This window comes from Mesorhizobium sp. M0870 (assembly GCF_040319775.1).
GTDB lineage: Bacteria > Pseudomonadota > Alphaproteobacteria > Rhizobiales > Rhizobiaceae > Mesorhizobium.
Genome location: NZ_JAMYOI010000042.1, coordinates 1 through 46,215, shown reverse-complemented (window position 1 = coordinate 46,215; position 46,215 = coordinate 1). Strand labels below are relative to the sequence as shown.

40 protein-coding genes, 2 tRNA genes and 1 pseudogene are annotated in these 46,215 nt (G+C 62.8%); 23 read left to right on the top strand and 20 right to left on the bottom strand.

The genetic code is table 11. The features are described from left to right. Positions 1 to 159: 159 nt before the first annotated feature. The gene (locus tag NKH97_RS30825) at positions 160 to 1,824 is read right to left on the bottom strand and encodes an ABC transporter substrate-binding protein (protein WP_023810293.1); all 1,665 of its coding nucleotides are present in this window, start codon (positions 1,822 to 1,824) and stop codon (positions 160 to 162) included. Positions 1,825 to 2,113: 289 nt separating this feature from the next. Here NKH97_RS30825 and NKH97_RS30820 point away from each other — a divergent pair, with 289 nt between their 5' ends. From NKH97_RS30820 to rbsK, 3 genes are read left to right on the top strand one after another with little or no spacing between them, the layout of a single operon-like run. Next, on the top strand, positions 2,114 to 3,172 hold the full coding sequence (locus NKH97_RS30820) for an ABC transporter ATP-binding protein (RefSeq protein WP_023810294.1): 1,059 nt from the start codon (positions 2,114 to 2,116) through the stop codon (positions 3,170 to 3,172). A 21-nt stretch (positions 3,173 to 3,193) separates the two neighbouring features. After that, on the top strand, positions 3,194 to 3,646 hold the full coding sequence (locus NKH97_RS30815) for an RbsD/FucU family protein (protein ID WP_023810295.1): 453 nt from the start codon (positions 3,194 to 3,196) through the stop codon (positions 3,644 to 3,646). 4 nt (positions 3,647 to 3,650) lie between these two features. Next, the gene (gene rbsK / locus NKH97_RS30810) at positions 3,651 to 4,595 is read left to right on the top strand and encodes a ribokinase (protein ID WP_023810296.1); all 945 of its coding nucleotides are present in this window, start codon (positions 3,651 to 3,653) and stop codon (positions 4,593 to 4,595) included. A 53-nt stretch (positions 4,596 to 4,648) separates the two neighbouring features. Here rbsK and NKH97_RS30805 read toward each other — a convergent pair whose 3' ends face one another. From NKH97_RS30805 to NKH97_RS30795, 3 genes are all read right to left on the bottom strand, one after another. Further along, on the bottom strand, positions 4,649 to 5,770 hold the full coding sequence (locus tag NKH97_RS30805) for a glycosyltransferase family 2 protein (RefSeq protein ID WP_023810297.1): 1,122 nt from the start codon (positions 5,768 to 5,770) through the stop codon (positions 4,649 to 4,651). Further along, a complete protein-coding gene (locus tag NKH97_RS30800) occupies positions 5,764 to 6,324 on the bottom strand; it encodes a polysaccharide biosynthesis C-terminal domain-containing protein (protein ID WP_023810298.1) in 561 nt (186 codons plus the stop codon). The genes NKH97_RS30805 and NKH97_RS30800 overlap by 7 nt, the downstream gene beginning before the upstream one ends. A gap of 386 nt (positions 6,325 to 6,710) precedes the next feature. Then, positions 6,711 to 6,787 (bottom strand) — tRNA-Asp (locus tag NKH97_RS30795). Between the two features lie 216 nt (positions 6,788 to 7,003). Between NKH97_RS30795 and NKH97_RS30790 the strand changes: the two genes are divergently transcribed. Next, a tRNA-Val gene (locus NKH97_RS30790) sits at positions 7,004 to 7,079 on the top strand. A 61-nt stretch (positions 7,080 to 7,140) separates the two neighbouring features. On the opposite strand, the gene NKH97_RS30785 is transcribed toward NKH97_RS30790, so the two are convergent. The 5 genes from NKH97_RS30785 to NKH97_RS30765 form a co-directional block, all read right to left on the bottom strand. Next, positions 7,141 to 7,911: an SDR family oxidoreductase gene (locus NKH97_RS30785; protein ID WP_023810299.1), complete on the bottom strand. Its 771-nt coding sequence runs from the start codon at positions 7,909 to 7,911 to the stop codon at positions 7,141 to 7,143. Between the two features lie 13 nt (positions 7,912 to 7,924). Beyond that, positions 7,925 to 8,920, bottom strand: coding sequence for an ABC transporter permease (locus tag NKH97_RS30780; protein ID WP_023810300.1), 996 nt, complete (start codon positions 8,918 to 8,920; stop codon positions 7,925 to 7,927). Positions 8,921 to 9,064: 144 nt separating this feature from the next. Then, the gene (locus tag NKH97_RS30775) at positions 9,065 to 10,105 is read right to left on the bottom strand and encodes a sugar ABC transporter substrate-binding protein (RefSeq protein WP_013532176.1); all 1,041 of its coding nucleotides are present in this window, start codon (positions 10,103 to 10,105) and stop codon (positions 9,065 to 9,067) included. Positions 10,106 to 10,143: 38 nt separating this feature from the next. After that, a complete protein-coding gene (locus NKH97_RS30770; protein WP_128305438.1) occupies positions 10,144 to 10,908 on the bottom strand; it encodes an ATP-binding cassette domain-containing protein in 765 nt (254 codons plus the stop codon). Then, the gene (locus NKH97_RS30765) at positions 10,905 to 12,071 is read right to left on the bottom strand and encodes an ROK family transcriptional regulator (protein ID WP_128305437.1); all 1,167 of its coding nucleotides are present in this window, start codon (positions 12,069 to 12,071) and stop codon (positions 10,905 to 10,907) included. Before NKH97_RS30765 ends, NKH97_RS30770 begins: the two co-directional genes overlap by 4 nt. Positions 12,072 to 12,292: 221 nt before the next feature. On the opposite strand from NKH97_RS30765, the gene NKH97_RS30760 reads away from it, so the two are divergent. Beyond that, on the top strand, positions 12,293 to 13,471 hold the full coding sequence (locus NKH97_RS30760) for a M24 family metallopeptidase (protein ID WP_128305436.1): 1,179 nt from the start codon (positions 12,293 to 12,295) through the stop codon (positions 13,469 to 13,471). Beyond that, positions 13,458 to 14,687, top strand: a complete 1,230-nt coding sequence (locus tag NKH97_RS30755; protein ID WP_352610545.1) for a M20 metallopeptidase family protein — start codon at positions 13,458 to 13,460, stop codon at positions 14,685 to 14,687. Before NKH97_RS30760 ends, NKH97_RS30755 begins: the two co-directional genes overlap by 14 nt. 49 nt (positions 14,688 to 14,736) lie before the next feature. Here NKH97_RS30755 and NKH97_RS30750 read toward each other — a convergent pair whose 3' ends face one another. Both NKH97_RS30750 and NKH97_RS30745 read right to left on the bottom strand, forming a co-directional pair. Continuing rightward, complete coding sequence (locus tag NKH97_RS30750) at positions 14,737 to 16,041, bottom strand: M23 family metallopeptidase (protein ID WP_128305434.1); 1,305 nt, start codon at positions 16,039 to 16,041, stop codon at positions 14,737 to 14,739. A gap of 151 nt (positions 16,042 to 16,192) precedes the next feature. Then, the gene (locus tag NKH97_RS30745) at positions 16,193 to 16,660 is read right to left on the bottom strand and encodes a peroxiredoxin (RefSeq protein WP_128305433.1); all 468 of its coding nucleotides are present in this window, start codon (positions 16,658 to 16,660) and stop codon (positions 16,193 to 16,195) included. A 95-nt stretch (positions 16,661 to 16,755) separates the two neighbouring features. Between NKH97_RS30745 and NKH97_RS30740 the strand changes: the two genes are divergently transcribed. Continuing rightward, positions 16,756 to 20,136 (top strand): hypothetical protein, encoded by a 3,381-nt coding sequence (locus tag NKH97_RS30740; protein ID WP_352799570.1) that lies wholly within the window; start codon positions 16,756 to 16,758, stop codon positions 20,134 to 20,136. Positions 20,137 to 20,142: 6 nt separating this feature from the next. On the opposite strand, the gene tyrS is transcribed toward NKH97_RS30740, so the two are convergent. After that, the gene (gene tyrS / locus NKH97_RS30735; protein ID WP_352610547.1) at positions 20,143 to 21,396 is read right to left on the bottom strand and encodes a tyrosine--tRNA ligase; all 1,254 of its coding nucleotides are present in this window, start codon (positions 21,394 to 21,396) and stop codon (positions 20,143 to 20,145) included. Positions 21,397 to 21,684: 288 nt separating this feature from the next. On the opposite strand from tyrS, the gene NKH97_RS30730 reads away from it, so the two are divergent. Both NKH97_RS30730 and NKH97_RS30725 read left to right on the top strand, forming a co-directional pair. Continuing rightward, the gene (locus NKH97_RS30730) at positions 21,685 to 23,328 is read left to right on the top strand and encodes an ArnT family glycosyltransferase (RefSeq protein WP_352610548.1); all 1,644 of its coding nucleotides are present in this window, start codon (positions 21,685 to 21,687) and stop codon (positions 23,326 to 23,328) included. A gap of 45 nt (positions 23,329 to 23,373) precedes the next feature. Then, on the top strand, positions 23,374 to 24,204 hold the full coding sequence (locus NKH97_RS30725) for a phosphatase PAP2 family protein (protein ID WP_352610549.1): 831 nt from the start codon (positions 23,374 to 23,376) through the stop codon (positions 24,202 to 24,204). A gap of 11 nt (positions 24,205 to 24,215) precedes the next feature. Here the strand turns inward: NKH97_RS30725 and NKH97_RS30720 are convergent, their stop codons facing one another. Both NKH97_RS30720 and NKH97_RS30715 read right to left on the bottom strand, forming a co-directional pair. After that, positions 24,216 to 24,866, bottom strand: a complete 651-nt coding sequence (locus NKH97_RS30720) for an FMN-binding negative transcriptional regulator (protein ID WP_352440138.1) — start codon at positions 24,864 to 24,866, stop codon at positions 24,216 to 24,218. 21 nt (positions 24,867 to 24,887) lie between these two features. Then, positions 24,888 to 25,562, bottom strand: a complete 675-nt coding sequence (locus NKH97_RS30715) for an alpha/beta hydrolase (protein ID WP_023669128.1) — start codon at positions 25,560 to 25,562, stop codon at positions 24,888 to 24,890. 236 nt (positions 25,563 to 25,798) lie between these two features. Here NKH97_RS30715 and NKH97_RS30710 point away from each other — a divergent pair, with 236 nt between their 5' ends. From NKH97_RS30710 to sufA, 7 genes are all read left to right on the top strand, one after another. Further along, a complete protein-coding gene (locus NKH97_RS30710) occupies positions 25,799 to 26,962 on the top strand; it encodes a cysteine desulfurase family protein (RefSeq protein ID WP_352610550.1) in 1,164 nt (387 codons plus the stop codon). Positions 26,963 to 27,148: 186 nt separating this feature from the next. Further along, positions 27,149 to 28,666: a Fe-S cluster assembly protein SufB gene (gene sufB / locus NKH97_RS30705; RefSeq protein ID WP_352610551.1), complete on the top strand. Its 1,518-nt coding sequence runs from the start codon at positions 27,149 to 27,151 to the stop codon at positions 28,664 to 28,666. A 27-nt stretch (positions 28,667 to 28,693) separates the two neighbouring features. Next, positions 28,694 to 29,449: a Fe-S cluster assembly ATPase SufC gene (sufC, locus tag NKH97_RS30700; protein ID WP_128303263.1), complete on the top strand. Its 756-nt coding sequence runs from the start codon at positions 28,694 to 28,696 to the stop codon at positions 29,447 to 29,449. A 19-nt stretch (positions 29,450 to 29,468) separates the two neighbouring features. After that, complete coding sequence (gene sufD / locus NKH97_RS30695) at positions 29,469 to 30,737, top strand: Fe-S cluster assembly protein SufD (protein WP_352751548.1); 1,269 nt, start codon at positions 29,469 to 29,471, stop codon at positions 30,735 to 30,737. Positions 30,738 to 30,741: 4 nt separating this feature from the next. Beyond that, positions 30,742 to 31,986, top strand: coding sequence for a cysteine desulfurase (locus tag NKH97_RS30690; protein ID WP_352751546.1), 1,245 nt, complete (start codon positions 30,742 to 30,744; stop codon positions 31,984 to 31,986). 21 nt (positions 31,987 to 32,007) lie between these two features. Then, a complete protein-coding gene (locus NKH97_RS30685; RefSeq protein WP_352673838.1) occupies positions 32,008 to 32,400 on the top strand; it encodes an SUF system Fe-S cluster assembly protein in 393 nt (130 codons plus the stop codon). A 103-nt stretch (positions 32,401 to 32,503) separates the two neighbouring features. Continuing rightward, complete coding sequence (gene sufA / locus NKH97_RS30680; protein WP_023810316.1) at positions 32,504 to 32,884, top strand: Fe-S cluster assembly scaffold SufA; 381 nt, start codon at positions 32,504 to 32,506, stop codon at positions 32,882 to 32,884. A gap of 249 nt (positions 32,885 to 33,133) precedes the next feature. On the opposite strand, the gene NKH97_RS30675 is transcribed toward sufA, so the two are convergent. Continuing rightward, positions 33,134 to 33,631 carry a GFA family protein gene (locus NKH97_RS30675; protein WP_352552740.1) on the bottom strand — a complete coding sequence of 166 codons (498 nt, stop codon included), beginning with the start codon at positions 33,629 to 33,631 and terminating at the stop codon, positions 33,134 to 33,136. A 91-nt stretch (positions 33,632 to 33,722) separates the two neighbouring features. On the opposite strand from NKH97_RS30675, the gene NKH97_RS30670 reads away from it, so the two are divergent. Beyond that, positions 33,723 to 34,046 (top strand): TfoX/Sxy family protein, encoded by a 324-nt coding sequence (locus NKH97_RS30670; RefSeq protein ID WP_128303267.1) that lies wholly within the window; start codon positions 33,723 to 33,725, stop codon positions 34,044 to 34,046. Positions 34,047 to 34,252: 206 nt separating this feature from the next. Here NKH97_RS30670 and NKH97_RS30665 read toward each other — a convergent pair whose 3' ends face one another. Together NKH97_RS30665 and NKH97_RS30660 are read right to left on the bottom strand one after the other, a co-directional pair. Continuing rightward, positions 34,253 to 35,170, bottom strand: a complete 918-nt coding sequence (locus tag NKH97_RS30665) for a pseudouridine-5'-phosphate glycosidase (protein ID WP_352440142.1) — start codon at positions 35,168 to 35,170, stop codon at positions 34,253 to 34,255. Positions 35,171 to 35,245: 75 nt separating this feature from the next. Then, positions 35,246 to 36,190 (bottom strand): carbohydrate kinase family protein, encoded by a 945-nt coding sequence (locus NKH97_RS30660; protein ID WP_352799565.1) that lies wholly within the window; start codon positions 36,188 to 36,190, stop codon positions 35,246 to 35,248. 280 nt (positions 36,191 to 36,470) lie between these two features. On the opposite strand from NKH97_RS30660, the gene recA reads away from it, so the two are divergent. Both recA and alaS read left to right on the top strand, forming a co-directional pair. Continuing rightward, on the top strand, positions 36,471 to 37,571 hold the full coding sequence (gene recA / locus NKH97_RS30655) for a recombinase RecA (protein WP_023810321.1): 1,101 nt from the start codon (positions 36,471 to 36,473) through the stop codon (positions 37,569 to 37,571). Positions 37,572 to 37,869: 298 nt separating this feature from the next. Continuing rightward, on the top strand, positions 37,870 to 40,536 hold the full coding sequence (alaS, locus tag NKH97_RS30650) for an alanine--tRNA ligase (protein WP_352440144.1): 2,667 nt from the start codon (positions 37,870 to 37,872) through the stop codon (positions 40,534 to 40,536). A gap of 227 nt (positions 40,537 to 40,763) precedes the next feature. Here the strand turns inward: alaS and NKH97_RS30645 are convergent. Both NKH97_RS30645 and NKH97_RS30640 read right to left on the bottom strand, forming a co-directional pair. Then, positions 40,764 to 41,400: pseudogene (locus NKH97_RS30645) on the bottom strand (glutathione S-transferase family protein). 12 nt (positions 41,401 to 41,412) lie between these two features. Then, the gene (locus NKH97_RS30640) at positions 41,413 to 42,624 is read right to left on the bottom strand and encodes an NADP-dependent isocitrate dehydrogenase (protein WP_127321786.1); all 1,212 of its coding nucleotides are present in this window, start codon (positions 42,622 to 42,624) and stop codon (positions 41,413 to 41,415) included. A 214-nt stretch (positions 42,625 to 42,838) separates the two neighbouring features. On the opposite strand from NKH97_RS30640, the gene NKH97_RS30635 reads away from it, so the two are divergent. The 3 genes from NKH97_RS30635 (at position 42,839) to NKH97_RS30625 (ending at position 44,799) form a co-directional block, all read left to right on the top strand. Beyond that, positions 42,839 to 43,753, top strand: coding sequence for an RNA methyltransferase (locus NKH97_RS30635; RefSeq protein ID WP_128303273.1), 915 nt, complete (start codon positions 42,839 to 42,841; stop codon positions 43,751 to 43,753). After that, complete coding sequence (gene murI, locus NKH97_RS30630; RefSeq protein WP_023810327.1) at positions 43,746 to 44,546, top strand: glutamate racemase; 801 nt, start codon at positions 43,746 to 43,748, stop codon at positions 44,544 to 44,546. Before NKH97_RS30635 ends, murI begins: the two co-directional genes overlap by 8 nt. 64 nt (positions 44,547 to 44,610) lie before the next feature. Continuing rightward, positions 44,611 to 44,799, top strand: coding sequence for a DUF3008 family protein (locus NKH97_RS30625; RefSeq protein WP_023810328.1), 189 nt, complete (start codon positions 44,611 to 44,613; stop codon positions 44,797 to 44,799). Positions 44,800 to 44,883: 84 nt separating this feature from the next. Here the strand turns inward: NKH97_RS30625 and NKH97_RS30620 are convergent, their stop codons facing one another. Next, a complete protein-coding gene (locus NKH97_RS30620) occupies positions 44,884 to 45,093 on the bottom strand; it encodes a hypothetical protein (protein ID WP_023810329.1) in 210 nt (69 codons plus the stop codon). 375 nt (positions 45,094 to 45,468) lie between these two features. Here NKH97_RS30620 and rpsD point away from each other — a divergent pair, with 375 nt between their 5' ends. Beyond that, positions 45,469 to 46,086: a 30S ribosomal protein S4 gene (gene rpsD, locus NKH97_RS30615; RefSeq protein WP_023759539.1), complete on the top strand. Its 618-nt coding sequence runs from the start codon at positions 45,469 to 45,471 to the stop codon at positions 46,084 to 46,086. Positions 46,087 to 46,215 lie beyond the last annotated feature (129 nt).

Below are 46,215 nucleotides of genomic sequence, written 5' to 3'. Positions count from 1 at the left end.
CGGGCCTACCCCACTGCGGCGGCCCCGTCCGCGCCGGCCCAGGGGTCCCGGTGCCCCTGGTGCCCCCCCCAACACGCCCCGTTGTGGTGCGCGCGCTGGGCGCGGGGCTGTTTTTACGGGGGGCGGGGGGGCCCCCCCCCCCACGGTTCATAGGCCAGCCTACATGCCGAGCGAAGCTTTGTAGAGCTTGATCTGGTTGTCGCGGCCGATCTGGTCGGTCAGCTTCTCCCAGGCCGCCGCAATGGCGTCGGCGCCTTCCTGCGCCTTCATCTTGCCGGCGAAAGTGTTGGCCAGGATGTCCTCGGCGGCGCTGTAGTACTGGAAGATGCCGGGGATGCGTGGCTCGATCGCCGCGTTCGGATGGTTGTAGCTGTCGGATTCCGACTTGAGGTAGGAGGTGATGAACGCCTCGTCGTAGCCGGCCGCCACCCATTCGGGAATGTCGAAATGCGAGTTGCGGTAAGGCTGGAAGCCCGATGGATACATCGCCGTCCAGATCGACAGGTCCTTGCCGCCGAGATGAGCGGCGGCGGACCATGCCGCCTTCTTCTTCTTTTCGTCGGCATCGACGCGGGCCATGACATAGACGCCCCAGCCGAGATAGGCGCAGTTGGGCGCATAGTTCGGGCCGCTGGCGAGCTTGTCCCAGGCGCCGGTCTTCGCATTGTAGACATCGTCCGAGCCAGGCAGGATCGAGAAGCCGGTGACGTCGCCGACGACGGAAGAGTCGTTGGTCTTGACGTTGGAGCCGACGTCGCCCCACCAGGTGACCATCGAGCCGGTGCCGGCCAGGAACTGCTGGAAGGCGGTCGTGTTCGGATCGGCGTTGATCTGGTCGGCGGGTTCGGACGGCAGCGCGTCGATGACGTCCTGGATGGCGCGCACCCAGGCCGGATTGTTGACGCGCGGCTTCATCGTGTCGGCGTCGAACAGCCAGGCCTTGTCGTCCGGATGCTTGGCATAGGCGCTAGCGCGGCTGCCGAGGAAATAGAAGCCGAAACCACCCCACGCCTTGGGCGCGTCGAGATAGCCAAAGACGTCCTGGTCCTTGAGTTTCTTTCCCTTGAGGAACTTCGTCACCGCCTGGACCTGCTGCCAGGTCTTCGGCACGCCCCATTCACCTTCGCCGCCGCCGTCCTTCCAGGCCTTGGCGAGGTCGGCATCGGTAAACACGTCGGTGCGGTAGTTGAAATTGTGCGCGTCGCCGTCGACGGTCACGCGGTATTGCTTGCCGTCCCAGGTGCCGACCGGCGGCTGCAGATAGGCCACGACGTCCTTCATGTCGATCTGGTCCTTGACCCAATCCGGCATTTCCGAGGTCAGGCCCTTGCCGCAGACATCGCCTTCGAACGGCGCGCCCATCTCGATGATGTCGAAATCGACGGTGCCGGTGGCGATCGACTGCTGCAGGCGGGCGTTGTAGTCGGCCTGCGCCAGGTCGATCCAGTTGATCTTGGCGCCGGTATAGGTCTCCCATGGCTTCAGGAAGCCGCGGAACAGCACATTGTGCAGGTTCTGGTTGTTGAGACCCATGAAGGTCAGCTCGACGCCGGCGAATTCGCCTTCCTTGACGTTGGCCTTGGTCGCCTCGAGGCAGAGTTCACCGACCTTCTGGAAATCGGCGTCCGTCGGCTGGCCTTTGCCGACGCCGGGGATCTGCAGGATTTTGGAGCGCAATTCGCTTGCCGCGGAGGCCGGTCGCGTCAAGGCGCCAAGTCCGGCGCCGGATGCGGCTGCGATCGCGGCCATGCTGGCCGCGCCCTTCAATATGTCGCGCCTTGTGGCGCCGGCACGAACCAGTTTCTCGTAAAGACCCGTTCTCATCGCCTATTTCCTCCCAGAACATCAGTGTGAATAAATCGGCCAACTGTCGGACGCTGGAGCGCCAAGGATGCTCCCCGGTTCGGAAACGAATTAGGCAGGACCCCACCCTGCGTCGATTGAAATTCCCTGCGGATCGGGTACCGACATTTTGACCAGCGCCTGCCACTATTCTCACAACCAAACGCCGTGTCAACGAGAGCGGGTTTTTATCTATAAGAGACCGACTTGCCCTGGCAGGTCGCGTTGGGTAGCTTCTGCGCCTACGGCTAATGGAGCCGATGGGGGAGATATGGCGCAAGTCGCGATCAGCAAGGTGGCCAAGGCCTTTGGAACGGTCAAGGTTCTGCACGAAGTCAGCGTCGATATCGCAGACGGACAGTTCGTGGTGCTGGTTGGCCCTTCGGGTTGCGGCAAGTCCACGTTGCTCAGGATGGTGGCTGGGTTGGAGACCGTCTCCGCCGGCACGATCGCCATCGGCGACCGCGTCGTCAATCATCTGCCGCCGGCCAAGCGCGACATCGCCATGGTGTTCCAGAACTATGCGCTCTATCCGCACAAGACGGTCGAGCAGAACATGGCCTTTGCCCTCAAGCTCAGGAAAACCGATCCGGCCGTGGTCGCCGAGCGGGTCAAGCGCGCCGCCGATATCCTCGACCTCAACCCTTATCTGAAGCGCTATCCCCGCCAGCTTTCCGGCGGCCAGCGCCAGCGCGTGGCCATGGGCCGCGCCATCGTGCGCAATCCGCAAGTGTTCCTGTTCGACGAGCCGCTCTCCAATCTCGACGCCAAGCTGCGCGTGCAGATGCGCACCGAGATCAAGGAGCTGCACCAGCGGCTGAAGACCACTACCATCTACGTCACCCACGACCAGATCGAAGCCATGACCATGGCCGACAAGATCGTCGTCATGCGCGACGGCCGCATCGAGCAGGTCGGCGCGCCGCTCGAACTGTTCGACAGACCGGCCAACCTGTTTGTCGCCGGCTTCATCGGTTCGCCCTCGATGAACCTGCTCAAGGGCGTCATGCGCAAGGGTGCCAGGCCCGGTGTCGACATTGCAGGCACGCTGTTCCCGATTGCACCAGGCAATGCAGCGCAGGATGGCCAGGCTGTCGTCTATGGCGTGCGCCCGGAGCATCTCGAGATCCATCCCGATGGCGTGCCAGCGAAGATTTCGGTGGTCGAGCCGACCGGCTCGGAAACGCTGGTGTTCCTGCGCTTCGGCGACGGCGAGATGGTGGCGCTGTTTCGTGAGCGGCACGACTTCAAGCCCGGCGACACGCTGACCCTGAAGCCCCGGCTCGATCAGATCCACCTTTTCGACGCAGAGACCGGCAAGCGTCTCTGATCCCAACTCACGAGGAATACCATGCTCAAAGGCATCAACCCGCTGCTCAATGCCGACGTGCTGCAGGCATTGCGGGCAATGGGGCATGGCGATGATCTGATCATCGCCGACACCAATTTTCCGTCCGATTCGGTGGCGCGCCAGACGGCGCTCGGCCGCGTGCTGCGCATCGATGCCTCGGCGGCGCAAGTGGTCAAGGCGGTGCTGTCGCTCTACCCGCTCGACACATTCGTCGATGATTCGGCCGCACGCATGGAGATTGTCGGCAAGCCGGACGAGATTCCGCCCGTGCAAAGCGAAGTGCAGAAGGAGGTCGACAACGCCGAGGGCAAGTCGTGGCCGATGATCGCGGTCGAGCGTTATGCTTTCTACGAGCGCGCCAAACAGGCCTATTGCGTGATCCAGACAGGTGAGCGCCGCTTCTACGGCTGCTTCGCCTTCCGCAAGGGCGTCGTGCCGCCGGATGCGGAGTAGCGGCATGGCTTCGGGCAAGCCGGTCGTCATGAAGCCGGTCGTCATCCTGGGTGTGTTCGTCGCCGACACCGCCTACAGGGCGCAGCGGCAGCCGCGCATGGGCGAAACCATCCTCGGCACATCCTTCACGCTGGGGCCGGGCGGCAAGGGCTCGAACCAGGCCGTGGCCGCCGGGAAGCTCGGCGCCGACGTCACCTTCCTCACCCGCCTCGGCGTCGATCCCTTCGCCGACATGGCCAGGCAGACCTGGGCGCAGGCGGGCGTCAAGAATGCCGTCATCGACACGCCGGAAAGCTACACCGGTGCCGCCTACATCTTCGTCGAGGAGACCACCGGCAACAACGCCATCATCGTCAGCCCCGGTGCCGCCATGCTGATCTCGTCAGCCGATATCGAGGCCAATGCCGGGCTGATCGGCGGTGCCGGCGTCTTTGTCACCCAACTCGAACAGCCGATCGAAGCAGCCATGCGGGCGCTGGAGATCGCGCGTGGGGCAGGGGTGACGACGATCCTCAATCCGGCCCCCGCGGCAAAGCTTCCCGACCGCATCTACACGCTCTGCGACTACCTCACACCCAACGAGACCGAGACGGAGGAACTGACCGGGATGAAGGTGTCCTCGGTCGACGAGGCGCGGCGCGCCGCGGACAGCCTGCTCGAAAAGGGGGTCGGCACGGTCATCGTCACGCTCGGCGACAAGGGCGCGCTTTTGCACTCTAAGACCCGCTCGGACCATGTTCCAGCCGTCAGTGCCGGGCCGGTGGCCGAAACCACGGGGGCAGGCGATGCCTTCAATGGCGGGCTTGCCGCAGCACTTTCGAGGGGCGTGGAGCCGCTGCAAGCGGTGCGCTTCGCCTGTGCCGTCGCTGGCATTTCGGTGACCCGGCCAGGGACCGCGCCGTCAATGCCGACGCTTCGGGAGGTCGAGGCGCTGCTGGCTGGGGGATAAGATCGGCTTGGCTGACTGGCCGCTGACGCCGCCTCCGGCCAGTTCTTGAGGCCCTATGGTTTTTTCGAACGCAAGCTTGTGGAGATATTGCGCAGCGGGCCTGTGAAGCGCCAGCTTCTGGACTGATGCAAGGCCGCGACTTGCATCTGGCACGCTTGCAACCTTTGTTCGATCTCGTCCTTCTCGTTCCTGGCATCCGAAGCGGCGCTCTGCAGCCCGACGCTGCTTTGGTGAGCCGCCTCAAGCGCACTGCGCAACCTTGAGATTTCAGAATGCAATGTCGCCTTCTCGGCTTCAGCGCTTGCAAGCATCGGTCGGATCGTCTGCACATCCTCCCAGGCAAGGCGCGCTACCAGATCCCCGACGGCACGGCGCATCTGCTCGCTCCAGGCCCTGGGATCAACGCGCATGAGGCGCGAGTATTCGGATTGTTCCTTGCTGGCGTTCGGTATCCAGACTCGCAAGGCCGAAGGCCACCAGCCGGCTCTGTCGGCGATATCAAGCAGTGTGGCGAGTTGGGATACTGCGGAGTGCCGTGATTTTTTCCATGCGGCGCTGAAATGCAGGACGGTTGGAACGCGGCAATAGGTGAAGGGGTTTCGCGGATTCTCGCGCATGATTCGCCGCCACAATTGCCAGTCCCCGGCCGATGCGACGTCTTCGGGCCAGACATCTCGCGACGGCAGGCAATCGGCCCGATACAGGAAGCAACTGGCGGGTATCGTGTTGCCGACCTCAGTGAACCCCCTGAACTCGTCGGCCAGGTCCAGATTGGTCAGGAAGGGGGCTGCGATGCCATCGGTGGAAACCCACAGCGCCTGACTGTACGCGATGGCAGCTCCAGTTTTGAGGCCATCCGCCAGGATCTCAAAATGATCCGGAAACAGGAGGTCGTCATCGGCGGCAAAGCCAATCAGCTCGCCGCGTGCCTCACGCAGCACGATGTTGCGGTTCGCGTAGCCGAAGTTCGGCGCCTTGGGGAGATCGAAGAAACGAATGCGGCTGTCATGGAAGGCTTCGACCACCTCGGCCGTGCCGGCCGCGCAGCCGTCGCCGACGACCAGCAATTCAAAATCGTCGACGGTCTGGTCCAGCACCGATTGGATAGCCACACCGATGACATCCACGCGCGAGTGCGTCGGCATGAGGATGGAAAAGCGGGGCTTGCTCACCATCCCTTCGCGCTGCCGAAATCATGGGGGATGAGATCGGTATCGATCGGCAGGCGATACTTATCGGGATTTGCGTGATCGTATTGTATCGTTGGGAAGTTGATGGCGACCACGTCGGATGTTCCGATGTTTCGGTCGGCATGCCAGACAAATTTCGGAATATTGACCAGGCGTGGATGATTGCTGGAGAGGTAAACCTTCGAAATCTTGCCGTATGTGCTGGATTCGGGGCGAGGGTCATAAAGGACCAGTTCCATCTCGCCGCTGATCACAAAATAGCGGTCCTCGTGCAGCTTGTGCAGGCCCCACCCTTTCACCAAGCCAGGGCGAATTGTGAACATGTAGGAAAAGACCAGCGGGTCGGCATGCCAACCCCAGCGCGGGTCATAGATCTCCGTGACGCTGCCGCGGTCGTCATTGTGCCGGATGCTGTCGAAAAAGGACATGCCGTCCACAAGAGGCGTGGTGCTTTGCCGCTGCTCGTCCAGAGTCCGTTGATCCTGCTGGGCGGCGGCAAGTGTGGTCTCCAGAAGATTCAGGCTGGTGTGATCGCTCATGAACAAAGTCCCCGCTGTTTGACTGCCTTCAGATCGACCTTCCTCTCACAATTTTCGATGGATGTCCTGATCGAGCTCACAGGTTCGTGCAGCCATGATGACTTTTTCGGGGGCGGTTGGATGGGATCGGAGACAGGGGATGGCCAGACGTGCGGGTGCGCGCCGGCGTGCGACTGACAGGATTTGGGCGGCGCCTTGCTTGCGCCGGTTGACGCGACCAGAGCGCGGCGTCGTCAATGCCGACGTTGCAGAGGCGGTTCCTGGGTCTATGCTTGGGAGATCAAACTCAGATCCGAGACAATCCGAGTTGCCTCATCCAAGATGATTTTTTGACAATCAATGTCGACATTTCTCTGAAGCCAAGGGCTTGATACCCTTGAGAGAAATGGCGCGAGTGACGGGGCTCGAACCCGCGACCTCCGGCGTGACAGGCCGGCACTCTAACCAACTGAGCTACACCCGCGCATGGCGAACACGTGTCAGCCGTGTTCGTCGTTGGGGCGCTGGATAAGGGGTTCGCCACCGGGTGTCAAGCGTGACAGGACAGCATAACAGCAAACAGGAGAAGGTTTTTTGACAGCCGGCGTTTTGTTGGCAAAACCGGCATCCAACCAGGGCGTCCTGCATTCATTTGGCCTTGCGAAGCGGACCCTGACCGCTTAAAGGTCCGGCCCGGAGCGGGCGATTAGCTCAGTTGGTAGAGCGCTTCGTTTACACCGAAGATGTCGGCGGTTCGAGCCCGTCATCGCCCACCATTCCATAGTCCATTCAAACTGTTGCCAGACACGGACCCGAGTCGTCTGGTTCGTGCTGCACTCAAGGCGGCAACAGACGGAAATCATTGCCCTCGGGCAGCAGCTGTCCGCCATCGACAACAATGGTCGTGCCGGTGATGTAGCTGGCATCGTCGGAGGCGAGGAACAGGAAGGCGTTGGCGACGTCGCGCGGGCTGCCGAGGCGGCCGAGCGGAATGGAGTCCTCCATGTTCTTGATGTAAGCCGCGCCGCGATGCAGCTCGATGGCTTCGGTCAGGATGTTGCCGGGCTCGACGCCGTTGACGGTGATGCCGTAGCCGGAGAATTCCAGTGCGGCGGCGCGGATGAAGCCGTTGATGCCGGCCTTGCTGGCCGAATAGTGGCCATGGCCCGGGCTGGTGACATGCGGGCCGGTAATGGACGAGGTGTAGAGCATGCGGCCGAAGCCTTGCGCCTTCATCGGCACCAGGGCCGCGCGGCTGGCATTGAAGGTGCCGCGCAGATTGACCGCCATGACGCGGTCCCAGTCATCAGTGCTGGTGTTCTCGATCAGCTGCCAGGGATAGATGCCGGCATTCTGCACGATGACGTCGAGGCGGCCATGGAGTTTGAGCGCCAGCGCCACGGCGGCCTCGGCGTCGCTCATTTGCGAGATGTCGGTGCGGATGAAGGGGACGCCCAACTCGCCAGCGGTGGCTTGCCCGGCCTCGACCTCGGTGTCGGCGAGCACCAGCCTCGCGCCTTCCTCGGCAAAGCGTAGCGCGATGCCCTTGCCGATGCCGCGGGCGCTGCCGATGATCAGCGCTACCTTGTCTTGTAACCGATTGGTCATGCGAGCCGTCCTGTCATGCGAGTCTTTGGCGAATGGTTTGCTTGAAGGCGTCGAGCAGCACGGCCGCCAGCACCAGCAGGCCGTGGATCACCTGGGTGAAATTGGCCGGCAGGCCCATCAAATTGATCGCCGTGTTGATGGCCGAGAGCAAAAGCACGCCGGCATAGACGCCGGGGAGGGTGCCGACACCGCCTTTCAGGCTGACCCCGCCGATGACGACCGCGGCGAACGCGTTGAACAGCAGGCCGACGCCGAGATTGGCGGTGGCGCCCGAGGTGCGGATCGCCAGCAGCCAGCCGGCAAGGCCGGCAATGGCGCCGGCGAGAACGAAGGCGATGATGAGATTGCGGTTGACGCGGATGCCGGCGCGGAAGGTCGCCGTCTCGTTGCCGCCGATCATCACCAGATGCCGGCCGAACGGCGTCTTGGCCATGATCAGCGAAAAGACGACGAAGCAGCCAACCGCGATCCAGGCGGTCAGCGGCAAGCCGATCAGGCGCTGGATGCCGAACCAGCGGATGGCCGGCGCCAGGTCCTGTGCCGAGCGGCCGCCTGACACGACCAGCACGAGGCCGCGCACCCAGATGTAGGACGCCAAGGTAATGATGAAGGCGCTCATCTTCACCTTGACCACCAGATAGCCGTTGAAGGCGCCGATGAGGCCGCCGACTGCCAGCGCCAGCAGCAGCGAAACCGGAACCATCAGCCATTCGGGATGCAGCTGCACGCCCATGCCGATGCCCGACGAGCAAAACAGGATGCCGACCGCCATGGCGCTGAGCGCTGCGACGGATTCGACCGACAGATCCATGTGGCCGGCGATGATCACCAGCGCCAGGCCGATCGACATGACGCCGAGCACGCTGGAAGCCTCGATGATGTTGGCGAAAATGCCGAGCTGAAAGTAGTTCGGGACGAAGATGGAGAAGACCACCAGCACGAACAGCAGCATGAACCAGACGAGGTTGTCGAGTACGAACTCCAGGGCTTTGCGTGTGCGCGGGTTCATGGGCTGATCCGGTTGGCGCCCCGCGAAATCAACTCGATTTCGTCGGGTTAAGGCGCGGATTCAAATTCGCCACGGCATCCTTTCGGACGCGGCGGTGTGAAGGGGCAGGCTCCGGGCCGTTACGGCCCGGAGCGCTTTCAATGACTATTCGACCGACTTGACGGTGTCCGTCGGCGGCTTCTGGTTGCCCCAGAAGGCCGGATTGTCGACGTTTTCCTTGGTGATGGCGGCACCGGGGATCTTGATGTTCGGACCCCAGGCTTCCTTGGTCACGGTCGATTTCAAGCCGAGCACGTCGTATTCACCGGGCTTGATCTCTTGCTTCTTGACGATCTTGTCCATGAACATGGCGACAGCCGCGGCCTGCGCGTAGAGCGGCTGCTCGATTTCGGCGTTGAGCCAGCCCTTGCGGATCAGGTCGAGGCCGACCGGAGCGCCGTTCGAGCTCATCAGCATGACGTCGCCCGGCTTCTTGCCGGCTGCCTCGAGCGAGGCGACGGCGGCGACCGAAAGGTGCGCGGCATGGCTGAAGATCAGGTCGATGTCGGGGTTTGCCAACATCTGGTCGGCAACGATTGTGCCGGCATTGCTGGCTTCCCATTGCATGGCCGGAAGCGAGATGATCTTGACGTCCGGAAACGCCTTCATCTTCTCCTCGAAGCCCTTCTGGATGTCGAGCGTATAGGGATCGCCGGGATCGCCGAGCACCTGCAGAACCTTGCCCTTCACCGAGCCGTTCTTGGCTTTCAGCAGCTTCTCGGCCTGGTCCGCGGCGACGTAGCCGATCTCGACCGTTCCGGCGACAGAGGTGAAGTCGGATGGCGTCGAGGTGATCTGGCGGTCGAACTCGACCACCGGGATGCCGGCGGCGCGGGCTGCCTCGATCGACGGTTTCAGTGCATTGAAGTCAACTGCCGCCAGGATGATGGCCGCCGGCTTCAGCGCGATGACATCGTTCATCTGCGATTGCTGGGCGTCGGTCTTGTTGTCGGCGTTCAGCGTCTTCATCTCGTAGCCGGTCTGCTTCAGGAACAGTTCCAGCGCGCTCACCGAGCCGGTCTGAAACTCGTCCAGCAGGGTCGGCACCATATAGTAGACGATACCCTTGGACTGGGCGAATGCCGGCGTGAGCGTGGCAAAGGCCAGTGCAAGGATACCGAAGACAGCAAGAAGTATTCGCTTCATGTCGTTCGCTCCTCTTAAGCCGGACCCCTCTTTGTCCCTCAGCCTGTCGGTCCGGCACCGGCAAGCGTCTCACCGGTGATCATGTTGATCACCGCATCGGGACTTGTTTTATTGCGTGCGACATCGCCGGCCACGACGCCTTGGCGGATCACCACGATCCGGTCGGCGACCTGAAAAGCCTGCTGCATGATATGGGTGATGATGACGACGCCGATGCCCTGGTTCGCCACCTGGCGGATCATGTCGAGGCCGCGCCGCGTCTGTTCGACCCCGAGCGCTGCGAACGGTTCGTCTAGCAGCACCAGCTTGCCGCCCCAATGCACGAACCGGTTGAGCTCGATGGCTTGCCGCTGGCCGCCCGAAAGGTGCTCGACATTGGCGCGCAGCGAGGGAATGCGGGTGCCGGCACTGGCCAGCGCCTTTCCGACGACGGCTTCCATGGCGCGCTCGTCGAGCACGGGAATGCCGAAAACCTGTCTGGTGATTTCGCGGCCCATGAAGAAATTGGCGACCACGTCGACATTGGTGCACAGCGACAGGTCCTGGTAGACGGTCTCGATGCCGGCTGCCTTGGCCTCTGCGGGCGACCGGGCAAGGAACTCCTTGCCCTCGAACAGCATTCGGCCGGAGGTCGGCTCCAGTCCGCCGGCGATAATCTTGACCAGTGTCGATTTGCCGGCGCCGTTGTCGCCCAGCAGCGCCACGACCTCGCCCTTGCCGATCGAGAAGCTGATGCCCTTGAGCGCTTCGATCGCGCCATAGTTCTTGGTGACGTTGTCGAGCACCAGCAGGGGTTCACTCATGCCGCAATCTCCCTGCCTTTGAGAAGGTCGCGCTCGCGTTCGCGTTCGGCCGCGAACATCTGCCCGAAGCGAGGTGACAGCACCCCGGAAACCGCAAGGGCGGCGGCGCCGCGCAGCACGGAATGCTGCCCGCCGCGTGCGACCACAACCCTGGGCGTCGTGCGGTCCTTGCGAGCCGAGACGGAGTTGTGCAGGCCTCCGGCCGAACCAGCCAGCATTTCGAGCAGGTCGGCGGACGCCAGCCCGCCGAGGATGACCGTCTCCGGGTCGAACAGGTTCTCGATGACGGCGACGGCGTTGTGAAAGATCGGTGCGACTTCGGCGACCCAATCCGCCTCGCTGCCGTTCCAGCGCCGGAGCGCCTCGAGCGACAAATATCTTTCGAGACAGCCGCTGTTGCCGCACGGGCAAGCCTCGCCGCCCGGAATAACGGGAATGTGCCCGATCTCGCCGGCATTTCCCCAGGCGCCGCGCAAGGCGCTGCCATCATGAACCATGACGCCGCCAAGGCCGACGCCGAAATAGAGATAGTAATATTCGGAAAACTGGGCGCCGAGGCCGTAGAGGCGCTCGCCCATGGCGGCTGCTGCCATATCGGTTTCAAAGAAGGCCGGCAATCCGGTGGAGGCCGCCAGCCGTTCGCGCAGCGCTACATCCTTCCAGCCGGTCATGGTGGTCGGCCCCACGAAACTCATGGACTCCACGTCGAATGGGCCGGGCAGGGCCATGCCGACGCCCAGCACCCGTCCGCCAGCCCGTAGTCTGGTCAATTCCACCACCATCGCCCCGATCAGCTCGAAGGCGTGGTCCGGCGTCGCATTTGGCGCCTCGCGGTAGATGCTCTCGATCACGTCGCCGCTCAGATTGATCAAGGCGGCGCTGATACCAAGCGGAGTGATGTGGATGCCGACGGCATAGCCCCCATCGGGGTTGATCCGGAGCGTCGCTGGCGGCAGGCCGCGCCCCTTCGGCTCTTCGCGCAGCGACAGGATGTAGCCCTGATCTTCCAGTTCGCGAACGATGGTCGACACCGTCTGGACGGTGAGGCCGACGCGCCGGGCGATCTCGCCGCGGGCGATCGGTCCATGCAGGCGGATGGACTCAAGCACGATGCGCCGGTTGTACGGCCGCCCGAACTCCTGATTGGTCCCCCGCAGTGCCATGATTGCGCCCCTTAGGAGAGCGCAGCTTTGCATTGCTTATTTATTCAGTCAAATGGAATTCAAAAATAAATTCACGACGAAGTTTTCCAGGGAAGGCCTTCGAGGACGTATTCGGTTCAGGACCTGCTCACACGCCGCCCTGGCTGATTGCCGCCATGTCGAAACCGTTTCAAAGGTGGGCGAACCCCGCGACCGTTGATCCGACAAAGCATGGAGCAAAGATGATCGAATTGCCGTTTGCCCGCGACGAGTACCAACAGCGGCTACGAAAAATCCGCACCGAGATGGCCAAGCGCGGTCTCGAGCTCCTTGTTGTCAACGACGTTGCCAACCAGCATTACATCACCGGCTATGATGGCTGGTCGTTCTATACGCCCCAGGTCGTGCTCGTGCCAATCGAAGAGGTCGAGCCGGTCTGGATCGGGCGCGCCATGGATGCGGCCGGCGGTCTTCTGACAGCCTGGATGAAGCCGGAAAACGTGGTTGGCTTCCCGGAAGACCATGTTCAGCGCGTCGATCGCCATCCGATGGACTGGATCGCAAACTGGATCGTCGCCAGGGGCTGGGGGAGCAGACATATCGGCATCGAACTCGAAGCCTATTATTTCTCCCCCAAGGCGCACGCCCGGCTTGTCGCCGGACTTCCCAACGCAAAATGGCACGATGCCGACCTGCTGGTGAACTGGATCCGCGCGGTCAAATCGGCGCCCGAGATCGCGTATTTGCGCAAGGCATCGACCCTGGCCGAAGCGGCCGTCACGCGGGCCTTCGAGGTGATTGCGCCGGGTGTTCGCGAATGCGATGCCATCGCCGCCATCCAGGCGGCGCAGATTGCGGGCAGCCCGGATTTTGCCGGCGACATCACCGCGCTTCCACCGACAATCCTCGGTGGCGAGAATGCCTCGGCGCCGCACATCATGTGGAGCGACAGGCGGTTCGGGGAAAACGAGACGATCGCGCTGGAACTTGCCGGCGTCTGCCGCCGCTATGCCGCCGGCCTCGCCAGGACCATGCAGCTTGGCAAGACGCCGACAAATGTTTCGGACACGGCAAAAGCGGTGATCGAGGGCATGGATGCGGTGCTCGACGCGGTCAGGCCGGGAACATCAGCCGAAGCCGTCGAAGCCGCCTGGCGCAAGGTCATCCAGCGCTACGGACTGAAGAAGGAATCGCGCATCGGCTACTCCATCGGGGTTGCCTATCCGCCGGATTGGGGCGAGCACACGATCAGCCTCAGGCCGGGCGACAAGACCGTGCTTGAACCGGGCAATGTCGTTCATTCCATCCTCGGCATGTGGATGGACGGCTGGGGCATCGAGATCAGCGAGACCATCCTGGTCACCGAAACCGGCCATGAGACCCTGACGAAGTTCCCGCGAGAGATCCATGTCAAATCCTGAGGGTTCGGCCACGGCGGGTGGTGTTGCGAAAACCGTGACGACCGATATCGCCGCCGGAATTCTCGATCGGATGATCGAGGTCCGCCGCCATCTGCACCGCAATCCCGAGCTCTCGAACCAAGAGGCCGGCACGCAGCGTTATCTCAGGCAGATGCTGGTGGATCAGGGGATTGCCGACATTCGCGACGTCGCCGGCTTTGGCCTTGCCGTCGATATTGTCGGCACCGGCAAGCCGTCAAATCGAAAGGTCGCCATTCGCGCCGACATCGATGCCTTGCCGATCGAGGAGGAGTCCGGCGTCGATTATGCATCGACGAATCCAGGCGTGATGCATGCCTGCGGCCACGACGCCCATGCATCGATGGCTTTCGCGGTCGCCGCGCATCTTCACCAGTCGCGGGACAGTTTTGGCGGCACCGTTCGCCTGATCTTCCAGCCGGCGGAGGAGGACGAACCGTCGGGCGGCAGGCGGGTGGTGGAAGAGGGGCTTCTCGACGATATCGACGCCGCCATCTGCGTCCACGTCGATCCGTACACACCGACCGGCAAGATCGCCGTCGGCTCCGGTCCCTACACTCTGGCCTGCGACACTTTCGATGTGGTCGTCATCGGCTCGGCGGCGCACGCGGCAAAACCGCATGAGGGTGTCGATGCGTTGGCCGTGGCTTGCTCCCTGGTGAGCGAATTGCAGAAGATCGTTTCGCGCGAGATCGACCCGTACGATCCGCTGGTGATTTCCGTGACGGCCATCAACGGCGGCAACGCCTACAATGTCACCGCCGGCAAGGTCACGTTGAAAGGCACCATCCGAAGCGGCAGCGACGCCACCCGCGAGCGGGCCTGGCACCGCGTTCGTACGATAGCCGATGGGGTAGCGACAAGCCACGGCGCGCGTGTCGAGGTCGACATCCACAAGGGCGAACCTGGTGTCGTCAACGATGTCGAGATGACCGAGCTGATTGCCGCCAGCGCCAAGGCCTGCATCGGTGCCGACAACGTCCTCAAAACGCCCGGATGGACGATCGCGGACGACTTTGGCTACTACAGCGAGAAACGCCCGTCGGTCTATTTTCGGCTGGGAATCCGCAACGAGGAGATCGGATCGGTGTTTCCGCTCCACCATGCCCGGTTTCGTGTCGACGAGGCCGCGCTGAAGGTCGGCGCGGCCACCCTGGTTGCGGCAGCGACGGCGTTTCTGTCGACGGGAGCGCCTTAGTCAGCCATCATGATGGTCATCGGCGCATGGGGCAGGAGCCCAGGATCGCTTACAGATACTGGGCGACCTTCTTGCCGACCGTGAGGAAGCGCAAGGGATCGATCGCTTCGCCATTGTGGCGGACTTCGTAGTGCAGATGCGGGCCGGTCGAGCGGCCGCTGCTGCCGGTCTTGCCGATGACGGCGCCGGCGTCCAGTTTCTCGCCAACGGTCACGTCGATCTCGCTGAGATGCCCGTAACGTGTCGCAAAACCATTGCCGTGGTCGACTTCCACCATGCGGCCATAGCCGCCGTTCCAGCCGGCCTTGGTGACGGTGCCGGGCGCGGTGACCTTGGCGGCCATGCCGATCGGCGCCCTGAAATCCATGCCGGAATGCAGTGCCGCGGTGCCGAGGATCGGGTCGGTGCGCACGCCGAACGGGCTGGTGACGGAGTGGCCCGGCGCGGGGTTGGTCAGCGGCAGCTGGCGCGCTTCCTTCTTGAGATGGTCGAGGGCGTCAAGCGCTTCGTCCAACTCCTTGACCTTGCTGTCGAACATCATCGAACTGTCGACCGGAATGAGCGGTCCGCCGACATCGCTGTCGCCCTTGCCGAAGTCGCTGTCGACGGGCAGTCCGGCCGCCTCGAGCGCCTGGGTGATGGCATCGGCGCTCTTGTAGGCATTGTCGGCAAGCGTGCTGATGCGGGTCAGTTGATCGCTCTCGATGGATCTCAGCGATTGGTTGATCGAAACGAAGAGCTTGTCGGCACGATCGGCGGCTGAAGCGCTAGGCAGCGGATCGGAGCGGGTCGACCACAGCGAGAACGGCCTTGTGTCGCCGGCGCCGGGATCGGCGCTCAGGCTGGCGACCGCATAATTCGTCGCGGGCTCCTTGATGCTGCCGGTCACTTCGGCGCGTTTGTCCGGCTTCGCAACCGCTGCCGGATATTCGGCCGGCGCTGCGCCGACTTCGCTCTCGGCGCGTTCGAGCAGCGGGCCAAGGCGGCCGTGACGCTGGCTCAGCTGGCTCTGCCGTTCAAGCAGTTCGCTGACCTTGGTTTCCATCAGCTGCTGGTCGAGTAACTGCCGGCTGGTGATGCGGTCGACCTGGGCGCGAAGCGCCGAAATTCGATCTTCATAGGCTTGTTGCATGCGCGCTTGGCGCGCAGTGGTGGCGCCGATCAAATCGTCGCGCAGGACGAGATAGGAGGTGGCCATGAGGTAACCTATGGCAATGGCGGCCAGCGCCGAGCCGATAAAGGCCGCCAGCCACGGCCGGATTGTGAAATGCCTGATCTCGTTGCCCCGGGCGATGATGACCGTATGGGGCTCCTTACGCCTGCCGAAGACTGCGGACTGACCGGTTACGTTCACGGGACCAAGCTTTCGTTTACGACACCACGACAGCTTGACTACACATTATTAAGGTTAACAAAGGCTTGCAGCGCCGACTTGTCCGCAGCGGTTGCCCGCCGGGCGTGCGTAAGGTTGTAAGGGAAACCGGGCCGGCCTCGCCGGCAAAATCTCAAAGCGCACGAACGGCCTCGAGCACCTCTTCCGCATGGCCCTTGACGCGGACCTTGCGCCAAATCCTGGCGATCCGCCCGTCGCGGCCGATCAGGAACGTCGCGCGCTCGACTCCCATATACTTGCGGCCATACATCGATTTCTCGACCCACAGATGGTAGGCCTCGATCACCTTGCGCTCCTCGTCGGCGGCGAGGTCGATGGTCAGATTGTACTTCGACTTGAACTTGTCGTGCTTCTTGACGGGGTCGGGCGACAGGCCGATCACCGCGGCGCCGGCCTTCTCGAACTCCGGCTTCAGCTGCGAGAAGCTGATCGCCTCCTGCGTGCAGCTTGTTGTGTCGTCCTGCGGATAGAAATAGAGCACGATGGGCTTGCCGGACGATGCGGCAAGGCTGACTGATCCGCCGCCGTCCCGCGGCAGGTCGAATTGCGGCGCGAGATCGCCTACGTCGAGGTCAGCCATACCGATGCCCTTGTTTGAGGTTACGCGCGAAGCCACACCGATATAGTGTCGGACGGGGATTCGTCCACGATCGAGTTCGTACAACGGAAAATTGCGTGGATCAGGAGCGACCGCAGCACGAGAAGATCCGGTTCAGGCGTGATGAGATCACCGACCTGGGGACCTTTCCGTCCGCCTGCCGTGTGCCGCCGCTCGGTCAGGCGTCGATCGGACGCGGTTTTCGCATCCTGTCGCGACTGTTCGCCGGTCTGGTCGCTTTCGTGCTGCTGGCCGCCATGCTCGTTTATCTGGTTGGCGCCTCCGGCATCGGAGCCGACCGGCTTCGCACCGAGGCGGAAACGGCGCTCGAGAAACTGGCGGGCGTCGATGTCAATGTCGCGGTCGGGCCTGCCCGCATCACGCTCGACGGTTCGAGTTTCATCGCGCTCCAGGTCAGCGACGTCAGCTTGAAGACATCGGACGGCAAGCCGATGGCCGATGCCGGCCGCGTGCGCTTCGGCGTGCGTCTGTTCCCGCTGCTGTGGGGAGATGTGCGGCTGACCAGCGCCAGGATCTCGGATGCCCGCATCGTCGTGGCTGCGATGCCGTCCGGCGGCGACTGGACCGCCGGCCTGCGCAATGCGGACGGCCTCATCGATCCGGAGAAGCTGTCCGCTGCGGTGTTCGGAAACATCAACCACGCACTCGATGCCGTGCGGGAGGATTCGCTGCGCCGGATCGACCTTCGCAATGTCGAATTCGTGCTGCCCGAAACCGGAGCGATCAAGCTCGTCAAGCTCACCGACGCCACCGTCGTGCAGTCAGGCCCGGGCGGCATGCAGTTCTCGTCCACGGCGGACATCGACGGCAGGACGGCTACCGTTGCCGCTTCCGCCTCCCGCGATATCGCGGCGCACCGCGTCACGGCACTGGATGCGAGCGTCGATCTGGCCGATACCGGCGACATGGCGGCCGCTGCCGGCAAGCTGGGAACCGTCGCGCTGAAGCTGACGGGATCGGAAGGGTTCGGCGCGAACGCATCGCGGCTGACGGCCGCTTTGTCGTCGACGGGTTCTGTCCTTGATCTCGGCACGCGAGGACTGCTGCCGGCGGACGTCGATATCAATGCGACGCTGGTTGCGGGCAGCAACAAGATCCAGGTCGACAGATTGCTGCTGAAGACCGGCCGCTCGACATTCGATTTCGCCGGGTCGATCGGGCCGAAGCCGGCAAGCGGAGCGGTGGGTGAAGAACCCTCCTATCGCTACGACCTGACCAGCGACGGGTCGTCGCTTGCGCCTTCGGAGTCGCCCGAGCCGGCGCTCACCTTCCTCGCCCGGATTGCCGGGGTCTACAATACGGTGAGCCACAAACTGGTCGCCGAGCAGATCGCGCTCCGGTCCGCCGGCTCCGGCGAGATGCTTGGCACCGCCGCCGTGGCGTTCGTCGACGGCAAAGTGCCGGGGATCAATCTGGCGTTCAACATCCACGACATGCAGGTCTCTCACGTCAAGCAGCTATGGCCGTGGTTTTCGGCGCGCAATGCCCGGCTGTGGGTGCTGGCCAATCTGTTCGGCGGCCGTGTTGTCGACGCCAACCTTCAGTTCCAGGTTGTGCCGGGCCGGCTTGGCAACGGCGTGCCGCTTTCGGCCGATGAGGTGTTCGGCCGCTTCCAGATCGAGGGATCGCGCTTCGACACCGCCGGCCGCATCCCGCCGATACGCGACGCGGTCGGTGTCGTCGGTTTCCACGGCAACGATGTCGATATCTCCCTGTCCTCGGGCACCGTCTACATGCCCAGCGGCCGCACCGTGGCGGCCAGCAACGGCACGCTGACGGTCAAGGCGGCCAACCGCCCGCCGGTCGTCGGCGCGCTCGATATCGACGTCGACGGCGAAGCGTCGGCCGTCGCCGAACTCGCATCCTACGAGCCGATCAACGCCATGCGCCATGTCGGCATTCTGCCGGAAGACCTGTCGGGCAGCGTCACCGGCCACGTCAAGGCTGATATTCCGCTGCAGTCGGGCGTCGACAGTTCGAAGCTCGATTGGCTGGTGTCGCTCGACTACACCGGTATGTCCTTGGCCAAGCCCTTCGAGGGCCAGATCGTGACGGATGCCGACGGTTCGATCACGGTCGATCCGGAGAAGGCGGTGATCTCCGCCAAGGCATTGCTGAACGGCATTCCGGCCGAACTCGATCTGGTAGAGCCGCTCGCGGATGACGGGCCGGCGCGCAGCCGCAAGGTGGCTCTGGTGCTTGACGACAAGATCCGCGCCGCCGCCATGCCCGGCCTGAAGCCGCTGCTTGCCGGAACGGTAAAGGTGGCGATCGACAAGAACGGCAGCGGCGACCAGAACGTCTCGGCCGACCTGACCAACGCCAGGCTGGACATTCCCTGGGCGGGCTGGAGCAAGGGGGCAGGGGTCCCCGCCAAGGTCACCTTCGTCATGACCAGGTCCGGCGAGACCATGACGCTGTCCGATTTCGACCTCGACGGAAAGACGTTCTCCGTCGACGGCAGCATCGTGCTGGTCAATGGCGCCTTGTCGTCGGCGCGGTTCAGCAAGGTCACCTTGAACAGGGGCGACGACGTTGCCGTGTCGGTGAAGCGGTCCGGCAAGGGCTATGCGGTCGACATATCGGGCAACGCGCTCGATGCCCGCTCGCTCATCAAGCAGTTCATTTCGGACGTCGACACGGCTACCAAGACCACCGGTTCCGATGCCATTTCCGTCAGCGCCGATGTCGACCGGCTGACCGGTTTCCACGACGAGCAATTGTCCAATCTGAAGCTCGACTACAGCGCGGCCGGCTCGCGGGTGAACGGGCTGAAGGTCAGCGCCACGGCCAGTTCAGGTGCGGCCATATCAATCAGCAACACCACCGGCGCCGGCCGGCGCACGCTCAACATGCAGTCCGCCGACGCCGGCGCCATTCTGAGATTCCTCAACATCTACGAGCATATGGAAGGCGGCGCGATCACGCTCGCACTGGCCGGGCCGAGCGACGGATCGCTCAAGGGCAAGGTCGACACCAGCAACTTTTTCGTCGTCAACGAACCGAAACTCGCCTCCATCGTCTCGACCACGCCGGCCGGCGACAACCGCAGCCTCAATCAGGCGGTCAAGGGCAAGCTGGACACATCGCGGGTGAAGTTCGAACGCGGCTACGCCGAGATCGACAAGGGCAGCGGCTATCTGAAACTGGCCAATGGCGTGCTGCGCGGACCGCGCATCGGGACGACGTTCCAGGGCACGCTCTACGACCAGAACAACAACATGGACATGACCGGCACGTTCATGCCGGTCTATGGCCTCAATCGCATCTTCGGCGAACTGCCCATCGTTGGCGCGCTGCTCGGCAATGGTCGCGACCGTGGCCTGATCGGTGTCACTTACCGGCTCAAGGGCAATGCCAACAAGCCGCTGCTGGACATCAATCCGCTGTCGGTGATCGCGCCTGGAATATTCAGGTCGATCTTCGAGTACCGGTGATCGAGTTCAGACTGGCCGCACCAGAATGTGTTTTTTCTTTCCCAAAGACAGCTTTGCGATGTTTTCCGGACTCAAATCCTTTGATGTCACCAGGCGGCGCTCGTCGCTCACCGGCTCGTCGTTCAGGCGCACGGCACCGCCCTGCACATGCCGCCGCGCTTCGCCGTTCGATGCCGCCAGTCCGGCAGTGACCAGCAGCGACAGGATACCGACGCCGGTTTCAAGCGCCGTTTTGTCGACCTCGACGGTCGGTAGCGACTCCGCGAGCGCGCCTTCCTCGAACGTCTTGCGCGCCGTATCGCTGGCTTGCTCGGCGGCTGCACGGCCGTGCAGCAGGGCGGTGATCTCGGTGGCGAGGATCTTCTTGGCCTCATTGATCTCGGATCCGCCGAGCTGTTCGAGCCGCGCCACCTCGTCCAGCGGCAGCGTCGTGTAGAGCTTCAGGAAGCGGGCGACGTCGGCATCCTCGGTGTTGCGCCAGTACTGCCAGAATTCGTAGGGGCTCAGCATCTCCGCATCGAGCCAGACCGCGCCCGAAGCCGACTTGCCCATCTTGGCGCCCGACGAGGTGGTGAGCAGCGGCGTCGTCAGCGCATAGAGCTGCGCATCCTCCATGCGGCGGCCGAGATCGATGCCGTTGATGATATTGCCCCACTGGTCGGAGCCGCCCATCTGCAGGCGGCAGCCGAGACGCTTGTAGAGCTCGACGAAATCATAGGCCTGCAGGATCATGTAGTTGAATTCGAGGAACGACAGCGACTGCTCGCGATCGAGCCGCAACTTGACGGAATCGAACGCCAGCATGCGGTTGACGGAAAAGTGACGGCCGACATCGCGGAGGAAATTGACGTAGTTGATCTCCATCAGCCAGTCGGCGTTGTTGACCATGATGGCGTCGTTCGGACCGCTGCCGAATTTGAGGTAGGGCATGAAGTTGCGGCGGATGCCGGCTAGATTGTCTTCGATGTCCTGCGGGGTCAAAAGCTTGCGCGCCTCGTCCTTGAAGGACGGGTCGCCGATCATCGAGGTGCCGCCGCCCATCAACGCGATCGGCCGATGACCCGTCTGCTGCAGCCAGTGCAGCATCATGATCTGGATCAGCGAGCCGGCGTGCAGGCTCTTGGCGGTGGCGTCGAAGCCGATATAGGCCGTCACCGTCTCCTTGGCGAAGATATTGTCGAGGCCGGCATCATCCGAAGTCTGGTGGATGAAACCGCGCTCGCTCATCGTGCGCAGGAAATCGGATTTGAAGGCGGACATTGTTTCTTTCCCGAAAGCGCCGGCCGCTGTGGCTCGGATGTGCATGAACGCGGGCGTTTAGCATCCAAGCGCGATCAGCAAAAGTGGTATCCGGTTTTGCGTCTGATCGCGCGCCAGACAAAGGTCCAGCGATCAGCAAAAGCGGGTTCCTGTTTTGGTGCCCACGCGGATGGCGTTTGCGAATCCTTGCTTCGTCGTTTGGGCTGGCGTATTGAGGCGCCGCGCAGGGGCAGGGCCTGAGGCGCCGCGACGGGGCCATCCCGCAGATCAGATCCGGAAAGCTCCGCGATGAACAGGAACTATCTCTTTCTCTTTCTGTTCAGCGTGCTGATGACATTCAGCGGACTGGCGAGCCTTCCACCCGTCGACCGGGACGAATCCCGTTTTGTCCAGGCCACCAAGCAGATGGTCGAAACCTCCGACTATGTCGACATCCGTTTTCAGGATGCCTCGCGCTACAAGAAGCCGATCGGCATCTACTGGCTGCAATCGGCGGCCGTGGCGCTGAGCGGCGAGGGGGCGGCGGCGCCGATCTGGGTCTACCGCCTCGTCTCCATGCTTGGCATTGCCTTGGCCGTCGTCGGCATTGCCTGGACAGGCACCAAGCTGTTCGGGGCCAATGCCGGTCTCGCCGCCGGCCTGATAATGGCGGCTATCTTCGCCACAGCCTTCGAGGGCCGTGACGCCAAGACCGACGCCATGCTGCTGGCCTGCTGCGTGGCGGCGCAAGGCGCGCTCGCCCAGATTTATCTGGCATCGCGCCGCAACGAACCGGTGGCCGCCCATTTGCCGTGGATCTTCTGGGCGGCTCAAGGCCTCGGAATCCTTATCAAGGGGCCGGTGGCTCCGCTCCTGTCGGTGCTGACGGTCGCCGCCCTGTTTGCCTTCGAGCGCGACTGGCGCTGGCTCCTGAAGCTGAAGCTCGTGCGCGGTGTCGCTCTGGTGGTGCTCATCGTGTTGCCCTGGGTGGCCCTCATCACCTGGAAGAGCGGCTGCGCCTTTCTCAGTGATGCCGTCGGCAAGGACATGATGGCCAAGGTCGCCTCGGGCGAGGAATCGCACGGCCTGCCGCCGGGCTTCTACATGCTGACCTATTCCTTGTTCATGTGGCCGTTCGGTCTGATCGCGGTCGGCGCCGGGCTGCAGGCCCTCAACCGTCTGCGCGACGATCCGCGGTTGCGTTTCTGCCTGGCCTGGTACATTCCGTTCTGGCTGGTGTTCGAGCTGATCCCGACCAAGCTGCCGCACTATGTCCTGCCGGCCTATCCCGGCATGGCGCTGCTGATCGGCTGGCTGCTGACCTTGCCGCCGCAGGAGGCGAATGCGCCGCTCAGGCGCTGGCAGGATTGGTTGTGGTGGTCGACCGCATTCGGTCTTGCCGTGGTCAGCCTTGGCCTGGCGGCGGTCTGCGTCGGAGCGCCGATCTACCTCACCGGCACCTTCTCCTGGTGGAGCATTCCGGCCGCCGCGGCAGCACTGGGGGCGGGCTACCTTGCCTTCTCGCGGGAGTTGCAGGTTCCGCTTCCTCGCATCGGCGCCGTCGCGGCTTGCGCGGGCATCACCTATGGGCTGTTGTTCGGCGTCATCGCGCCTTCGCTGAAGCCGATCTGGCTGAGCCCGGCGATCGAGGCGGCGTTCCAGGCCAACAGGCCTTGCGACACCACGGTGCTCGCTTCGGCGGAATATCACGAGCCGAGCCTGGTGTTCCTGGTCGGCACCAAGACCGTCCTGACCGATGTCGATGGCGTCGCCAAGCATCTGCTCGGCGATCCTGCCTGCGCCCTGGCGCTGGCGCAGGTCGGCGACGAGCAGAAACTGAATGGGCTGCTGGCGGCGCAAGGCAAGTCGGCGAACCGCGTTGCCGAGGTCGACGGCCTCAACTATTCATCGGGAGACAAGCTGTCGCTCGGCCTCTATCGTGTAACCCAGTGACGGCTCGCCGATGCCCATGACGGCAACAATGGGGTCGAATTTCCTATGCTGGTGAAATCACGCCCGCCCGTTTCGAGCCTGCTCCTTGGGGTAGGGCGCCGGTCGCTCGACAATTTTCGCGATACGATGCAGATCGCCAAAAGCCGCCTTGCCACCCGTCCGGCCAGATACCCGAACGTTTTGTGGTCGGTCTGGGTGCTGGTCTGGATTTTGCTGACGGCGGCAGCGTTTGTTCGTCTCGACACTCCGGCCGGAATGCTTCACGGCAAGTGGTCGGCGGGATTTGCCCGGACTGCCGACTTTTTCACCCAGTTCGGCCTGGGTGGCTGGTATCTCATTCCGTCGGCGCTTCTGCTTGTCGCCGCGAACCTGACGGATTGGCGAAGCCTCTCCCGGCGCTCGCTGATGCTCCTCTACAACTGGACCTGCCTGGCTTTTCTGGTGCTGTGCGCCACCGGCCTGTCGGGAATCGCCGTCAATGTGCTGAAATATGCGATTGGCCGGGCTCGCCCGCTCTATTACGAGGACTTTGGCGTGCTTACCCTGCACCCCTTCGCTTTCGATGCGCGCTTCGCCGGCTTTCCATCCGGCCATGGTACGACGATGGGCGCGGTGTTCGGGGTCGCTTTGCTGTTGTTTCCGCGGCGCTGGTACATCGCCCTGGCGATCACTGCCTGCATCGCCTCGACCCGTATCTTCGTTGGCGCGCACTATCCCAGCGACACCGTCGCCGGCTTCGGCCTTGGCTGCGGTTTCGCGCTGGCCTGCGGGCTGGTCTTTGCCCGGCTCGGCTTCATCTTCCGGCCGATGCCTTCGGGACTGCCGGTCCGCAAGACAACGTTTTGGCTGATCGGACCGACAAGGAAGGCTGCCTGAGCATCCGAAGTTCAGTTGCCGTCCAGCCCGCCATAGGATCTGACTAGGCCGGCCATGCCGGGCGACTGGTGGTCTTCGCTTTCCAGCCCTTGGGCAACGCCGACGCGATCGGCCACAGGCCGGTTCTGGCTGACCTTCCACTTGCCGTGGATTTCGCTGATCTCGATTTCCAGCCCGATAATGCCTTTGATCTGCGACTGGATGAACGGCTCCGGCGCGTCGGTCACTGCCCAGGGCGCTTGGCGAGCGCCTTCCTGCGACGCCGTCAGATCGGCGATCTGCTGCGCCAGCCAATCCTGGTCATCCATCACCTTGACTGTGCCGCGAACCTGCACGATGGCATAATTCCAGGTCGGCACCACCTTGCCGGTCTCGCGCTTGGTCTCGTACCAGGACGGCGTCACATAGGCATCGCTGCCCTGGAAGACGATCAATACCGGTGAAGCCGGATTGTCGGCCAGCAGGCGCCATTGCGGGTTGGCCCGCGCCAGATGGGCGCGCAGCCTGCCGTTAGGCCCGATTTCCGCGTCGAGCAGGAACGGGACAGCGTTGGCGACCGGCCCATCGGACCCGTTGGAAATCAACAGGCCCAGCGGATGCGTCCGGATCAGCCCGTGCAGGATTTCCGGCCGCGTTTCCCTGAAATGAGGAGGCTCGTACATCGCCGTCCGTTCTTTTCTTGTTTATCTCAGCCGCTTCGGACGCGGATCCGACAATTCGCCGGCCAGCCGGCGGTCGAGATAGTCGGCGCATTCCTCGAGCAGCAGGTCGGCATCGTTGGCGAAGAAATGGTTGGCGCCGGGCAACGTCTTTTGCGTGATGGTGATGCCCTTCTGCGTGTGCAGCTTGTCGACCAGGCCCTGCACATCCTTCGGCGGCGCCACCTTGTCGGCATCGCCATGGATGATCAGGCCCGATGACGGGCAGGGCGCCAGGAACGAGAAATCATAGGTGTTGGGCTGCGGCGCGATCGAGATGAAGCCTTCGATCTCCGGCCGGCGCATCAGAAGCTGCATCCCGATCCAGGAGCCGAAGGAGTAGCCGGCGACCCAGCAGCTCTTGGAATCGGGATGCAGCGACTGCACCCAATCCAGCGCCGCGGCGGCATCCGACAACTCGCCGGTGCCGTGGTCGAATTCGCCCTGACTGCGGCCGATGCCGCGGAAATTGAAGCGCAGCGTGGTGAAATCCCGCTTCTGGAACATGTAGAAGAGGTCGTAGACGATCTTGTTGTTCATCGTGCCGCCGAATTGCGGATGCGGGTGCAGGACGATGGCAATCGGCGCGCTTTTTTCCTTGGAAGGCTGATAGCGACCCTCCAGGCGGCCGGCAGGACCGGTGAAAATGACCTCAGGCATAAAATACTCCACTTGGTAATACGAACGCGCGGTGCCTGGAACGTTTCCTCTGGCCTTGACGCAGGGCGAGCGTCTTCTTAGAAGCTAGTTTAGAATTGTTCAAAACTGGGTGGCAAGACATCGAGCCCGGCCACCCGCGCCGCAAGCCGCGTAAATAGGACGGCTCGCCTTGGAATTTCAAGGAAATAACGCCATACGACATCGGAATGGCTTCTGACGGGACTTGACGGACGAAAATGGCCGCAAAACGCGCCTATCTCGATTATAATGCCAGTGCGCCGCTGCTTGCCGCGGCCCGCGAGGCTATGGTCGCGGCGCTTGACGTCGCCGCCAATCCGTCATCGGTTCACGCCGAGGGGCGTGCGGCCCGCCGCCTGATCGAGACCGCCAGGCGTGACGTGGCGGCGCTCGTCAACGCCAAGGCGGAGCATATCGTGTTCACCTCCGGTGCGACGGAAGCAGCCTCGACGCTGCTGTCACCAGACTGGCGGATGGGGCGCGGCACCGTGCGCATGAGCCGGCTTTACGTGTCCGAGGCCGATCATCCCTGCCTGTTGAATGGCGGACACTTCCCGGCAGCGCAGGTTACCCGGATCGGTGTCGACGCCAACGGCATCGCCGATCTCGGCGCCTTGGCATCGGTGCTCGGCGGTCATGACAAGAGCGAAGGCCTGCCGCTGGTCGCCATCCACACCGCCAACAACGAAACCGGCGTCATCCAGCCGATCGATCGCATCGCCGGGATTGTCAAGGCGGCGGGCGGTATCCTCATTGTCGACACCGTGCAGGCCGCCGGGCGTGTTTCGATCGATCTATCAGCTGGTTACGCCGATTATCTGATTCTGTCCTCGCACAAGATCGGCGGTCCCAAGGGCGTCGGCGCCATGGTCGCGGCTTCGGATCTGATGATGCCGAAGCCGCTGGTCACTGGCGGTGGCCAGGAAAAGGGCCATCGCGGCGGCACTGAAAACCTCGCTGCCATTGCCGGTTTTGGCGCGGCCGCCCGCGAGGCCCTTGCCGGATTGCCGGCCATGGATGCGGTGCGCCGGCGCCGCGACGAGATCGAGGCCATCGTGAAAACGCTGGTGCCGGACGCGGAAATCTTCGGAACCGGTGCGCCAAGGCTTGCCAATACGGCATTCTTCGCTATTGCGGGCGTCAAAGCCGAAACCGCGCAGATCGCCTTCGATCTGGCCGGTGTGGCGCTGTCGGCCGGCTCTGCCTGTTCGTCTGGCAAGGTCGGACCGAGCCATGTGCTGAAAGCCATGGGATACGGCGACAGTCTCGGCGCCTTGCGGGTGTCCATCGGACCGGCGACCGGCGCGGAAGACGTTGAGCTTTTCCGCACCGCGCTTGCGGGTATTGCCGCACGTAGGGCGGATAGAGAACGGGCCGCGTAGCGGTTGGACGAATTTGGGCCTTTCGGCCTGGTAGAGCCGTGCGTTTCATGCTGGCCGGGTGAATTCCCGGTCGAAGCGCACTATATTAAACTTACGCCGCCGCGAGCACCTCTTGGGGTTCGGTTTTGGCGGTGCCATAGTTTGAAAACTGTCGGGCCTTGACCCCGGCGTGGATGGAGAACGCATATGCCTGCTGTGCAGGACACGATCGATCGGGTCCGAAAGATCGACGTCGACCAATACAAATACGGATTCCAGACCGAAATCGCGATGGACAAGGCCCCCAAGGGCCTCAGCGAAGACATCATCCGTTTCATTTCGGCCAAGAAGGACGAGCCGTCCTGGATGCTGGAATGGCGTCTGGAAGCGTATCGCCGCTGGCTGACGCTTGACGAGCCGACCTGGGCGCGCGTCCACTATCCGAAGATCGATTTCCAGGACATCTATTTCTATGCGGCGCCCAAGAGCACGCCCGGCCCGACCTCGCTCAGCGATGTCGATCCCGAACTCTTGAAGGTCTATGAAAAGCTCGGCATTCCGCTGCGGGAGCAGGAAATCCTTGCCGGTGTGCAGAAGACCGATGCCTCGGAGCTCGAGGAGGTCAGCGATAACGTCTACAAATCGGGCCGCGTCGCTGTCGACGCCGTGTTCGATTCCGTCTCCGTCGTCACCACCTTCAAGAAGGAGCTGGCGCAGGCCGGCGTCATTTTCTGTTCGATCTCGGAAGCCATCCGCGAGCATCCGGAGCTGGTGCAGAAGTATCTCGGTTCGGTCGTGCCGACCTCCGACAATTACTACGCGACGCTGAACTCCGCCGTGTTCACCGACGGCTCCTTCGTCTTCGTGCCCAAGGGCGTGCGCTGCCCGATGGAGCTGTCGACTTATTTCCGCATGAACGAGAAGAACACCGGCCAGTTCGAGCGCACATTGATCATCGCCGAGGAGGGGGCTTACGTCTCTTATCTCGAGGGCTGCACGGCCCCGCAGCGCGACGAGAACCAGCTGCATGCCGCGGTGGTCGAGCTGGTGGCGCTCGACGATGCCGAGATCAAATATTCGACGGTGCAGAACTGGTACCCCGGCGACGCCGAGGGCAAGGGCGGCATCTACAATTTCGTCACCAAGCGCGGCGACTGCCGGGGTGACCGCTCGAAGATCTCGTGGACGCAGGTGGAGACCGGCTCGGCCATCACCTGGAAATATCCGAGCTGCATCCTGCGTGGCGACGATTCCCAAGGCGAATTCTATTCGATCGCCGTGTCGAACGGTTATCAGCAGGTCGATAGCGGCACCAAGATGATCCATCTTGGCAAGAACACGTCGAGCCGCATCATCTCCAAGGGTATCGCCGCCGGCTACTCGCAGAACACCTATCGCGGCCAGGTCTCGGCGCATCGCAAAGCGACCAACGCCCGCAATTTCACCAACTGCGACAGTCTGCTGATCGGCGACCAGTGCGGCGCGCACACCGTGCCTTACATGGAAGCCAAGAATTCGACGGCGCAGTTCGAGCACGAGGCGACGACGTCGAAGATTTCCGAGGACCAGAAATTCTACGTCATGCAGCGCGGCATCCCGGAAGAGGAAGCGATCGCGCTGATCGTCAACGGCTTCGTCAAGGATGTCATCCAGCAACTGCCGATGGAATTCGCGGTCGAAGCGCAGAAGCTGATCGGGATTAGCCTTGAGGGCTCGGTCGGCTGACCGGATATATATTCAGGAAACGAAAAAATGCTTGAAATCAGAAACCTGCACGCCCGCATCGTCGATGACGGCACCGAGATCATCCGCGGCTTGAACCTGACGGTGAAAGCCGGCCAGGTCGCCGCGATCATGGGGCCGAACGGCTCGGGAAAATCGACGCTGTCCTACATCCTCGCCGGCCGCGAGGACTATGAAGTGACCGAAGGCGACATCCTCTACAACGGCCAGTCGATCCTCGAAATGGATCCGGCCGAGCGCGCCACGTCAGGCATCTTCCTCGCCTTCCAGTATCCGATGGAGATACCGGGCGTCGCGACCATGGAATTCCTGAAAGTGGCGATGAACGAGCAGCGCAAGGCACGTGGCGAGGAGCCGCTGAAGATCCCGGAATTCCTCAAGCGGGTGAAGGAAGCCGCCGCCTCGCTCAGCATGGACATGGCGATGCTCAAGCGGCCGCTCAATGTCGGCTTCTCCGGCGGCGAGAAGAAGCGCGCCGAGATCCTGCAGATGAAGCTGCTGGAGCCGAAATTGTGCGTGCTCGACGAGACCGATTCCGGCCTCGACATCGATGCGCTGAAGATCGTGTCCGACGGCGTCAACGCGCTGCGGGCGCCGGACCGGGCGTTCCTGGTCATCACCCACTACCAGCGCCTGCTTGAGCACATCGTGCCCGACACCGTGCACGTGCTCTACAAGGGCCAGGTCATCAAGTCAGGCGACAAGTCGCTGGCGCTCGATTTGGAAGCCAATGGCTATGCCGGCGTGATCGGCGAAGCAGCGTGAGATGCCAGAGGGCAGTTTGATGAATATGCACGCACAACCGCAGCGGACACCGGCCGAGACAGCGTTGATCGACGCGTTCGGCGACCGATTGTCGCTGCTGCCGGGCGACGGCGCGGTGATGCTGAAGCGCGACGACGCCATCGAGACGATCAAGCACGGTCTGCCGACGCGGCGCGTCGAATCCTGGCACTATACCGACCTGCGCCGGTTGCTGAATACCGTGCCGGACTTCGACCCGGCCGCCATGGCTAAAGCCATCGCACCGATCGTCGAAGGTTCCGCCGTGGTGTCGATCCTGAACGGCAAGTCCGACGCCAAGGTGCCTGTCCTTGAAGGCGTCACCTTCCAGCGCCTTTCGGAAAAGCTGATCGACGGCAGCATCGCACCGGGGCTCGATCCCTATGGCAGCGACGATGCCATCGGCGCGCTGAACACGGCTTTCGTTGCCGATGGTTATTTCATCGATATTGCCGATGGGACGAAGCTGGAAAAGCCGATCGAACTGCAGAACCTGCAGGCTGGCGGCCAGACGCATGTGCGCCTGCCCGTGCGCGTCGGCGCCAGCGCCAAGGCCGTCATCGTCGAACGGCAGACGGGTGATGGCGCTGCCTTGAGCAGCTCGGTAAGTCAGATCGTGCTCGACGAGGGCGCCGAGGTAACGTGGCTGGTCGTCCAGGAGCAGCCGGAAACGGCGACGCATCTGGCGCAGTTCAAGGCCCATATCGGCAAGAATGCGAAACTGACGCTGTTCGTCATGAACGCCGGCGGCAAGCTCGTGCGCCAGGAGATCATGGTCAGGACGACTGGCGAAGGCGCCGATTTCAAGCTTCGCGGCATCAACCTGCTGGCCGGCGACACCCACACCGACGTGACCATGGTGCTCGACCACGCCGTGCCGCACACGACCTCTACGGAAGTGATCCGCAATGTGGTGACGGGCAAGGCGCGCGGTGTGTTCCAGGGCCGCATCAACGTCCATCAATATGCGCAGAAGACCAACGCCAAGATGGCCTGCAACACGCTGCTTTTGTCGGACGATGGCGAGTTCTCGACCAAGCCGGAGCTTGAAATCTTCGCCGACGACGTGATTTGCGGCCACGGCGCGACGGTCACCGAAATAGACCACGACCATCTGTTCTACCTGATGGCGCGCGGCGTCGACGAGAAAAGCGCGCGGGGGCTGCTCGTGAAGGCCTTCGTCGCGGAGGTGATCGAGGAACTGGAGGACGAGGCGATCGTCGAGGCGCTGGAAGCGCGGCTCGACGGCTGGTTCGTGGCACACGGGTGATCTGATGAACGCACCGGGCAAGAGCGGAGATTTCTACGACGTCGAAGCGATTCGCCGCGATTTCCCGATCCTGTCGCGGGAAGTCTACGGCAAGCCGCTGGTCTATCTCGACAATGGCGCCTCGGCACAGAAGCCGCAGGTGGTGCTGGACACAATCCAGCATGCCTATTCCCAGGAATACGCCAACGTCCATCGCGGCCTGCATTTTCTCTCGAACGCCGCGACCGACGCCTACGAAAAGGCCCGTGAGACGGTGCGCCGCTTCCTCAACGCGCCAAGCACCGACAACATCGTCTTCACCTCGAATACGACTTCGGCCATCAACACGGTCGCCTATGGCTATGGCATGCCCAACATCGGCGAGGGCGACGAGATCGTGCTGTCGATCATGGAGCACCACTCCAATATCGTGCCGTGGCATTTCATCCGCGAGCGGCAGGGCGCCAAACTGGTCTGGGTGCCGGTCGACGATCTCGGCGTATTCCACATCGACGAATTCGAGAAGCGGCTGACCGACCGCACCAAGCTGGTCGCCATCACGCAGATGTCGAATGCGCTGGGCACGGTGACGCCGATCAAGGAGATCGTGCGCATTGCGCATTCGCGTGGAATTCCCGTCCTTGTAGACGGCAGCCAGAGCGCCGTGCATATGCCGATCGATGTGCAGGATCTCGACTGCGACTTCTTCGTCTTCACCGGCCACAAGGTCTACGGCCCCTCGGGCATCGGCGTTCTCTACGGCAAGAAGGACATTCTCCAGGGCATGCGGCCCTTCATGGGCGGCGGCGAGATGATCGAAGAGGTGACGGAAGACATCGTCACCTACAACGAGCCGCCGCACCGTTTCGAAGCCGGCACGCCGCCGATCGTCCAGGCGATCGGGCTGGGTGCTGCGCTCGACTATATGGAAAAAATCGGCCGCGAGCGCATTGCCGCCCATGAGGAAGACCTCAAGAACTACGCGCATGAGCGGCTGCGCGCCATCAATTCGCTGCGCATCTTCGGCGATGCGCCCGGCAAGGGCGCCATCATCTCGTTTGAGCTGCAAGGCATTCATGCGCATGACGTGTCGATGGTGATCGACAGGCAGGGCGTTGCTGTCCGCGCCGGCACCCATTGCGCCCAGCCGCTGTTGAAACGCTTCGGCGTAACCTCCACATGCAGGGCATCGTTCGGCATGTATAATACCAGGGCCGAAGTCGACGCTTTGGCCGAGGCGCTTGAAAAAGCGCGCAAATTCTTTGGATGACGATTTTTTTGGGTGACGACCATGGATGATGTGAGCATCGCAGCCGAGACCATTCCGGAAACAGCGCCCAATGCGCTGGTTTCGGGATCGGCCATTCCAGCCGACGAGCTGGCGCGGCTGACCGACGACATCGTCTCGGCGCTGAAGACCGTCTACGATCCGGAAATCCCAGCCGATATCTACGAGCTCGGCCTGATCTATAAGATCGACATCGAGGACAATCGCTCGGTCAAGATCGACATGACGCTGACCGCTCCGGGCTGCCCTGTCGCCGGCGAAATGCCCGGCTGGGTGGAGAATGCCGTCGGCGCCGTCGAAGGCGTGTCCGGCGTCGAGGTCAACATGACTTTCGACCCGCCATGGTCGGCCGACCGCATGTCGGAAGAGGCGCAGGTGGCGGTGGGTTGGTACTAGCCCGACAGAGGCTGGTGCACTTGCACCAGGGATAAAACTTCACCATTTTAGGTGAGGAATCATTCGGCAGGCCTTGAACCTGCATGGAATGGAAGGAAAAAGAATGGGACGCTTCGCCGTCATCACGATGACCGAAAAGGCCGCCGACCGGGTGCGCGAGATTGTCGCCACCCGCGACAACGCGCATGGCATCCGCCTCGGCATCAAGAAGGGCGGCTGCGCCGGGATGGAATATACGGTCGATCTGGTGACCGAGCCCAACACCAAGGACGACCATATCGAGCGCGATGGCGCGCATGTCTATGTGGCGCCCGAGGCAGCGCTATTCCTGTTCGGCACCGAGATGGATTTCGAGCAGACGACGCTTCGCACCGGCTTCACATTCCGCAACCCGAACCAGAGTTCGGCTTGCGGTTGCGGCGAATCCGTCGAACTCAAGCCGGCCGACCTGAAGGCGCTGGCAGAAGCACGCGCCTCGGCCTGATCTTCCAGCCCCGTAAGCGGCAGGGGTGATCGCATATGACTGGCTTGCGCTCTACGAATACCCCCTTAATCCCTCCCCACAAGGGGGAGGGAGACTTGGTAGGCGCTGATTCCGCAAATCCCCGAGGTTTCGACGCCAAAAGGATGGCGCGCGGCAGCGTTCCCTCCCCCTTGTGGGGAGGGTTAGGGTGGGGGTCCTCTTCGTAAAAACCCATATGCAACCGCCCCGCCGTAAACGGGGTGAAGGACGCTAATCCACCCACATGCCCGTCCGCTTGTGCCAGTCGGCGATCGATTCCTCGGGATAGACGTCGAAGACCTTGTCATGCTTGCCAACCTCCGGCTCCACCCAGTTCGCCTTGTATTTCAGCATCAGGTGCACCTTGCTTGGCGGAATGGGTAAATCGCTGTCGATCGCCGAGGCGAAGGGATGCACCAGTTCCGGCCATGTCGGATCGTAGAGCCAAAGGGCCGCCCCGCATTTCTTGCAGAAATTGCGCTCGCCGGTCGAGATTTCGCAATGCGGATGCTCGTCGTCCTCGATCTCCGCCCGAAAGACGCCGAGGCTGCGCTTGCCCCTGATGTTCAGTGTTTCGTTGTCCGCACCGAGATTGATGGCAAACCCGCCGCCGCCCTGCTGCTTGCGGCAGATCGAACAGTAGCACAGCATGAATGGCGCCGGCGTGTGGCTCTCCACCTCGAAACGCACGGCATTGCAGCGGCAGGACCCTTTGAGCAGGACGGGCATGGCGGGAAACTCCGATCGACCTCACACAACCTGTCAGCATGATTTTGGTTGCGGCGATGACAAGGCCAAACGCCGGTGACATGATCGCGGCATGGACAATGAACGCATCGCCGAACTGTTCGAGGGCCTCGGCCCTGTCAGCATCCGCAAACTGTTCGGCGGCAAGGGCATCTATTTCGACGGTGTCATCGTCGCCATCGTGCTGCGCGGTGAGTTGATGCTGAAGGCCGACGAGCAAAGCGCGCCCGAGTTCGAGGCCGCCGGCTGCACGCAATGGACCTATACCGGCTCGCGCCACGGCAAGCTGGTCGCCATGCCCTACTGGGGCGTTCCCGACAGCGCTTTCGATGATCCCGACGAGATGGCGGCCTGGGTACGGCGGGCGTATGCGGCTGGACGGCGGGCGGGGAAGTGATGCCAGCCTTGGGACGGTCGAGGGACACCACCCCCCTCTGGCCTGCCGGCCATCTCCCCCGCAAGGGGGGAGATTGGCGGTTTCACCGTCTGCCTGCTTTTTTCAACGTTGAAGAGTTGGCAGAGGCGTTGACGACATTCGATCTCCCCCCTTGCGGGGGAGATGTCCGGCAGGACAGAGGGGGGTGCTGTCCCGCCGACGTTGGCCTACAACGCCTTCGCAATCCGTGCCGCCAGCCGCGCGTTGTTTTCCACCAGCGCGATGTTGGTCTTGAGGCTCCTGCCGCCGGTCAGTTCGAGGATTTTCGACAGCAGGAAGGGTGTCACCGCCTTGCCGGTCACGTTGAGCGCTTCTGCGGCCTTCTGCGCGGCGTCGATATAGCCCGCCATCTCCTCAGCCGGGATTTCATGGTTTTCCGGCACAGGATTGGCGATCAGCATGCCGCCGGCGAGCCCCAGCGCTGCCCTCGTCTGGTAGAAATGCGCGATCTCTTCCGGCTCGTGCAAGGTCAGCGGCGCGCGGAATGGCGAATGTCGCGACCAGAAGGCTGGCATCGTCTCGCAGCCATGGCCGATCACCGGCACGCCGCGCGTCTCCAGCACCTCCAGCGTCTTTTCGATGTCGAGGATCGCCTTGGCGCCGGCCGAGACGACGATGACCGGGGTGCGCGCCAGCTCGTCGAGATCGGCGGAAATGTCAAAACTCTTTTCGGCGCCCTTGTGCACGCCGCCAATGCCGCCGGTGGCGAACACTTTTATGCCGACCATATGCGCCGCGATCATCGTGGCGGCGACCGTGGTGCCACCGGTGCGCCCTTGCGCCACGGCAAAACCGAGATCGGCGCGCGACAGCTTCATGGCGTCGCCCGTCATCGCCAGCGATTCGCGCTCGCCGTCCGAAAGCCCGATCTTGATGCGGCCGCCAACCACGGCGATGGTCGCCGGCACGGCGCCGCCATCGGTGATGATCTTTTCGACATCGGCCGCCATGGCGCCATTGTCGGGGTAGGGCATGCCATGGGTGATGATGGTGCTTTCCAGCGCCACCACCGGCCGGCCGGCCGCCAGGGCCTGCGCCACCGGCGCGTGGATGTCGATGAAGGGGCCGGCGGTCTCAGGGGTCATCAGGGTCTCCAATCCGGAATGCGGCGCGTCCGTCGGGACACCAGGCAACATCGCGGCACTATGAATTCGCCGGTCTCATGCCACTTCCCTGGCATCCGGCACAAGAGCCAATGCCTCAGTGAAATCAGCCGCGGTGAACTCCGGAACGGCGCTGGCGCTTTCGATGGCAAGCGTCGCCCCGGCAATGCCTTCGCGCAGAGCTGCCCGCAGCGGCAGGCCACGCAGCAAGGCAGCAACCGTAGCGCCCGCCAGCGCATCGCCAGCGCCGGTGACGTCAGCGACCTTTCTTGGCGGCGGCGGCAGGATCGAGAAGGCGCTGGCTTCATCGAAGCCCAGCATGGGCTCGCTGCCCGCCGTCACCACGCCGCTGACAAGGCCGCTGCATCGCAACCCGTCGACGACCTCGCGCTCCGTGGCAGTCGCGGCGACGCCGGCCAGCACCATGGCCTCGCGCCGGTTCATGAAGACGAGCGAGAGCTCCTTCAGCACCAGTATCAGCCGCACCACCTTGGCCGGCGAGATGGCAATGGCGAAAATCGGCTTGCCCGCGGCGAGCGCCACCAGCCGTTCCAGCGCCGAAGAGGGCAGATTGGCGTCGCACAGGATCGCATCGGCGCCAGCGATCACCTCCCGCACCTTGGAGCGCCTGATCTGCTTGGGAAACGCCAAATCATAGAGCGCCATGTCGGCAAAGCCGACGATCAGCTCGCCCTCACTGTCGATCAGCGCCGTGTAGCTCGGCGTCGTGCGGTCGAGGAAGACCGCCGACAGGTCGGTAATGCCTGCCTCGGCGATGGCTCGCGAAACGGTGTCGGCAGCGGCATCGCCGCCGCGAACCGACATGAGCGACGCGGAGACGCCGCGCCGCACGGCGCTGCGCAAAGCGTTGAAGACGCCGCCGCCGACATCCTCGCGCATCGTGCCGGGATTGGAGGCAGCCGGCACGTAAGCGCCGGACACCTGGCCGCGCCGGTCGATATGGGCGCCGCCTACGGCCAGTATTTTCGTGGATTTCAGCATGTCGGCGATATGACCTTTGTTATTCCAGCCGCACAAGCGCTAGGCTGCGCGACGGAGCTTCGCATGCAAGGCGGCGATTCGGCAGATCGAAACAACCGAGCCGTCTGGCCCAACGTGTGGTGCATCCCTGATCGAATCCTTGGACAAAAAAAGAACAAATCCGGATATTGTTTGTTTTTCAGATATTTGACCCCTCTTGCCAAATGAGAACAAAAAAGGTACAAATAGGCAGGGATTACGGATTGTCCGGCCTTCATTGACGACCAAGGGGTGATGTATCATGGCTCAGAATTCTTTGCGGCTGGTAGAGGACAAGGCAGTGGACAAATCAAAGGCTCTGGATGCGGCGCTGTCGCAAATCGAGCGGGCTTTCGGCAAGGGCTCGATCATGCGGCTCGGCGCCAACGATCAGGTCGTCGAGATTGAAACGGTGCCGACCGGCTCGCTTGGCCTAGACATCGCGCTTGGTGTTGGTGGCTTGCCGCGCGGCCGCATCATCGAGATCTACGGGCCGGAAAGCTCGGGCAAGACGACGTTGGCGCTGCACACCGTTGCGGAAGCCCAGAAGAAGGGCGGCATCTGCGCCTTCGTCGATGCCGAGCATGCGCTCGATCCGGTCTATGCCCGCAAGCTTGGCGTTGATCTCGAAAACCTCCTGATCTCGCAGCCCGACACCGGTGAGCAGGCGCTGGAAATCTGCGACACGCTGGTGCGCTCCGGCGCCATCGACGTGCTGGTGGTCGATTCGGTCGCGGCGCTGACGCCACGCGCCGAAATTGAAGGTGAGATGGGCGATTCGCTGCCCGGCCTGCAGGCCCGCTTGATGAGCCAGGCGCTGCGCAAGCTGACCGCGTCGATCTCGCGCTCCAACACCATGGTCATCTTCATCAACCAGATCCGCATGAAGATCGGCGTCATGTTTGGTTCGCCCGAGACCACGACGGGCGGCAACGCGCTGAAATTCTACGCTTCGGTGCGTCTTGACATCCGCCGCATCGGCTCGATCAAGGACCGCGACGAGGTTGTCGGCAACCAGACCCGCGTCAAGGTGGTCAAGAACAAGCTGGCGCCGCCCTTCAAGGTGGTCGAATTCGACATCATGTTTGGTGAGGGCGTGTCCAAAACCGGCGAACTGGTCGATCTCGGGGTCAAGGCCGGTATTGTCGAGAAGTCTGGCGCCTGGTTTTCTTATAATTCGCAGCGTCTCGGCCAGGGCCGCGAAAATGCCAAGCTGTTCCTTCGTGACAATCCCGACACGGCACGCGAGATCGAGTTGTCGATCAGGCAGAATGCCGGGCTGATCGCCGAGAAATTCCTCGAGAATGGCGGCCCTGAGCGCGGCGAAGACGACGGTTTCGAGGAAGAATCCGGCGCCATGTAACAGCTTCGTGCGCGATGCCGGCCGGAGTTCGGCCATAATCGCGTTCTATTATCTCAGGCTTATGTAATTGAGTTCCGCGTTATTGCGTTTCGAAACCGCCGGCCCAGTGCCGGCGGTTTTGCGTTTCGGCAGCGAAAACAGGCCGGTTCGAACGGCCGGCAAAGGCCGTGGATTGGACCAATTCCGTGTTTCTGGACAGGGTGAGGCGCGGCGGCTAAAAGGCCAAGTCCTAATCTTCTAAAAACGCAGAGCCCATTTCCGCCGGTTTGCCGGCGGCTCTTCCGAAAAGGCAGCATTCATGAGTGGCGTGAACGAGATCCGGTCGACATTTCTCGACTACTTCCGCAAGGAGGGTCACGAGATCGTCGCGTCGAGCCCGCTGGTGCCGCGCAACGATCCGACACTGATGTTCACCAACGCCGGCATGGTGCAGTTCAAGAATGTCTTCACCGGTTTGGAGAAGCGGCCCTATTCGCGCGCGTCGACAGCCCAGAAGAGCGTGCGCGCCGGCGGCAAGCACAACGATCTCGACAATGTCGGCTACACTGCGCGCCATCTGACCTTCTTCGAGATGCTCGGCAATTTTTCCTTTGGCGACTATTTCAAGGAGCGAGCCATCGAGCTTGCCTGGAACCTGATCACCAGGGAGTTCGGGCTGAACAAGGACAAGCTGCTGGTCACCGTCTATCATACGGACGACGAGGCGGCCGGTTTCTGGAAGAAGATCGCCGGGTTTTCCGACGACCGCATCATTCGCATCGCGACATCGGACAATTTCTGGGCGATGGGCGATACCGGCCCGTGCGGTCCGTGTTCGGAGATCTTCATCGACCGCGGCGAGCACATCTGGGGTGGTCCTCCCGGCAGCCCGGAGGAAGATGGCGACCGTTTCCTGGAATTCTGGAACCTGGTGTTCATGCAGTATGAACAGGTGACGAAGGAGGAGCGGATCGACCTGCCGCGCCCCTCGATCGACACCGGCATGGGCCTGGAGCGCATGGCGTCCATCCTGCAAGGGGTGGAAAGCGTCTTCGAGACCGATCTGTTCCGCCACCTGATCGACGCCGCCTCGTCCGCGATCGGGCATGGTCCCGACAAGGAGACTGTCGCGTCCTACCGGGTCATTGCCGATCATCTGCGCTCGTCCTCCTTCCTGGTCGCCGATGGCGTGCTGCCTTCGAACGAAGGCCGTGGCTATGTCCTGCGTCGCATCATGCGCCGCGCCATGCGTCATGCGCAGTTGCTCGGTGCCAACGAACCGCTGATGTGGAAGCTGGTGCCGGCGCTGGTGCGCGAAATGGGTCAGGCCTATCCGGAACTGCTGCGCGGCGAACAGTTGATCACCGAGACGCTGAAGCTCGAGGAGACCAGGTTTCGCAAGACGCTGGTGCGCGGCCTCGGCCTGCTTTCGGAGGCGACCGAAACGCTTCATGCCGGCGACATGCTGGACGGCGAGACGGCCTTCAAGCTCTACGACACCTATGGCTTCCCGCTCGATCTGACGCAGGACGCGCTGCGCCAGCGCAGCATCTCTGTCGATCTTGCCGGCTTCACCAATGCGATGGAGCAGCAGAAGGCCGAGGCGCGCAAGCACTGGGCTGGGTCCGGCGACGCGGCGACCGAGACCATCTGGTTCTCCGTGCGCGAGAAGGCCGGCGCCACCGAGTTCCTCGGATATGAGACTGAAGCTGCCGAAGGCATCATCCAGGCGCTGGTCAGGGACGGCAAGACCGTCGACAGCGCCGGCAAGGGTGACGCAGTGGCGATCGTCGTCAACCAGACGCCGTTCTATGCCGAGTCCGGCGGCCAGATGGGCGACACCGGCGTTATTTCAGGCGAGGGCTTCTCGATCGAGGTTTCCGATACGCAGAAAAAGGCCGACGGGCTGTTCGTGCATATCGGCAAGGTTGCCAGCGGCACGGTCAAGACGGGCGCCGCCGTCGAACTGAAGGTAGATCATGCGCGCCGCTCCAGGTTGCGCGCCAACCATTCCGCGACGCATTTGATCCATGAGGCGCTGCGCGAGGTGCTGGGCAGCCATGTCGCGCAGAAGGGCTCGCTGGTGGCGCCCGAGCGCCTGCGCTTCGACATCTCGCACAACAAACCCATTTCATCGGAGGACCTCGAAGAGGTCGAGCGCATGGCCAACGAGATCGTCGTGCAGAACAGCCCGGTGTCCACGCGCCTGATGTCGGTCGACGATGCCATTGCCGAAGGCGCCATGGCGCTGTTTGGCGAGAAGTATGGTGACGAAGTGCGCGTCGTGTCCATGGGCACCGGGGTGCACGGCGCCAAGGCCAACCGGCCCTATTCGGTCGAGCTCTGCGGTGGCACGCATGTCCGGGCGACCGGCGATATCGGCCTGGTGCGTGTCGTGTCGGACAGCGCGGTCGCCGCCGGCGTGCGCCGCATCGAGGCGCTGACCGGCGAAGCCGCGCGCAAACATCTCGACGAGCAGGACCGGCGTTTGAAGGCGACGGCGGCCGTGCTCAAGATTTCGCCGGCCGATGTGCCGGCGCGCGTCGAGACGCTGCTCGAAGAGCGCAAGAAGCTCGAGAAGGAATTGACCGAGGCGCGCAAGAAGCTGGCGCTGGGCGGGGGATCGTCAGCCGATGCTCCAGCCGCCAATGAGACGGTCGCCGGTGTCGGCTTCCTCGGCAAGACGGTCTCCGGTGTCTCGCCGAAGGATTTGAAGCCGCTGGCCGATGCCGGCAAGAGCTCGCTCGGCTCCGGCGTCGTCGTCTTCGTCGGCGCCGGCGAAGACAACAAGGCAAGCGTCGTGGTGGCCGTCACCGACGACCTCATCGGCCGCTTCAGCGCCGTCGACCTTGTCCGCGTGGCCTCCGCCGCATTGGGCGGGCAGGGCGGCGGCGGGCGGCCCGACATGGCCCAGGCCGGTGGCCCCGACGCTTCCAAGGCCGATGATGCGATTGCAGCGGTGAGGGCGGCACTCGAAGCGGCGTAGGCTAGTGGGCTGAATTTATAGCAACGGTTGGAGGGCCAGCGCCCCCCTCTGTCCTGCCGGACATCTCCCCCACTTGGGGGGAGATCGGACGTCGCGTCGGCTTTCGCCAATCTCCCACGTGGAAATAAAACCGCGCCGGAATAGGCGCCTTAGCGGACGCTGCCAATCTCCCCACTCGTGGGGGAGATGTCCGGCAGGACAGAGGGGGGCGCTGTCCCGCAGGCCTCTCAATACTTATCGCGGGCTTGTTCAGTCCGCACGAAGCTCGGCCGAGCCGCAATGCGCGCATACCAGTCCTGGATGTCCGCGAACCGTGCCAACAGGCCTTGCCCTTCGGCGACATTGAGGAAATAGGCGATGATGGGTGCCGCGTGCAGGTCGGCCAGCGTGAGCTGGTCGCCGAGCAGCCACGGTCCGGGAGCCTTGAGTGAGGTAAGCACCCCGAGCACCGTTTCGGCCTGGCGCAGCCCGCTGGCGATCAGCGCCTCGTCGGGGGCCTCTTTCTCCAGCCGCTCGACGGCAACATCCCAGACCATCGCGCGATAGCCATAGGCGTCGAGCATGCCGATGATCTGGCCCATCCTGGCGCGGCCGCGCGCGTCGGCAGGCTGCAGCGTCGGCCCGTCGAACGCCTCCCTCGACATAGCGCGCAATCGCGCTTGTCTCGAAGAGGCGAAACCCGTCATGCTCGAAGGCCGGGATGCGGCCGAACGGATGATGCTCGAAATACCAGGCGGGAACGCCATCGGCGGCAAAGACATCGACCGGCACAAGCTCGTAGTCGATGCCTTTTTCCGCGAGTACGAGGCGGACGATGCGTAGATAGACGCTGTACTCCGCCCCGTAGACGATGGGCTTGCCCATCTTGCTTACTTGTCAGGCCATCGCCTTCTGCAGGTTCTCGTCGATCTTGTCGAGGAAACCGGTGGTCGACAGCCAGGGCTGGTCGGGGCCGATCAAGAGCGACAGGTCCTTGGTCATGAAGCCGGACTCGACCGTCTGGATGCAGACCTTTTCCAGCGTTTCGGAGAAACGCTTCAGGTCGGCATTGTCGTCGAGCTTGGCGCGGTGCGCGAGGCCGCGCGTCCAGGCGAAGATCGAGGCGATCGAATTGGTCGAGGTTTCCTCGCCCTTCTGATGCTGGCGATAATGGCGGGTGACGGTGCCATGCGCGGCTTCGGCTTCCACGGTCTTGCCGTCCGGTGTCATCAGCACCGATGTCATCAGGCCGAGCGAGCCGAAACCCTGAGCAACCGTGTCGGACTGCACGTCACCGTCATAGTTCTTGCAGGCCCAGACATAGCCGCCCGACCATTTCAGGGCGGAGGCCACCATGTCGTCGATCAGGCGGTGCTCGTACCACAGCTTCTTCGACTTGAACTCGGCCTCGAATTCAGCCTCGTAGACCTCCTGGAAGATGTCCTTGAAGCGGCCGTCATAGGCCTTGAGGATAGTGTTCTTGGTCGACAGATAGACCGGATAGTTGCGCAGCAGGCCGTAGTTCAGCGAGGCGCGGGCAAACTCGCGGATCGAGTCGTCGAGATTGTACATGGCCATGGCGACACCGGCGCCGGGCGCGTCGTACACATCGTGCTCGATCACCTGGCCGTCCTCACCCACGAATTTGATGGTCAGCTTGCCCTTGCCGGGGAAGCGGAAATCGGTGGCGCGGTACTGGTCGCCGAAGGCATGACGGCCGACGATGATCGGCTTGGTCCAGCCGGGCACCAGGCGCGGCACGTTCTTCATGATGATCGGCTCGCGGAAGATGGTGCCGCCGAGGATGTTGCGGATGGTGCCGTTCGGCGACTTCCACATCTTCTTCAGCTTGAACTCCTCGACGCGCTGTTCGTCGGGCGTGATCGTCGCGCATTTCACGCCGACGCCGTGTTTCTTGATGGCGTTGGCCGAATCGATGGTCACCTGGTCGTTGGTGGCGTCGCGATGCTCGATGCCGAGGTCGTAATATTCAAGCTTGAGGTCGAGATAAGGGTGGATCAGCTTGTCCTTGATGAACTGCCAGATGATGCGGGTCATCTCGTCGCCGTCGAGTTCGACGACCGGGTTCGCCACCTTGATCTTCGCCATGAAAGAATGCCTCGTTGCTGGGATATGGGACGGCCTTGCCCGCGTGGCGTTGGGCCGGGAGATGTCGCCCGTATATCAAAGCGCTTTTGGCCACGCAAACGGCGATCGGTCACGAATTGGAGGCCAGAGCCGTCGTCATTTGCGAATGCTTCATTTTCCCGGCCGAATATGGCAGGGACGCTGAAATGCCGCAAACAGCAGTTCATTGACAATCATGCCCGTCATCAAAGATCCCGATAGCATTGCAGTCGCCGGCCCGGCGATCATCCTCGTCGAGCCGCAGCTTGGCGAGAACATCGGCATGGTCGCGCGCGCCATGGCCAATTTCGGTCTGTCGGAGCTGCGCCTGGTCAACCCGCGTGATGGTTGGCCGAGCGAGAAGGCACGCGCGGCGGCCAGCCGCGCCGACCATGTCATCGACGCCGTGAGAGTGTTCGACGACCTGGCCTCGGCGCTCGCCGACTTGAATTTTGTCTTCGCAACCACGGCCAGGCAGCGCGACGGCTTCAAATCCGTGCGCGGGCCGGTGGAGGCGGGCAGGATGCTTCGGACCCATCATGCAATGGGACAACGCACTGGCATCCTGTTCGGACGCGAACGCTTCGGCCTCTACAATGACGAGGTCGGCTTGGCCGACGAGATCGTCACTTTCCCGGTCGATCCCGATTTCTCCTCGCTCAACATCGCCCAGGCCGCGCTGCTGATGTCCTATGAATGGATGAAGTCCGGCCTGGAAGATGAGACCAAGACCAATTTTTCCGGCCCGGACATGAAGCCGGCAAGCAAGGAAGAATTGCACGGCCTGTTTGCGTATCTGGAAGGCGCATTGGAAGCGCGCGGCTATTTCCGGCCGGCGCCGAAGAAGCCGAAAATGGTCGACAATCTGCGCGCGGTGCTCACACGCCCCGGCTTTGCCGAACCGGAGCTCAAGGTGCTGCGCGGCATCATCTCGTCGCTCGACAGGTTTTCTCCGGCGATGCCGCGCGGCGACGGGTCCCCTGGCGACGATCCGCGGCGCTTGCCCGCGGCCGCCGCGCGTGCCCGCAAGGCGGAGGCGGCGCGCTTTGCCGACACCGGCAAGGACGATGACATACCGCCGCTTGGCGGAAAAGGAACCGACAATGACTGAGCGGCCGATCCTGATGTTCGATTCGGGCATCGGCGGGCTTACCGTGCTGCGCGAGGCACGCGTGCTGATGCCCGACCGCCGCTTCATCTATGTCGCCGACGACGCTGCGTTTCCCTACGGCGCTTGGGAAGAGCCGGCGCTGAGGGCGCATATACTCGAATTGTTCGGCAAACTGCTGGAGCGCTTTGCGCCGGCCATTTCCGTCATCGCCTGCAACACCGCCTCGACGTTGGTGATCGATGCGTTGCGCGATAGATTTCCCGAGCATCCTTTCGTCGGCATGGTGCCTGCGATCAAGCCGGCGGCGGAACGCACGCGCTCAGGGCTGGTTTCGGTGCTGGCGACGCCTGGCACCGTCAAGCGCCAATACACGCGCGACCTGATCAGCAAATGGGCGCAGAAATGCCATGTCCGCCTGGTGGGCAGCGACAGGCTGGCGGGACTGGCTGAGATCTACATGCGTGAGGGCTTCGTCGATGAAGAAGCCGTGCGCACCGAGATTACGCCGTGCTTCGTCGAACATGATGCGCTGCGTACGGATATCGTCGTGCTCGCCTGCACACACTACCCCTTTCTGGCCAATCGCATGCGCAAGACGGCGCCCTGGCCGGTCGATTGGCTCGACCCCGCTGAAGCGATCGCGCGCCGGGCGCTGTCGCTTCTCGCCGACATCGATCCGAGCGGTCGTGGCGAGATGCTGCCTGAAGGCCCCGACCTTGCCGTCTTCACATCGAAAAGAGCCGATTTTCCGACCCGTCGCCTAATACAGGGCTTCGGGCTGGCGATGTCGTGATTCCGAAGCGGAACATCACGGCAGTCGTTGCGTTTTTCTCCAGATTCTAACGGGAGAAAGAGCCATGCCAGCCACCTCGAAAGCCCAGCAGAAAGCCGCCGGCGCGGCTCTGTCGGCCAAGCGCGGCGAGACCAAGAAGAGCGAACTCCAGGGCGCTTCCAAGGGAATGTACGAATCGATGAGCGAAAAGCAGCTCGAGGAATTCGCCGAGACGAAGCGCAAGGGCCTGCCGGAGAAGAAGTCGAAAGACTAAGGGTTAAGCATCCGGAATCAAAGAGCCCGCGGCCAAGACCGCGGGCTTTGAAATGATATCGGCCGCCTGAGACCGGATAGGAGCCTACCAGCGCCCGCTGCAGCGCTTGATCTTGTAGCGTATGACCTTCTTGTGGCCGTGCCGCCAGATAACCTTCTTCTTGATCACGATGCGGCAAGCCTGGTGATGCCGGTGTCCTTGCCAATGCCTGGCCTCCGCCGGCTCCGGTGTCAGGACCGCCATGGATCCCGCCAACACAGCGGCTCCTGTCAGGGTAAGGAAGAATTTCTTCATGCGAATGTAGCTCCTCTGCTCCGGTCCCTTCCTGATGCCGCTGGCGCAACCTCCCGCCACATCCGGCACTGCACTCAACCCAGAGACGCTATATCGTCGCCATGGCCTACGCCAGCCACAAGCTTGACACCGGTTAAATCTCCGTTTAATCAGCGCCCCAACACCGGGCCGCAATGCCCGGTGGTTTTCTTTATGTGCGCAAGATGCGTGGAAATCCAATTCTACTATCTTGTTTGAACTGACGTGTCCCGTGGGTTTTCCGCCGCGTTGCGTGGGAAAACCCTGTCAGGTCTCGAAAACGGAGGCCAGAGGAGGGCGCGTTTCCTTCACCCGGACCATGAGGTTCCGGGTGTATTGTTTTGAAAAGGGAATGCGATGAGCAAGCGCGAATCCGCGAAGTACAAGATCGACCGCCGTCTCGGCGAAAATATCTGGGGCCGCCCGAAGTCCCCGGTCAACAAGCGTGAATACGGTCCTGGCCAGCATGGCCAGCGCCGCAAGGGCAAGCTTTCCGATTTCGGCCTGCAGCTGCGCGCCAAGCAGAAGCTGAAGGGTCACTATGGCGATGTTTCGGAAAAGCAGTTCCGCAAGGTCTATGAAGAGGCTGACCGCCGCAAGGGCGACACCTCGGAGAACCTGATCGGCCTGCTCGAATCGCGTCTCGACGCGGTCGTCTACCGCGCCAAGTTCGTGCCGACCATTTTCGCCGCCCGTCAGTTCGTCAACCACGGCCACGTCAACGTCAACGGCAAGCGTGTCAATATCGGCTCGTATCGCTGCAAGCCGGGCGATGTCGTCGAAGTGCGCGAAAAGTCCAAGCAGCTGGTCATCGTTCTGGAAGCGGTCGGTCTCGCCGAGCGCGACGTGCCGGACTACATCGAAGCCGATCACAACAAGATGGTCGCGACCTTCTCGCGCATCCCTGGCCTTGCGGACGTTCCGTTCGCCGTGCAGATGGAACCGAACCTGGTCGTCGAATTCTATTCGCGCTAAACGAGCGCGTTCTGCGATACCAAGCAAAGGCCGCCTGTCGAGGCTAATGCAGTTCACTTAGGCACCTTCAGTGTTCTGACAGGATATTTGGCTGGTAGCTTTTTGACGACACGGGGGCATGATCGCCCC

What these genes read in the sequence shown, in the direction of transcription:
- NKH97_RS30745 (WP_128305433.1), bottom strand. Translation starts at nt 16,660, where the DNA reads ATGGCTGACCTCGACGTAGGCGATCTCGCGCCGCAATTCGACCTGCCG.
- NKH97_RS30780 (WP_023810300.1), bottom strand. Translation starts at nt 8,920, where the DNA reads ATGAACCCGCGCACACGCAAAGCCCTGGAGTTCGTACTCGACAACCTC.
- NKH97_RS30775 (WP_013532176.1), bottom strand. Translation starts at nt 10,105, where the DNA reads ATGAAGCGAATACTTCTTGCTGTCTTCGGTATCCTTGCACTGGCCTTT.
- rbsK (WP_023810296.1), top strand. Translation starts at nt 3,651, where the DNA reads ATGGCTTCGGGCAAGCCGGTCGTCATGAAGCCGGTCGTCATCCTGGGT.
- NKH97_RS30640 (WP_127321786.1), bottom strand. Translation starts at nt 42,624, where the DNA reads ATGGCGAAGATCAAGGTGGCGAACCCGGTCGTCGAACTCGACGGCGAC.
- sufD (WP_352751548.1), top strand. Translation starts at nt 29,469, where the DNA reads ATGAATATGCACGCACAACCGCAGCGGACACCGGCCGAGACAGCGTTG.
- NKH97_RS30770 (WP_128305438.1), bottom strand. Translation starts at nt 10,908, where the DNA reads ATGAGTGAACCCCTGCTGGTGCTCGACAACGTCACCAAGAACTATGGC.
- recA (WP_023810321.1), top strand. Translation starts at nt 36,471, where the DNA reads ATGGCTCAGAATTCTTTGCGGCTGGTAGAGGACAAGGCAGTGGACAAA.
- sufA (WP_023810316.1), top strand. Translation starts at nt 32,504, where the DNA reads ATGGGACGCTTCGCCGTCATCACGATGACCGAAAAGGCCGCCGACCGG.
- tyrS (WP_352610547.1), bottom strand. Translation starts at nt 21,396, where the DNA reads ATGTCCGCCTTCAAATCCGATTTCCTGCGCACGATGAGCGAGCGCGGT.
- NKH97_RS30825 (WP_023810293.1), bottom strand. Translation starts at nt 1,824, where the DNA reads ATGAGAACGGGTCTTTACGAGAAACTGGTTCGTGCCGGCGCCACAAGG.
- NKH97_RS30660 (WP_352799565.1), bottom strand. Translation starts at nt 36,190, where the DNA reads ATGCTGAAATCCACGAAAATACTGGCCGTAGGCGGCGCCCATATCGAC.
- NKH97_RS30690 (WP_352751546.1), top strand. Translation starts at nt 30,742, where the DNA reads ATGAACGCACCGGGCAAGAGCGGAGATTTCTACGACGTCGAAGCGATT.
- NKH97_RS30720 (WP_352440138.1), bottom strand. Translation starts at nt 24,866, where the DNA reads ATGTACGAGCCTCCTCATTTCAGGGAAACGCGGCCGGAAATCCTGCAC.
- NKH97_RS30765 (WP_128305437.1), bottom strand. Translation starts at nt 12,071, where the DNA reads ATGGCACTGCGGGGGACCAATCAGGAGTTCGGGCGGCCGTACAACCGG.
- NKH97_RS30625 (WP_023810328.1), top strand. Translation starts at nt 44,611, where the DNA reads ATGCCAGCCACCTCGAAAGCCCAGCAGAAAGCCGCCGGCGCGGCTCTG.
- NKH97_RS30715 (WP_023669128.1), bottom strand. Translation starts at nt 25,562, where the DNA reads ATGCCTGAGGTCATTTTCACCGGTCCTGCCGGCCGCCTGGAGGGTCGC.
- NKH97_RS30805 (WP_023810297.1), bottom strand. Translation starts at nt 5,770, where the DNA reads ATGGTGAGCAAGCCCCGCTTTTCCATCCTCATGCCGACGCACTCGCGC.
- NKH97_RS30670 (WP_128303267.1), top strand. Translation starts at nt 33,723, where the DNA reads ATGGACAATGAACGCATCGCCGAACTGTTCGAGGGCCTCGGCCCTGTC.
- murI (WP_023810327.1), top strand. Translation starts at nt 43,746, where the DNA reads ATGACTGAGCGGCCGATCCTGATGTTCGATTCGGGCATCGGCGGGCTT.
- NKH97_RS30685 (WP_352673838.1), top strand. Translation starts at nt 32,008, where the DNA reads ATGGATGATGTGAGCATCGCAGCCGAGACCATTCCGGAAACAGCGCCC.
- rpsD (WP_023759539.1), top strand. Translation starts at nt 45,469, where the DNA reads ATGAGCAAGCGCGAATCCGCGAAGTACAAGATCGACCGCCGTCTCGGC.
- sufC (WP_128303263.1), top strand. Translation starts at nt 28,694, where the DNA reads ATGCTTGAAATCAGAAACCTGCACGCCCGCATCGTCGATGACGGCACC.
- NKH97_RS30635 (WP_128303273.1), top strand. Translation starts at nt 42,839, where the DNA reads ATGCCCGTCATCAAAGATCCCGATAGCATTGCAGTCGCCGGCCCGGCG.
- NKH97_RS30730 (WP_352610548.1), top strand. Translation starts at nt 21,685, where the DNA reads ATGAACAGGAACTATCTCTTTCTCTTTCTGTTCAGCGTGCTGATGACA.
- NKH97_RS30675 (WP_352552740.1), bottom strand. Translation starts at nt 33,631, where the DNA reads ATGCCCGTCCTGCTCAAAGGGTCCTGCCGCTGCAATGCCGTGCGTTTC.
- NKH97_RS30785 (WP_023810299.1), bottom strand. Translation starts at nt 7,911, where the DNA reads ATGACCAATCGGTTACAAGACAAGGTAGCGCTGATCATCGGCAGCGCC.
- NKH97_RS30800 (WP_023810298.1), bottom strand. Translation starts at nt 6,324, where the DNA reads ATGAGCGATCACACCAGCCTGAATCTTCTGGAGACCACACTTGCCGCC.
- NKH97_RS30725 (WP_352610549.1), top strand. Translation starts at nt 23,374, where the DNA reads ATGCTGGTGAAATCACGCCCGCCCGTTTCGAGCCTGCTCCTTGGGGTA.
- sufB (WP_352610551.1), top strand. Translation starts at nt 27,149, where the DNA reads ATGCCTGCTGTGCAGGACACGATCGATCGGGTCCGAAAGATCGACGTC.
- NKH97_RS30665 (WP_352440142.1), bottom strand. Translation starts at nt 35,170, where the DNA reads ATGACCCCTGAGACCGCCGGCCCCTTCATCGACATCCACGCGCCGGTG.
- NKH97_RS30760 (WP_128305436.1), top strand. Translation starts at nt 12,293, where the DNA reads ATGATCGAATTGCCGTTTGCCCGCGACGAGTACCAACAGCGGCTACGA.
- NKH97_RS30815 (WP_023810295.1), top strand. Translation starts at nt 3,194, where the DNA reads ATGCTCAAAGGCATCAACCCGCTGCTCAATGCCGACGTGCTGCAGGCA.
- NKH97_RS30820 (WP_023810294.1), top strand. Translation starts at nt 2,114, where the DNA reads ATGGCGCAAGTCGCGATCAGCAAGGTGGCCAAGGCCTTTGGAACGGTC.
- alaS (WP_352440144.1), top strand. Translation starts at nt 37,870, where the DNA reads ATGAGTGGCGTGAACGAGATCCGGTCGACATTTCTCGACTACTTCCGC.
- NKH97_RS30755 (WP_352610545.1), top strand. Translation starts at nt 13,458, where the DNA reads ATGTCAAATCCTGAGGGTTCGGCCACGGCGGGTGGTGTTGCGAAAACC.
- NKH97_RS30710 (WP_352610550.1), top strand. Translation starts at nt 25,799, where the DNA reads ATGGCCGCAAAACGCGCCTATCTCGATTATAATGCCAGTGCGCCGCTG.
- NKH97_RS30620 (WP_023810329.1), bottom strand. Translation starts at nt 45,093, where the DNA reads ATGAAGAAATTCTTCCTTACCCTGACAGGAGCCGCTGTGTTGGCGGGA.